Below are 57487 nucleotides of genomic sequence, written 5' to 3'. Positions count from 1 at the left end.
CTCGGGCGACGGTTCCTCCTCCGGCGCGGGACCCTCCGGAGCGGGACCCGGGACCGTCCTCGGGCGGGCCGCGGTCGAGCCGGCGCCGTCGACGGCGCTCGGGCTCAGGTCGCAGAGGACGCACAGGACGTCCGCGGCCGCCGGTGCCGGTTCCTCGGGGCTGTTCGTCCGCGACCAGACGGCGGCGAGGGTCGTCTCCCATCGGAGGTAGGGGGACCTGAGCGGATCCATGAGGTCGATGTGCCCGATCGGCCCGGCCTTCTCGAACGACCCGACGTTGTTGAGGAGCGTCCCGGCGCCGTTCCTCCGCACCATCGGCTCGTATTCGGCGCGGGCCGGGATGTGCAGTTCCTCGGCGATCCTGATCTCGGTGGGGTGCTGCGTCACGAGCCGGTCGAGGGCTCGCGTTCGACGCCCGAGAGCATCGCGGACGTGCTCGGGTCCGCTCTCCGCGCCCTGCTCCTCCGTCGTCGCCCGCATCAGTGCGAAGTTCAGGAACGGATTCGGGCCCCGCGCGAAGTGGGCCTCCCCGTAGGAGTCGTCGCGCCCCGACTCCGCTGCAGCCTCCTCCCCGGGATCTGCGGGGTCGGGACTCAGGAGCCAGTCCTTCACCGCCGCGAGACCGCGCGGTCCTCCCTGCGTCACGAGCTCGTCGACCAGGCTGAAGACCCGCTGATCCTTCTCCGGAGTGCCGGGCGTCCCCAGGTCGCCACTGCGCACCGGGGTGGGGATCGAGAGCTTGAACTCCTTCCCGACCTGTGCGCCGGCGAGCGCCTGGACCGAGTGGTACAGCTCGTGGGCGAAGGTCGCCGTCGGTGAGAAGGCGCGGATCTGCCCGGTCTCCTCATCGAAGTACGACGAGATGCGGTCCGGGTCGAAGGTGAGGAACGAGTCGGACCCGGTTCCAGTGATGGCGTGCTCCCTGCTCAGACGGGAGGACGACCAGCTGTCCCCCGGGACGACGAGGACCCGGATGTCGGAGACGTCGCCGTTGACCTGCAGGAACCTGTTGCCCTTCACCTCGCTCGCCCCGAGGAGGTCCGGCACCACCTCGACGAGGCTCTTCGACGGCTCCGCCGTCAGGAGCTCGGACAGCATGGAGCTCACGAGCCGCTGGGTCCGCAGGCCCTTCGGCGAGATCGCCATCCCCCCGACACCGCTCGGCTGAGTGGCGACCGCGATCCCCGGAGCGACCTCCCACGCCTTGTAGACGAGACCTGTCCTCGGACTCTTCACGAGGCTGAAGGAGGCGGGCGGCAGCTCGCTGCCAGCCGGTGAGCCGCCGCCGGGCGCGGCCGACGCCCCGCTCCCCGAGATCAGGACGCTGACGACCGCGATCGCCGCGACGGCTGCGCTCATTCGCCCCGTTCGTCCACGGTCCCGCCGCGTCGATCGGGGGAGGGGGATCGATGCTGCCAGACGCAGGATCGGAGCTGAGAGAACTGACATGCCCTCATCATAAAAATCCGCCGAGCCGCCGCGCAGAGCGGTGGCGCGCGATCACGGGCCGAGCGCGAGACCGGTGAGCAGGTGCCGTCAGAAGCCGCGGAGCCGCTCGATCTCGCGCCGATCGCGCTTGGTCGGGCGGCCGGCGCCCCGGTCGCGCTCGATGATCGCGGGGGCCGCCTCGCGCGGCGGCGGCGGGGGAGTGCGGTCCTCGAAGCACTCGGCCGCGACCGGCGCGCCGACCCGCTTCACGATCAGGCCGCGGACGACGAGCTCGCGGTCGAAGCCGCCGATGCGGGCGCGGACCTCGTCGCCGACCTTCACGGTCTGCGCGGCCTTGGCCCGCTCGCCGTTCACCCGGACGTGACCGGCCCGGGCGGCCGTCGTGGCGGCGGAACGCGTCTTGTACACGCGGACCGCCCACAGCCAGGCATCCACGCGGACGGAGCCGGTCACCGGGATCTGCATCCGTCCAGTCTACGAAGCCATGATGGGGGTGGTCCCATCGACGAGGGATCCGCGGCCTCACCGGCCGCCGACCGAGGAGGTTCACCATGAGCACGTACCACAGCTACGGCGAGGACACCGGCGAGGGCGTCCCCACCCGCGGAGCGCCCGAGCACAGCGGCTCGCCGTCCGAGCTGCGCGAGAGCCCCTTCCCGCACGCCGGACTCGAGTTCCTCCTGGTCCCGTCGGGTCACGAGGAGTGGCAGGTCCGCCACCCGGACGGCCGCGCGGTCGGCGTCCTCGCGATCATCTCGCACAGCGGCGAGGAGGGCGAAGCGGTCTTCGTCACCCGCCGTGTCGGCTCCGACGAGGCCGTCGCCGAGGGCACCGACTGGCGCGGCATCGTCACCGCCGTGATCAACGACGAGGCGGCCGACGAGCGCGTGCAGGGCAGCCCCGACCCGGCGCTGGACTACACGCGCGGCGGCCTGCTGCACCGCGGTGCGGCCGACGTCGAGGACCAGGTCTGAGCGGTCGCGCCTGAGCGGGCCGGTCCGAGCGGCCGCCCCTAGCGCGCGAGGAGCGCCGCGTTGATCCGGGCCGTGAGCTCGTGGTCGACGCGGCGCTCCTGCGCGTCCACCGCGCGGATCGGCGCGGCGTTCCGGGCGCTGGAGACCAGCCAGGCGGCCTCGGCCGCCGCGAGGTCCTCGGCCCGCAGCGGGCGCTCCGCCGTGCCCAGCCCGAGCCCGCCTGCGAGCGCGAAGAGGTCCGCCTGCGTCGTCCCCGGCAGCAGCCCCAGGCTCGGCGGTGGAGTGACCAGCTCGCCGCCCGCGAGCAGCACCAGGTTCGAGGTCGGCCCCTCCAGCAGGAAGCCGTCGCTGGAGACGAACAGCGCGTCGTCCGCCCCGCGCCGCAGCGCCTCGCGCGAGGCCGCCCGGTTGACCGCGTAGGAGAGCGTCTTCGCGCCGGCGAGCAGCCACGGCGACGTGTGCTGCACGTCGGAGCGCAGTCCGCGGTCGAGCAGCACCACCCGCACGCCGTCCCGGCGGGCCGGCCCGAAGTCCGGGCTCGTCTGCACGAAGACGACGCCGGTCGGCCGTCCGTCGCCCTCGACCCCGCGGCTCAGGATCGTCTTCACCATCGCCTCGGGCACCCGCGGGTGGGCGGCGACCGCCTCGTCGATCGCCGTCCGCCAGGCGGCGCGATCCGGGCGGGGCAGGTCCAGCATCCGCGCCGAGTTGTCGAACCGGTCGAGGTGCGCGTCGAGCGCCTGCAGCCGCCCGTCGACCAGGTTGATGGTCTCGAAGACCCCGTCGCCGCGGGTGAAGCCGAGGTCGGTGACGTCCAGCCCGCCCCGACCGGTCGCATCGAGCACGGATGCGGAGCCTGCGTCGTGCGCCGGAGTGTCGAGCGAGGGGCGGCCGAGGACGACGAGGGTGTCAGCGGGCATGGGCGGTGCGGTCCTTCCGGGGGCGGAGCGGGAGACGGGCGAGCACGACGACCAGCAGCGCACCGAGGAGCGCGCCGGTGCCGTTCGAGACGAGGTCGCGCACGTCCGCGACGCGCGAGGGCAGTGCGAGCAGCTGGATCGTCTCGACGATCACCGAGACGCCGAGGCCGATCGGCGCGGCGAGCAGCCGGCGCCGCCGCGGCAGCTGCAGCGCGAGCAGCGCGCCGAGCGGCACGAACATCAGCACGTTGGCGACGAACTCGGCGACGTCGAAGGTGAACCAGGCGGTCAGCGGCGTGGAGGCGAGGAACGCGATGATCCCGCGGACGAGCGCCGAGGGCTGACCGGCCGGGTACGGCGCCGGCGTCAGGGTGATCAGGGCGATCACGCCGAGCCAGGCGAGCGTCGCGGGCAGGAGGATCCTCGAGCGGCGCATCCGTCGATTCTGCCAGGTGCACGATCCGAGCCGGTGAGCGACTCGGTGCTGGGCGGCGGGCGGTCCGGGACGGTCGGCGCGATGTGGAAGGCTGGAGCGCATGACGAGCGACGGCCCGGCCGACGGCGGAGCGCTTCCGCGCCACCCCTTCGACGCCGCGCTCGGCGACGGCTGGGTCGAGATCGGCGACGGGCGGCGCTTCTGGGGCCGCTTCGGCGCCGCCGGGCTGCTGCTGCGCGACCCGGACGGCCGCGTCCTGCTCCAGCACCGCGCCACCTGGAGCCACTTCGGCGACACCTGGGGACTCCCGGGCGGCGCCCGCCACCCCGAGGAGACCGCCTTCGAGGGCGCCCTGCGCGAATCGGTCGAGGAGGCCGGAGTGCCCGACGGGATCGTCGTGCCCGTCCTCTCCCGCGTCGTCACCATCGGCCCCTGGAGCTACACCACCGTCGTCGCCCGGGCCCTCGAGCACTTCACCCCGCGGATCGCCGACGCCGAGAGCCAGGAGCTGCGCTGGGTCCCGCCGGCTGAGGTCGACGCGCTCCCGCTGCACCCGGGGTTCGAGGCCTCCTGGCGCGAGCTGCGCGCCCTCGACACCGAGCCGTGCGTCCTCGTCGTCGACGCGGCCAACGTCGTCGGCTCGCGTCCGGACGGCTGGTGGCGCGACCGCGCCGGCGCGGCGGAGCGCCTCGTCGCGGCGCTCGGGCGCCTCGCGGCACTCGGTGTCCCCGGCTCGCTGTTCGCCGTCGAGGCCGACACGGTCTGGCCGCGGATCGCGGTCGTCCTCGAGGGCGACGCCCGGGCGGCACGCACCGCCGACGCGGTCGACGCGGCTCCGCGCGGACGGCTGAGCGTCGAGAGCGCCGCCGGCTCCGGAGACGACGCGATCGTCGAGCGCGTCGCGGCGATCGGGCCGACCGCCCGCGTGGTGACCGCCGACCGCGGCCTCGTCGCCCGGATCGAGGAGCTCGGCGCCACGGCTCTGGGCCCGCGCACCCTCCTCGACCTGCTCGACGCCGTCCCGCCCGCAGCCCCTCCTGCAGCCCGGGAATAGCGCGCGGATCGGGTCGGTTGCATCCCTCATGGCCACGACAGCGATGACTCTCGACACCCACGACCAGACCGTCTCCGACGGCATCGTCCTCATCGACTTCTGGGCGGAGTGGTGCGGCCCGTGCCGCCAGTTCGCCCCCGTCTTCGAGGCGACCAGCGAGAAGAACCCCGATGTGACCTTCGCGAAGGTGGACACCGAGGACCAGCAGCAGCTCGCCGGCAGCTACGGCATCTCGTCGATCCCCACCCTCGTCGTCTACCGCGACGGCATCCCGCTGATGGCGCAGCCCGGTGCCCTGCCCGCCCCGGCCCTCGACTCCCTGCTCGAGCAGGTCCGCGGCCTCGACATGGTCGCCGTTCGCAAGCAGTACGAGGAGGCGAAGGCCGCGCAGGAGTCCGGCGCCCCGCAGACGTTCGACCACGGCGCGCAGATCTGATCCGCACCGCTCCACCCGCACGACGACGGAACCCCCGGCAGCCGCTCAGGCCGCCGGGGGTTCCGTCGTTCGCGCGGGAGTCCCGCGGCGAGCTGGATCAGCCCGTGTTCTGGAGGCCGGCGGCCACGCCGTTCACGGCCAGCAGCAGGAGCCGCTGGTTCTGCTCGGTGCCCGAGCCGCCCGGATCCGTGCGCAGCGCCCGGAGCGCGCGCAGCTGCAGCAGCGACAGCGCGTTGACGTAGGGCGTGCGCAGCCGCACGGCCCGCCCGAGCACGCGGTGCCCGGTGAGCAGGCTCTCCTCGCCGGTGATCGAAAGCACCCAGCGGCGGGTGAGCTCCATCTCGTCGAGCACCAGACCGGCGAGGTCGTCGCGGGAGTCGAGCGCCAGGTAGCGGCGGGCGATGCCCTCGTCGGTCTTCGCCAGCGACATCTCCACGTTGTCGATCATCGTGGTGAACAGCGGCCAGGTCTCGTAGGCGGTGCGCAGCTCGTCCAGGTCGCCGACCGCCTCGAGGGCGCTGCCGAGTCCGAACCAGCCGGTCAGGTTGACGCGGGCCTGGGTCCAGGCGAAGACCCACGGGATCGCCCGCAGGTCCTCGAGCGACTCGACCGAGAGGCCGCGGCGGGCCGGCCGCGAGCCGAGCGCGAGCAGGCCGACCTCCTCCTGCGGGGTGACCCGGGCGAACCAGGGCGCGAAGCCGTCGGCCTTGACCAGCTCGAAGAAGCGGCGGCGCGACTCGCGGTCCATCGTCGCGGCGACGTCGCGGAAGCGGTCCGCGGCGCCCGCGTTGCGCTCGCCGATCGAGGGCGAGGAGGCGAGCAGCGTGGCACCGGCGACCTGCTCGATGTGCCGGGTGGCGATGTCCGGGTTGCCGTAGCGGGCGAAGATGACCTCGCCCTGCTCCGTCAGCTTGAAGCGGCCGTCGACCGAGCCGGGCGGCTGCGCGAGCACCGCGCGGTTCGCCGGTCCGCCGCCGCGGCCGAGGGCGCCGCCGCGGCCGTGGAAGAGCGTGAGCACGATGCCCTCGTCCTCGGCCCACTTCGCGATGCGCGCCTGCGCGTCGTAGAGCGCGAGCGTCGCCGAGACGGGGCCGACGTCCTTCGAGGAGTCGGAGTAGCCGAGCATGACCTCGAGCCGGTTCCCGGTCGCGGCGAGGCGCGCGCGCACCTGGGGCAGCTGGATCATCTCGGCCAGGATGTCGGTCGAGGCGTCGAGGTCGGCGAACGTCTCGAACAGCGGGACGGCGTCGATGATCGGCGGGTTCCCGTCGGTCGCCGCCTCGGCGAGGTCGAAGACCGTCTTGAGGTCCTCGGCCGACTGGGTGAACGACACGACGTAGCGGCGGGCCGCGTCGGTGCCGAAGCGCTCCTGGATCGTCGCGATGGCCCGGTAGACCGAGAGGACCTCGATGCTGCGCTCGTCGAGCTCACCGCCGGCGCGGACCGCCGCGAGGGTCTCGCGGTGCACCTTCGAGTGCTGCCGCACCTCGATCTCGGCGAGGTGGAAGCCGAAGGTCTCCACCTGCCAGAGCAGGTCCTGCAGGTCGCCGTAGGCCGAGCGGACGTCGCCCGCCTCGATCAGCGAGTCCTGCAGGGTCCGCAGGTCGGCGAGCAGCTCGGCGGCGGAGCCGTAGGCGAGCGCGCCGCCGGAACGGGTCGCCGCGAGCCGGTCCGCCGTGAAGAGCAGGACGCGGCGGTGGGTCTCGCTCGGCGAGCGCTCGGCGATGACCGCGGCGAGCTCGGGCGCCTTCTCGACCCCTGCGGCCCAGAGCGCCTCGACGGCCGCCGACGGGGGAGTGGTGCCGGCGTCCAGCGTGAGGGAGCGGCCGACCCGGCGGGCGACGCGCTCGAGCCCGATCAGGACGTGCTCGGCGGCGATGTCGACGGCCTCGAGGGTCGTCTCGGCGGTGACGAACGGGTTGCCGTCGCGGTCGCCGCCGATCCAGGTGCCCAGGCGCACGAACGCGGGGGCGATCGGCTTGCGGGTGCCGGAGGCGTCGCCGAGCAGCGCGTCGTCGAGCCGGCGGTAGACCCGCGGCAGGACGGAGAACAGCGACTCGTCGAACACGCTCATCGCGGTCCGGACCTCGTCGAGCGGGCTGGGCTTCGACTCGCGCAGCGGCGCCGTGCGCCAGAGCGTGTCGACCTCGGCGAGCAGGCGCCGGCGGTTCTCGACCAGCACGACGCCGCCCGTGCGCGGGTCGTCCCGCTGCTCGAGCAGGGCGCTGATCCGGCGGATGGTGGAGGAGACCGCGCGGCGGCGCGCCTCCGTCGGGTGCGCGGTGAGGACGGGGCGGAACTCCAGGCGCGAGAGGCGCTCGAACGCCTCTTCCTCGCCCAGCTCGTCGGTGAGGGTCGCCATCGACGCGATGATCGAGTCCTCGGGCCGCTGGGCGCCGGCGTCGGCGTCGCGGCGGCGCAGGACCCGCACGCGGTGGAACTCCTCCGCCACGTTCACGAGGTGGAAGTAGCAGGTGAACGCCCGCGCCACCTCCTCGGCGCGCTCGGCGGTCAGCGACGCGACGAACTCCTCCGCCGCGGCGAGCTCGTCCGGGTGCCCGCTGTCGTAGGCGCCGATCGTCAGGGCGCGGAGCCGCTCGACGTCGGTGTAGAGGCTGTCGTCGCCCGATTCCCGCAGGACCTGGCCGAGGAGCTCGCCCAGCAGATGGACGTCGCCGCGGATGCGGTCGTCCATCGGCGGCGCGACGGTCCCGTCGGCGGAGGTGGCGGAGGAGGCGGGTGCTGCGGTCGCGGCTGGCGCGTCGGAGATCGGAGGCACGGCACGACCTTAGCGGCGGCGCGTGTCCGGCGGATGACGCCACTGTCACGCGGCGGAATGGAATGATCGAGGGGTGACCGTGACCCCTGCACCTCCCGCCCCCGCCGTCCAGACCGAGCAGGCCGCCCCTCACGTCGTCGTCCTCTTCGGGGCCGTGGGCGACCTGTCCCGCCGCAAGCTCATCCCGGGCATGGCGCACCTGGCGCTGTCCTCGCTCGCACCCGACCTGCAGATCGTCGGCACCTCGCTCGAGGAGCACGACGACGAGTCCTTCCGCGCCTTCGCCAAGCTCGCCTACGACGAGTTCGGCAGCCGCTCGCTGACCCCCGCCCAGTGGGACGAGTTCGCCTCCAAGCTCCGCTACGTCCCGCAGTCCGCCGGCCCCGCCGCGCTGGCGAAGGCGGTCACCGACGCCGAGAAGGTGCTCGGCCCGGACGTCAGCCGCCTGCACTACCTCAGCGTCCCGCCGCGCGCCGCCCTCTCGGTCGTCCGCATGCTCGCGGAGGCCGGCCTCGTCGAGCGCTCGCGGATCATCATGGAGAAGCCCTTCGGCGTCGACCTCGAGAGCGCCGTCGTCCTCAACGCCGAGCTGCACGAGACGTTCGACGAGGAGCAGATCTTCCGGATCGACCACTTCCTCGGCAAGGAGCCGGCGCAGAACATCCTCGCCTTCCGCTTCGCCAACGGCCTCTTCGAGCCGATCTGGAACCGCAACTTCATCGATCACGTCCAGATCGACATCCCCGAGAAGCTCACCCTCGACCGCCGCGCCGAGTTCTACGAGTCGACCGGCGCCTACAAGGACATGGTCGTCACCCACCTCTTCCAGGTCCTCGCCTTCATGGCGATGGAGCCGCCGACCGCCCTCGAGCCGAAGGCGATCAGCGAGGAGAAGAACAAGGTCTTCCGCTCGATGCGGCTGCTGAACCCCGAGAACGTCGTCCGCGGCCAGTACATCGGCTACCGCGAGGAGCCGGGCGTCGCGCCCGACTCCGAGACCGACACCTTCGTCGCCCTCAAGTGCGAGATCGACAACTGGCGCTGGGCCGGGGTGCCGTTCTACCTGCGCACCGGCAAGCGGATGGCGGAGGGGCAGCGGATCATCTCCATCGCCTTCCGCGAGCCGCCGAAGAGCATGTTCCCGCAGGGCTCCGGCGTCGGCGCGCACGGCCCCGACCACCTGACCTTCGACCTGGCCGACGCCTCCAAGGTGTCGCTGTCCTTCTACGGCAAGCGCCCCGGCCCGGGCATGCGGCTCGACAAGCTGAGCATGCAGTTCGCGCTCCAGGAGACCGACCGCGCCGGCGACGCCCTCGAGGCCTACGAGCGGCTGATCCTCGACGCGATGCGCGGCGACCACACGCTCTTCACCACCGCCGAGGGCATCGAGCGCCTCTGGGAGGTGTCGGCGCCGCTCCTGCAGGACCCGCCGCCCGTGCGCCTCTACGCGCCGGGATCGTGGGGTCCGAACGCGATCCACCAGCTGATCGCCCCGCACGCCTGGCGGCTCCCCTTCGAGCGCGTCTGGCGCGACAAGCGCTGACGAGGGCTCCCGGCATGGCGCGCGCGGCGGAGGACCGCATCTGGACGGTCCCGAACATCCTCAGCATGGTGCGGCTCGCACTGGTGCCGGTGTTCCTCGTGCTCATCATCGAGGGCGAGGACGCGCTCGCCCTGCTGACGCTCGTCCTCTCCAGCCTCACCGACTACCTCGACGGCTGGATCGCGCGCCGCTTCGACCAGATCACGCGCCTGGGCGCCGTCCTCGATCCGGCCGCCGACCGCCTCTACATCTTCGCGACGGTGATCGGGCTGGCCGTCCGCGAGCTGGTGCCCTGGTGGCTGGTGGCCGTGCTGGTGGCGCGCGATCTGATGCTGGTGGTGCTCGCCGTGATCCTCGCGAACCACGGCTACGGACCGCTGCCGGTGCACCACCTGGGCAAGTTCGCCACGTTCTGCCTCTTCTACGCGCTGCCGCTGATCATGCTCGGGCAGGCCTTCCCGGCGCTGGCCCCGGCGTCCCTCCCCGTCGCGTGGGCCTTCGCGCTCTGGGGCGCGTTCCTCTACTGGTGGGCGGGGATCGTCTACGCGGTCCAGACCCGAGGCCTCGTCCTGGGGGTCGACGGAGCGTCAGGGGCGACCGGCGGGCCCTCCGATTCCGATACGCTGAGGGGATAGCGAGGAGGTACGTCTTGGTCGAGTCCGTGCGCGGAGCGTCATCCGCAGATCCGTCCGTTCCCGTCGAGCCGTCGACGGAGACGACCCTCACGTTCACCGACGACATCGGTGCCCAGCTGGCGGCGCTCGACAACCGGGCGTCCCGCGAGGAGGCCGAGGCCGTCGGCGCTCTGCCCTCCGGCTCCGCCCTGCTCGTCGTCCGTCGGGGCCCCAACACCGGGGCCCGCTTCCTGCTCGACATCGACTCGACGACTGTCGGCCGGCACCCGGACGCGGGCATCTTCCTCGACGACGTCACCGTCTCGCGCCGGCACGCCGAGTTCGTGCGCCGCGGCACCTCGTTCGAGGTCCGCGATCTGGGCTCGCTGAACGGCACCTACTTCGACGGTGTCCGGATCGAGTCCGCGATCCTCACCGACGGCTCCGAGGTGCAGGTCGGCAAGTTCCGCCTCACCTTCTACGCGTCCCGCGCCGACCTCGTCGCCGCTCCGGACGCGTAGCCGTGGGTCGTTCGGCCGCTCGCGCACTCCCGTCCGGCCCGGCCGCTCTCCTGAGCATCGGCCAGGTCCTCTCGCACCTCACCAGCGAGTTCCCCGACGTCACGCCGTCGAAGCTGCGGTTCCTCGAGGAGCAGGGGCTCGTCTCGCCCGCTCGCACCGACTCGGGCTACCGCAAGTTCTCCACCGGTGACGTCGAGCGCCTGCGGATGATCCTCGCGCTTCAGCGCGACCACTACCTGCCGCTCAAGGTGATCCGCGGCTACCTCGACGACGTCGACGCCGGCCGCGAGCCGTCCCTCCCCGCCGGTGCCGGTGGCGCCGCCCCCTCCCTGCTGGCCCCCGCCACCCGGCTCACCCGCGACGGCCTCGCGAGCGAATCGGGAGCGAGCCCGGCGCTGGTGCGCGAGGCGATCGCCGCCGGGCTGGTCCGCGGTGGGGACGTCTTCGGCGAGGAGGCGGTCACGACGCTCAAGGCGCTCGTCGATCTCGGCCGCTCGGGCATCGAGCCGCGCCACCTCCGCCCGCTCCGCATCGCCGTGGAGCGCGAGATGTCGCTGATCGAGAGCGTCGTCGCCTCGAGCACCCGCCGCGGCGACGCGTCCGGATCGGCCGGCGCCGCTGAGAACGCGATCGGCCTCGCCGCGCACCTCGGCACCATCCGCGAGGCCATGGTGCGCAGCGCGCTCTCGCGGCTCGCTCGCTCGTGATCTCCGGGCCGGGCCGACGACACGCCCTCCCGGAAGAGCGGATGTCGTTTACTCGGCATCCCCGGGTCGGTAGCTTAGGGAGCGCGTTCGGAGCGACCGGCGTTCGTATCCGGAAGGCACAGGGATGAGAGAAGTCAGCCGCGACGTCAGCGGCCAGCGCGACCTCGTCCTCTTCACCGACGGACTGCCAGACCTCGACGCCGACGCGGGCTACCGCGGAGCCGTCGCTGCACGGGCCGCCGGGATCACCTACCGCCAGCTCGACTACTGGGCGCGCACCGAGCTCGTCGAGCCGACCGTCCGCGGCGCCTCCGGCTCCGGCACCCAGCGCCTCTACGGCTTCCGCGACATCCTCGTGCTGAAGCTCGTCAAGCGCCTCCTCGACACCGGCATCTCCCTCCAGCAGATCCGAACCGCCGTGAACCAGCTCCGCGAGTCCGGCGTCGACGACCTCGCTCAGACCACGCTGATGAGCGACGGCGCGAGCGTCTATCTCTGCACCTCGAACGACGAGGTCATCGACCTCCTCAGCCGCGGCCAGGGCGTCTTCGGCATCGCCGTCGGCAAGGTCCTCCGCGAGGTCGAGACCAGCCTCGTCGAGCTCGACCACCAGTCCGTCGACCCCTCCGACGAGCTCGCCCGCCGCCGCGCCTCCCGCAAGGTCGGCTGACCCGCCCCTCCTGCGGTCGATCGCTCCCTGCCGCGCGGCGCCCGCACAACATGCTGGTCGAGTAGCCCCGGAGGGGCGTATCGAGACCCACCGTCCCCAGCACGCCGGGCCTGCAGACCCGCCGTCCGACGCCGGCGTTCCGGCGTGACCCGCTCCCGCACACAGCGACGGCGCCGCAGCCGAGGCTGCGACGCCGTGCGCGGACCTCGCCGGGCTAGCTCGTCGCCGCCGGCACCGCCTGCTCGCCGATGCGCCCCGTGCGGATGACGCGGTCGAGCAGCAGGTCGAAGTTGTGCGCCATCTCCTGCGCGCTCTCGCCCGGCCAGACGTGCACCGGCTTCGCGGCGCCCTGCGCCTGCTGGAGCGAGGTGCGCTCGGGCAGCTGCGGGCTGAGGACCAGCGGGCCGAACATGTCGCGCAGCTCCTTGATCCGGAACTGGTGCTCGAGCGACTGCACGCGCGCGCGGTTGACGATGATGCCGAGCGGCTGCAGGCGCGGGCTGAGACCGCGGCGGATCTCCTCGATCGCGCGCAGCGCGCGGTCGGCGGCGGCCACCGAGAACAGGCCCGGCTCGGTGACCACGGCGACCCGGTCGCTCGCGGCCCACGCCGTGCGGGTGAGCGCGTTCAACGAGGGCGCGCAGTCGATCAGGACGAGGTCGTAGTCGGCCTCGACGCTCGCGAGCGCCTCCTCGAGCTTCCAGATGTCGCGGATGCTGGGGTGCGGTCCGTCGAAGTTGATCGCGGACGGGCTGCCGATCAGGACGTCGATCGTGCCCTGGCGCTCCTTCGTCCAGCCGGAGGGCGCGATCGCCGAGCGGACGATCTTCTCCTTGGGCGACGTGAGGACGTCGGCGATGTTGAGGTGACCGGCGACGTTGATGTCCATGCCGGTGGAGACGTCGGACTGCGGGTCGAGGTCGACGACCAGCGTTCGCAGGCCCTTCGAGAACGCCGCGGATGCAAGGCCGAGCGTCACGGTGGTCTTGCCGACGCCGCCCTTGAGGGAGCTCACGCTGAGTACATGCATGGCTGAGTACTTTACTTTCCTCCGGGTGGGAGAACCTAACCGTTCCCTGCACACGGTTCCACTCGGCACCTAGCAGGCGCGAGGACGGGAGCCGAGCCCCCGTGCGCCGCCGGGCCCGTCGGTACACTGGCGGCAAGCGGAAGGAGGCTCGTTCGCATGGATGAGCGCAACGACGACCAGCCCGATCTCGACACCGGCCCGACTCCGCGGACGGCGCTCGACGCGGCGCGGGACTCCGAGCAGTACGCCCCGCGCGCGAGCGACACCGCTCCGACCCGCATCCCCGACGGCATCCGGCTGGAGTCCCCGGCTCCGGCGCGCCGTCGGTCGAGCGCTCCGGCACCCGTGGAGGACCCGACGATCGACGTCGGACGCCTCGGCATCCCGGACGCACCGGGCGCCGTCCGGCCCGTCTCGGCCGGCATCGCCTCGCGCGACGAGGTGTCGGTGCTCCCCGAGGACGCGGGTGAGCGGCCGCGCGGTCGCGGTGAGCAGCGTCCTGCCGAGCCCGCCCCGGAGATCGAGCGCGAGTCCGACACGGCTGCCGCGGATCCGGCTCCCGGCGTCACCCGGCGCGACCGCCTCCGCGCCGAGTCCGGCACCGGCGGGTCGTCCTCCGCGCCCGAGTCCGCGTCGATGCTGACTCCCGACCGGCTCCTCGAGGTCAACCGCAAGACCCGGCCCGCGCCGACCGGCGGCTGGAACCGCTTCGTCTACGGCCTCACCTTCCACACCGTCAACCTCGGCGACTCCGCGAAGGTCCAGGCCTGGAAGGCGATGGACGAGCGGATCGGCCGCCAGTTCGAGGGCGGCACCCGCTTCGTCCCGGTGATGACCCGCAAGGGCGGCGTCGGCAAGACGACCGTCACGACCCTGCTCGGGATGGCTCTCGCCGACTCGCGCGAGGACCGCATCATCGCGGTCGACGCCAACCCCGACCGCGGAACCCTGGCCGAGCGCGTCCCCAAGCAGACCCGCTCGACCGTCCGCGACGTCGTCAACCGCGCCGCCGGCGTGACCGGGTTCACCGAGTTCTCGACGATGGTCTCGCGCGACGAGACCCGGCTCGACGTGCTCGCCTCGGACACGGACCCGCAGCTCTCCGAGGCCTTCGACGAGGACGACTACAACGTCGTCGCGGACCTCGTCGAGCGCTTCTACTCGATCATGCTCACCGACTGCGGCACCGGCATCGTGCACTCCGTGATGCGCGCGACGCTGCAGCGCGCGGACAGCGTCGTGATCGTCTCCGGCGGCAGCGTCGACGAGGCGCGCCTGGCCTCCGAGACCCTGACCTGGCTCGACGCCAACGGCTACGGCGATCTCGTCCGGAACGCCGTCGTCGCACTGAACACCGCGACGCAGGGCACCAGCCTGGTGAAGCTCGAGGAGATCGAGTCGCACTTCCGCTCGCGCGTGCGCGACATCGTCCGCATCCCGTACGACCCGGTGCTCGCCGCCGGCTCGGTCGTCAAGTGGGAGCAGCTGCGCCCGGCGACCCAGGAGGCGGCGCGCCTGCTCGCCGCGCTCGTCGTCGAGGGCATCCCGGTCCGTCGTGCCTGACGCGGTTCTGCAGGACGCCGTGGCGGTCGACTCCACGGAGACCCTGACGTTCGATCTGATCGTGCTCGGCGCCGGCTCCGGGAACTCGATCGTCGGCCCCGAGTGGGCCGGCTCCCGCGTCGCGATCCTCGACGACGGCGAGTGGTTCGGCGGCACCTGCCTCAACGCCGGCTGCATCCCGACCAAGATGTTCGTGCACGTCGCCGACATCGTGACCGACGTCGACCAGGGCGACCGGGTCGGCGTGCACGGCCGCGTGGCCCGGCCGGAATGGGCCGAGGTGCGCGACCGCGTGTTCGGCCGCACCGACGCCATCAGCGCCGGCGGCCTCGACTACCGGGCGAACCGGTCCGAGAACGTCACCGTGCTGCGCGAGAGCTTCGGCTTCGAGTCGCTCGGCGACGGCGACCGGCCGCACGTGCTGGTCAGCGCGAGCGGCGTCCGGATCAGCGCACCGCAGGTGGTCGTCGCCGCGGGCTCGCGTCCGCGTCCGCTCCTCGCGGCCTACGAGCCCGACCCGCGGATCCACGACTCCGACTCGATCATGCGGATCGACGAGCTTCCCGCACGGATGCTCGTGCTCGGCGGCGGTGCGGTGGCGGTCGAGTTCGCCCACATCTTCTCGGCCTTCGGCACCGCGGTGACGGTCGCCGTCCGCGGTGACCGTCTGCTCCGCTCGCTCGACGAGGGCATCGCCCGCGGCTTCACCGCGCTGGCGCGCGAGCGCTGGGACGTCCGCACCGGCGTCTCCGCCGAGAGCGTCGAGGCGACTCCGGGCGGCCTCGTCACGACCTTCGACGACGGCTCGCGCGTCGAGACCGACACGATCCTCGTCGCCACCGGGCGCGACCCGAACAGCGACACCATCGCCGCGGCCTCCGTCGGCATCGACCTGCACCCGGACGGCCGCGTCGTCGTCGACGACGAGCAGCGGGTCCTCTCAGGCGGGCGCGTCGTCCCCGGGCTCTTCGCCCTCGGCGACGTCTCCTCGGAGTGGCAGCTCAAGCACGTCGCCAACCACGAGGCGCGGCTCGTCGCGCACAACCTCCTGCACCCGGGCGAGATGATCTCGAACACCCTCGCTCCCGTGCCCGGCGCGATCTTCGCGCACCCGCAGATCGCGCACTTCGGCCTCACGGAGAAGGAGGCGGGGGAGCGCGGCATCGACGTCGTCGCCGTCACCCAGGAGTTCGGCTCCACCGCCTACGGCTGGGCGATGGAGGACGACTCGAGCATCTGCACCCTCGTCGTCGGACTCGACGGCGAGCTGCTCGGCGCGCACCTGATGGGCCCGCAGGCGAGTATCCTCATTCAGCCGCTCGTCCAGGCCGCCAGCGCGGGGGTCGGGATCCGCGGCCTCGCCCGCAGCCAGTACTGGCCGCACCCCGCGGCGAGCGAAGTCGTCGAGAACGCCCTCCTCTCCGCCGAGGAGGCACTGAGGGAGCGCACCGCATGACCGAACGCCAGATCCGGATCTTCGGCGATCCCGTCCTGAAGACGGTGTCCGCCCCGATCGAGACCGTCGACGACGGGATCCGCGGACTGGTCGAGGACCTCGTCGACAGCGTGCGCACCCCCGGCCGCGCCGGCGTCGCCGCCCCGCAGATCGGCGTCAACCTCCGCGCCTTCAGCTACAACGTCGACGGCGTCGTCGGCTACATCCTCAACCCCGAGATCGTCGAGCTCAGCGGCGAGCCGGAGCCCGTCGACGAGGGCTGCCTCTCCGTGCCGAACCTCTGGTACCCCGCGATCCGCTACCCGCACGCCAAGGTCCGCGGCACCGACCTCGACGGCAACGAGGTCGTCCTCGAGGGCGACGGCCTGATGGCGCAGGCCCTCCAGCACGAGTGCGACCACCTCGACGGCCGCCTCTACCTCGACCGCCTCTCCAAGGACGACCGACGAGCCGCCATGAAGGAAGTCCGCGAGAGCTCCTGGTTCTGAGTTCGTTTCCGAGCCGGTCCCTGCCCGGCTCGGCGCGGTCGGCCTCCAGGGGTGGTCGCGTTCCGCAGAGCGTCGTGCGTCCGCCGACGGCGAAGCGCTGCAACGCGCTTCGCCGGATACGGCTCGGCCTTCGGCCATCGCCCTCCGGCCGTCGCACGCTGACCGGCTGGCGCTTCATGCTGATCGAGTAGGCCGCGGAGCGGGCGTATCGAGATCCACCGTCGTGCAGACGGAGGTCTCGGTACGCCCTGCGGGCTACTCGACCGGCGGAGGACCTGCGGTCTCCGCGGTCCATGCTGATCGAGTCGTCCGCGCAGCGGCTTTGCGTGCTGATCGAGTACTCCGCGCAGCGGCGCTGCACGCTGATCGAGTAGCCCGCACAGCGGGCGTATCGAGATCCACCAGCGTCAGGAGTGGAGTCTGCAGACCCGCCCTGCTGAGGGGGATGGGTCTCGATACGCCCCTGCGGGGCTACTCGACCAGCATGAGGCTGCCCATGCTGATCGAGTGGGCCGTGGGCGGAGGCGTCAGCGGAGGCTGATGCCCTCGGTGGCGGGGGCGGCGCTGTAGACGCTGCTGATGGTTGCGGCGAAGTCGTCCAGGATGACGTTCCGCTTGATGCTCATCTTCGGGGTGAGGTGTCCGCTCGCCTCGGTGAACTCGGTGGGCAGGATCACGAACTTGCGGATCGACTCGGCGCGCGAGACGCGGGCGTTCGCGGCGTCGACGGCGCGCTGCACCTCCGCGAGGACGGCCGGGTTCACGGCCGCCTGATCGAGCGAGAGCTTCGCGTCCTGGCCGTTGTTCGCGAGCCAGGTCGGCAGCATCTCGGGGTCGAGGGTCACCAGCGCCGCGATGAACGGGCGCTGGTCGCCGACGACGACGACCTGCCCGACGAGCGGGTTGGCGCGGATCGGGTCCTCGAGCGCGGCCGGCGCGACGTTCTTGCCGCCCGCGGTCACGATGATCTCCTTCTTGCGCCCGGTGACGCGGAGGTAGCCCTCCTCGTCGAGCGAGCCGAGGTCGCCGGTCTTGAACCACTCGCCGTCGAAGGCCTCGGCCGTCGCCTTCTCGTCGTTCCAGTAGCCGCCGAAGACGTCGATCCCGCGCACCTGGATCTCGCCGTCCGCGGCGATCCGGATGGAGCAGCCGGGCATCGCCGGGCCGACCGAGCCGATCTTGAACCGCTCGGTCCGGTTCACCGTCGCGGGCGCCGTCGTCTCGGTGAGCCCGTAGCCCTCGAGGATCTTGATGCCGAGGCTGTGGAAGAAGTGGCCCAGCCGGTCGCCGAGCGGTGCCGATCCGGACACCGCGAAGCGGACGTTGCCGCCCATCGCCGTGCGCAGCTTCGAGTAGACGAGCCGGTCGAAGAGCAGGAACTGCAGCTTGAGCGCGAGCGGCACCGAGCCGGCCTCGACGGCGATCGAGTGGGCGACGGCGACATCGGCCGCGCGCCGGAAGATCCTGCCCTTGCCGCCGGCCTCGGCCTTCTGCTCGGCCGAGTTGTAGACCTTCTCGAACACCCGCGGCACGGCCAGCAGGAACGTCGGCTTGAAGGAGCCGAGGGAGGGGAGCAGCTGCTTCGTGTCGGCCTGGTGGCCGACCTTGACCCCGCCGTGGACGCAGAGGATCGCGATGAAGCGGGCGAACACGTGCGCGGTCGTGATGAAGAGGAGCGTCGAGGCGCCCGGCTGGTGGATCAGCTCCGTGAGCGCGACGGCGGAGTTGCGGCTCAGCTCGACGAAGTTGGAGTGCCGGATGATGCAGCCCTTGGGGCGGCCGGTCGAGCCGGAGGTGTAGATGATCGTCGCGATGTCGGCGCCGGTGGCGATCGAGCGGCGGCGCTCGATCTCGGCGTCCGGCACGTCCACCCCGCGCGCGGCCAGCTTGTCGAGGTCGCCCAGGCCGATCTGCCAGGCGAGCCGGACGTCCGGGAGATCCGGGCGGACCTCGTCGAAGCGGGCGAAGTGGTCCGCCGTCTCGACGATGACGGCCCGCGCTCCGGAGTCGAACAGGTTCCACTGCACCTGCGCGGGGGAGGAGGTCTCGTACACCGGCACGAGGACGCCGCCCGCGAACCAGACGGCGAAGTCGATCAGCGTCCACTCGTAGCGGGTCTTGCAGATCAGGCCGACCTTGTCGCCGGGCTCGATGCCCGCCGCGACGAGTCCCTTCGCGAGCGCGGTCACCTGATCGAGGAACTCGCGCGCGGTGACGTCGCGCCAGCCGCCGGCCTCGGGGAGGGCGAAGAGCGCCCGGTCGGGCGTCTCCCGCACACGGTCGAGCAGCAGCGCCGTCGTGTTGGCCTGCGGATCCGGCGCGACCACGAGGGGGGAATCGAACTGCTCCACGGCAACTCCTTCGGTACCTGAATGATTGTCGGGTCCAGCCTACCGGCGCATCCCGACTGTGTATCCACTCAGGATAACGATCCGCACGTCGGTTCTCGGCGGGTCACTACACTCGATGTGGCCGCCGCTCCAGGGCGGACCCGCGGCGCAGCGGCGTCGGAGGCTAGCGGAAGGCGGTTCGCGTGCACGCGATCGGTATCGACATCGGCGGCACGAAGATCGCGGGAGCGCTGGTCGATGAGTTCGGCGGCATCGTCCGCGAGGACCGCCAGCCGACGCCCGCCGGTCATCCCGAGCTCATCGTCGACGTCGTCGTCGAGATGGTGGCGCGCCTGCGCGAGGGCCTGCCCGCCGGCGACGTCTCCGCTGTCGGCGTCGCCGCGGCCGGCTTCATCGACGCCTCGCAGTCGATCGTCTACTACGCCCCCAACATCAACTGGCGCAACGAGCCCTTCCGCGAGAAGCTCTCGGCGCGGATCGACCTGCCGATCATCATCGAGAACGACGCCAACGCGGCCGGCTGGGCCGAGTTCCGCTACGGCGCCGGCCGACTGGTGAGCGACATGCTGATGCTCACGATCGGCACCGGCGTCGGCGGCGCGATCGTCATCAACGACCGGCTCCTGCGCGGTGGCTTCGGCGCGGCGGCGGAGATCGGCCACATGCGGGTCGTCCCCGGCGGCCTGCCCTGCGGCTGCGGTGCTCGCGGCTGCATCGAGCAGTACGGCTCCGGCCGCGCACTGCAGCGCTTCGCCGCCGAGCTCGCCGACGCCGGCGGGATCGGCCAGGGCATCGCCGACGCGCGTGCGAGGAACGGCGGCGAGCTCGACGGCGGCGTCATCGCCGAGCTGATCAGCGCCGGCGACCTGGGCGCCCTCGCGGCCCTCCGCCAGCTCGGCCACTGGCTCGGCGAGGCGGCGGCGAGCCTGAGCGCGGTCCTCGACCCGCAGATGTTCGTGATCGGCGGAGGAGTGGCGCAGGCCGGCGACCTCCTGCTCGACCCGATCCGCCAGGCCTACCTCGACAACCTGCCCGCCCGGGGGTACCACCCCGAGCCCGAGTTCCGCATCGCGGAGCTCGTCAACGACGCGGGGGTCGTCGGCGCCGCCGACCTCGCCCGCCTGCACGCGAGCTCGCTGTGACCCCGGTCGCGGACCGCTGAGGAGCGCCCCTTGTTCTACTGGTTCATGAAGCACATCGTCGCGGGGCCCCTGCTCAAGACGATCTTCCGGCCCTGGGTGGTCGGCGCCGACCGCGTCCCGGCCACCGGCGGAGTCATCCTGGCGAGCAACCACCTCTCCTTCATCGACTCGGTGTTCCTCCCGCTGGTGATCGAGCGCAACATGGTCTTCCTCGCCAAGAGCGACTACTTCACCGGCAAGGGCCTGAAGGGCTGGGCGACGAAGCTCTTCTTCACCGCCACCGGCATGCTGCCGATCGACCGCTCGGGCGGCAAGGCGTCCGAGGCCTCGCTGAACACGGGGCTCCGCGTCCTGGCCGGCGGTGAGGCGCTCGGCATCTATCCCGAGGGCACCCGCAGCCCCGACGGACGGATGTACCGCGGCCGCACCGGCGTCGCGCGGATGGTCCTCGAGGCGCGGGTGCCCGTCGTCCCGGTGGCGATGATCGACACCGCCCGCATCATGCCGATCGGCAAGCGGCTGCCCAAGCTCGGGCGCATCGGCATCGTCTTCGGCGAGCCGCTCGACTTCAGCCGCTTCGAGGGCATGGAGGGCGACCGCTTCATCCTCCGCTCGATCACCGACGAGATCATGTACGAGCTGCTCGCTCTGAGCGGCCAGGAGTATCTGGACGTCTACGCGACCTCGGTCAAGGAGAAGCGCGCGGCCCTGCTGCGCTGAACCCGCCGCGCCGAGCCGGCCGCACAGCGCCGGGTCCGGTGGGCCGACTGCGCGCACCTCCGGAGAACGCTCCGCCGAGCCGATAAGCTCGTCAACCGTCGCCGTCCGACCGGGCGGCGATCACTGCGCGCGCCGCGCGCCCGTCAGAACCAGGAACCCTCGTGGTCATCGATCCGAACGAACCGTACGTCCTCGCCGCCCCCTCCGTGGTCGCCGGCCTGGACTACTGGCGTGAGCTCGAGGTCAAGCAGCAGCCGAACTGGCCGGACGCCGCCGCGGTCGCCGCCGCGTCCGCCGAGGTCGCGGCGCTGCCGCCGCTCGTCTTCGCCGGCGAGGTCGACCAGCTGCGCGAGCGCTTGGGCGCTGCGGCCCGCGGCGAGGCCTTCCTGCTGCAGGGCGGCGACTGCGCCGAGACCTTCGCCGGCGCGACCGCGGACCAGATCCGCAACCGCGTGAAGACCGTGCTGCAGATGGCCGTCGTCCTGACCTACGGCGCGAGCATGCCCGTCATCAAGATGGGCCGCATGGCGGGCCAGTTCGCCAAGCCCCGCTCGAGCGACCTCGAGACGCGGGGCGACGTGACGCTGCCCGCCTACCGCGGCGACATCGTCAACGGCTACGACTTCACTCCGGAGTCGCGGACCGCCGACCCGCGCCGCATCGTGCAGGGCTACCACACGGCCGCCTCGACGCTGAACCTCATCCGCGCCTTCACGCAGGGCGGCTTCGCCGACCTGCGCCTCGTGCACTACTGGAACAAGGGCTTCACCGAGAACCCGCAGAACCAGCGCTACGAGCAGCTCGCCCGCGAGATCGACCGCGCGGTGAAGTTCATGGTGGCCTGCGGCGCGGACTTCGAGGGCATGAAGCGCACGGAGTTCTACACCGGCCACGAGGGCCTGCTGATGGACTACGAGCGCCCGATGACGCGGATCGACTCGCGCACCGGCACGCCGTACAACACCTCCAGCCACTTCATCTGGATCGGCGAGCGCACCCGCGAGCTCGACGGCGCGCACGTCGACTTCCTCTCGCGCGTCCGCAACCCGATCGGCGTGAAGCTCGGCCCGTCGACGACGCCCGAGACGATGCTCGAGCTGATCGACAAGCTCGACCCGGACCGCGAGCCCGGCCGCCTCACCTTCATCACGCGGATGGGTGCCGGCAGGATCCGCGACGCTCTGCCGCCGCTGCTCGAGGCGGTCAAGGCGAGCGACGCGCTGCCGCTCTGGGTCACCGACCCGATGCACGGCAACGGACTGACGACGCCCACCGGCTACAAGACCCGTCGCTTCGACGACGTGGTCGACGAGGTCAAGGGCTTCTTCGAGGCGCACCGCGCCGCGGGCACGCACCCGGGCGGCATCCACGTCGAGCTCACCGGCGACGACGTCACCGAGTGCCTCGGCGGCTCGGAGCACATCGACGAGGCGACCCTCGCGACGCGCTACGAGTCGGTCTGCGACCCGCGCCTCAACCACATGCAGTCCCTCGAGCTGGCCTTCCTCGTGGCCGAGGAGCTGCGCGAGCGCTGAGCCGGCCGCTGCCCGCCAGCGGGCCCTCCCTGCCGATCGAGGAGCCCGCTGGGCGGGCCCGTCCTGCTGATCGAGGAGGCCGCGGAGCGGGCGCTCCCATGCTGATCGAGTAGCCCGCGGAGCGGGCGTATCGAGATCCACCGTCGTCAGATGGGTGGGTCTCGATACGCCCCCGCGGGGCTACTCGACCAGCATGTATTCGCGGCCCGCCGACTCGGCGTGCCGACGCGGCGTGCCGCGCTCGGCCGCAGTGCTCAGTGGTCAGATCGTGATCGTGATCGAGAGCTGGACCGTGGTGCCGCGCTGCACGAGGGCGCCCTCCTTGTCGGACTGGTTGGTCACCTTCGTCACCTCGTCCGGCACCTGGTCGATCAGCGGGGTCGTCAGGCCGTAGCTCCACTTCAGGTCGACGGCGCTGAGCGCGGCCTTGGCCTGGTCGCGGGTCATGCCGACGACGTTCGGGACGGCGACCGGCTGCGGGCCCTTGGAGACGACGACGGAGACGGTGTCGCCGGTGGTCGCGGGCGCCTCCGGGTTGATCTGGGTGAGAACGACGCCGGCGGTGACCGTGTCGCTCCAGTCCTCGCGCTCGCGGTCGAGGGCGAGCCCGGCGTCCTTCGCCGCGGCGGTCGCCTCGTCGACGGTGAGACCGACGACGTTGGGGATCGCCCCGAGGCTGACCACCATGGCGATCGTGCTCGTCTCCGACATCGTCGCGGGCAGCTCGCCGCCGTCGGGCAGCGACGCCGAGACGACGACGCCCGCGGGGACGTCGGCGTCGAAGATCCGCGTCACCTCGCCCACGGTGAACGGCGCGGCCTGGATCGCGGCCGTCGCCTCCTCCTCGGAGACACCGGCCAGTGCAGGCACCTCGATCTGCCGCGGGCCGCTGGAGACGACCAGCGTCACGACCTCGCCCTTGTGCAGCCCCTGGCCGCCGGGCGGATCGGTGCTGAGCACGGTCCCGGCCGGGACGGTCAGGTCGTTCGCCTGCTGCGGCGACACCTCGAAGCCCTGGCTCACCAGCGCGGCCGTCGCGTCGTCCTGCGAGCGGCTCACCACGTCCGGCACGTTCACGATCGCGCCCGGGCCCTCGCCGTACCACCACGCGGTCCCGCCGCCGATGAGGGCGAGCAGCAGCACGATCACCGTCAGCAGCACGCCGCGGCGGCGCCGCGTGCGGCGCTTCGTCGCGAGCCGCGCGACCGCGTCGTCGTCGTCGCGCTGCTCGAGCTCCGCCGGCGAGCCCTCGATCACCGAGGTGTGCCCGGTCACCGCCTCGTCGAACAGCAGCGCGGTGGCGGGCTCCGCCACCGGAAGGGGGGTGACGGCCTGGGTGTCCGCGCCGCGGCGGTCGGTCGGCGTGATGCCCATCAGGCGCTCGGCCTCGAGCAGCTGCGCCAGCATCACGCCGGCGTCGCGCGGACGCATGTCCGGGTCGCGCTCCGTCGCCCAGAGCACGAGCTCGTCGAGCGAGGTCGGCACCGAGGGCACCTTCGCGCTGGGGTAGGGGACCGAGTCGTTCGCGTGCTGGTAGGCGATCTGCATCGGCTGCTCGCCCGTGAAGGGCTGCTCGCCGGTGAGCATCTCGTAGATCATGATGCCGATGGCGTAGATGTCGCTGCGGGTGTCCGCGGTGCCGCGGGTGACCAGCTCGGGGGAGAGGTACGCGATGGTGCCGAGCAGCGCCTGGCCGGAGGCGGTGTTCGCGCTCGCGGCGCGGGCGAGGCCGAAGTCGCCGATCTTGATCCGGCCGTCGTCGGCCAGCAGCACGTTCTCGGGCTTGAGGTCGCGGTGCAGGATCCCGGCCCGGTGCGCGGCCGCGAGGCCGGACAGCACCGAGTGCATGATGTCGACGACCTGCTGGGCCGTCAGCCGCCCGCGCTCCTTGAGCAGGTCGCGCAGCGTGATGCCGGGGAGGTACTCCATCACCAGGTAGGCCATGTCGGAGTCCTGGCCCTGGTCGAAGACGCTGACCACGTTCGGGTGGGCGAGGCGAGCGGCGGAGCGCGCCTCCTGGACGAAGCGGTTCTTGAACGTCGCGTCGTCGGAGAGGTGTCCGTGCATCACCTTGATGGCGACCCGGCGCTCGAGGCGCTGGTCGTGCGCCAGGTAGACGGTGGCCATGCCGCCCCGCGCGATGCGGGAGCGCACCTCGTACCGGCCGTCGACGAGACGGCCGAGGAGAGGGTCGAGCTGGCTGGTGGTCACGCGACGAGTCTAGGCAAGACCCTCCTGACAACCGGCGTGCAACGCGGAGGCGGCTCGTGGCACTCTTGACGGGTGACCGACTCGTCCGCTGCCTCCGCCTCCCCGTCCGCTCCCGAGATCGAATGGCTGACCGTGCCCGATCTGGTCGAGCTCACCGGTCTCGGCGTCAGCCGGGTGCGCCGCCTCCTGGAGGAGCGCCACCTGCTCGGCACTCGCCGTGACGGCAAGCTCGTCGTCCCCTCCGTCTTCCTCCGCGACGGCGAGCCGCTCAGCGAGATCCGCGGCACGGCGATCCTGCTGTCGGACCAGGGCTTCTCGGACGACGAGGCGATCGACTGGCTGCTCGCGGACGAGGACAGCCTCGGCACCAGCCCCGTGCAGGCGCTGCTCGCCGGCCGCAAGGCCGAGGTCCGCCGCGTGGCCCAGGCGCTCGCCTGAGCCGAGCCGGCACCGGAGCGCGCCGGTCCGGCTGATCCGCTCTACGCCGTCCGGGCGGTGACCCGGTCGGCGAGCTCGCGGAGCTCCGCGAGGCCCTCCTCGCGCAGGGGCGCGTCCGGCAGCGCGGCCAGCGCGGCCTCGACGTCGCGGGCGATCCGCTCCTCGAGCCGGTCGAGCGCCCCGGAGCCCGCCACGATCTCCTGAGCGCGGGCGATGTCGTCGGCGCTCGCGTCCGCACGGCCCACCACGGCGTCGAGCTCGTCGCGCTCGCCCGCCGAGGCAGCTGCGCGGGCGAGGCCGAGCAGCACGGTCCGCTTGCCCTCGCGGAGGTCGTCGCCGGCGGGCTTCCCGGTCACGGCCGGATCGCCGAAGACGCCCAGCACGTCGTCGCGCAGCTGGAAGGCGATGCCGAGCGGCAGGCCGAAGCGGCGCAGGGCGTCGATCTGGGCGTCGTCGCCGCCGCCGAGCGAGCCGCCGATGGTCAGCGGCGCCTCGATGCTGTACTTCGCGCTCTTGAAGACGACCACGCGCTCCGAGCGCTCGAGGTGCTCGTGCTCGGGGTGCTGCACCCAGGCGCTCTCCTCGAGGATGTCGAGGTACTGGCCCAGGGTCACCTCCGTGCGCATCAGGTTGAACTCCGCCCGGGCCCGCGCCGCGGCGGTGCGGTCCTCGAGCGCCCACTCGGCGTCCGCGAAGATCTCGTCGGACCAGACCAGCAGCAGATCGCCGAGGAGGATCGCCGAGGAGCGGCCGAACTCGTCCGCGTCCCCCGACCAGCCGCCGCCCGCGTGCAGCGACGCGAAGCGGCGGTGCGCCGAGGGGGCGCCCCGGCGGGTGTCGGAGTTGTCGATCACGTCGTCGTGGACCAGGGCCGCGGCGTGGAACAGCTCCAGGCTCGCGCCGACCCGCGCGACCGGATCCGAGGCGCTCCGGTGAGCGTCACTCGGGACAGCGGAGACCGCCGTCCAGCCCGCCTCGCAGAAGCGCGCCCGGAAGCGCTTGCCCCCGCTGAGAAAGTCCCGCGAAAGGTCGCCGAGGGCGGAGACGTCCTCTCCGATGGAGCGCAGAATTGGCGTGCGCCCGGTGAGGAATTCATCGATTCGGAACTGGACGCGATCGACCAGACGAGTGCTGTGGTTCACCCGACCAGCCTATGCACCGATGGCGCCTGGCGCCTCGGCGGGCCGCGGTCTACACTGAAGCGCCACCAGCCCGGTCGAGCAGACCGCCCGCCCACCCTCGGTGCCGTCCCCGCCGGGTCGACGCCACACCCTGAAGGGGTCCCGATGCCGCTTTCGGAACACGAGCAACGGCTCCTCGACGAGATGGAGCGCAATCTCTATCAGAACGACGCCGACTTCGTCGCGGCGGTCAGCAAGGGCCGGGGCGGCACCAACTACCGCGCGCTCGTGCTCGGCATCCTCCTCGCCATCGTCGGCCTGGGAGTCCTCGTCGCCGGCGTGATCGTCCGTCAGCCCCTCGTGGGCGTCGCCGGCTTCGCGCTGATGCTGGCCGGCGTGGTCGTCGCGATGCGCCCCGCGCCCGGCGGTTCCACCACCTCCGGAATCCCCGAGGCGGGCAGGCCCTCGAAGCCGCGCTCCGCGAGCGGACGCCAGGGGTCCAACTTCATGGACCGTCTGAACGACCGGTGGGACAACCGCGGCGACGGCCGCTCCTAGCGCTCCACGGCGCGGGTCCTCCACCTCGCACCACCCACAGGGTCGATCCTCACGGATCGGCCCTTTTTTCGTGCCCGGACGCTCCCCGGGAGTGCGATTCCCCTCCACTGCGCTCCACCGTGCCGGATCCGCAGAACGACGCGGATCGACGGGGCCGCCGCGGCGCGCCGCGAGGGTTTGGAGGGTTGTGGGTGGGGGGAAGTGGAGTACTGTGGGGCCCACACCAACCTTGGCCGGAGAGAAGTGGGGGCAGTCCGTTGTTCCTCGGCACTCATTCCCCCAAGCTCGACGAGAAGGGCCGCGTCATCCTTCCCGCCAAGTTCCGCGACGAGCTCTCCTCCGGAGTCGTCGTCACGCGCGGCCAGGAGCGGTGCCTCTACGTCTTCAGCCAGCGCGAGTTCGAGGCGATGCACGAGAAGATCCGCCAGGCGCCGGTCACCAGCAAGCAGGCCCGCGACTTCCTCCGCGTGTTCCTCTCCGGCGCCAGCGCCGAGACGCCGGACAAGCAGAACCGCATCACCCTCCCGGCGCCGCTGCGCGCCTACGCCGGTCTCGACCGCGACCTCACCGTCATCGGTGCGGGCAATCGCGCCGAGATCTGGGCCCAGGACGCCTGGGACAGCTACCTCACCGAGCAGGAGTCCGTGTTCTCCGACACCGAGGAGGAGGTGATCCCCGGACTGTTCTAGCTCCTGCCGCGCGACTCCCAGCCACTCGGCGCCCGGACGCACCTTCCCCGGTGTCCGGTCGTGAGCTGGATGGGGATCGGACGGCAGGAACAGGACGGCGGGACCGCCATGACAGACAGCACCGAGAGCACCCCTGCGCACCGCGCCGACGTGAGCGCGGACGACGCGACCAGCGCCGACGCAGCCCGCGCCGGCGTGCGCCCGACCGAGGAGCGGCACCTGCCCGTGCTCCTCGAGCGCTGCGTCGAGCTGCTCGCTCCGGCGCTCGAGCGCGACGGCGCCGTGCTCGTCGACGCGACGCTCGGCATGGGCGGCCACTCGCTCGCGCTGCTGGAGCGCTTCCCGCGCCTCCACCTGGTCGGCCTCGACCGCGACCGGGAGGCCCTCGAGCTGGCGGGCGCCCGGCTCGCCGCGCACTCCGCACGGATCGACCTCGTGCACGCCGTCTACGACGAGCTGCCCGACGTCCTCGACGAGCTCGGCATCGACACGATCGACGGCGCACTGTTCGACCTCGGCGTCTCCTCGCTGCAGCTCGACGAGACCGAGCGCGGCTTCTCCTACTCCAAGGACGCTCCGCTGGACATGCGGATGGACGCGTCGGCGCCGCTCACCGCGGCGAGCATCCTCGCGGACTACGACGAGGTCGCGCTCCGGCGGATCTTCCACGAGTACGGCGAGGAGCGGCTCGCGGCGCGCTACGCCAAGAAGATCGTCGAGGCCCGCGCGTCGGCGCCGATCGTGCGCTCCGGCCGGCTCGTCGAGATCATCCAGGCGGCGACCCCGGTCGCGATCCAGCGCAACGGGCACCCGGCCAAGCGCGTCTTCCAGGCGCTGCGCATCGAGGTCAACCAGGAGCTCTCCGTGCTCGAGCGGGCGATCCCCGCCGCACTCGGCCGCATCGCCGTCGGCGGTCGCCTCGTCGTCGAGGCGTACCAGTCGCTCGAGGACCGCATCGTCAAGCGCGCCCTGCAGGCCGCCTCCTCCTCCACGGCGCCGGTCGGCCTGCCGATGGAGCTGCCCGAGCACCGACCCGAGTTCCGGCTCGTCATCCGCGGCGCAGAGCTCGCCTCGGACGACGAGAAAGCCGCCAACCCCCGAGCAACACCCGTGCGACTGCGCGCGGCCGAGAGGATCAGGAGCACCGCATGAGCGCGACCGCCGTCATCGACCCCGTCATCGACCGCAGCACCGCACGACCGGCGCAGCCCGCCGAGCCGGCCCAGCGACCCCGCATCGAGGCGGTCCCCGCTCCGGCGCGCCAGGCCCGGCCGAAGCTCGTCTACGGGATCGTCGCCGTCGCGGGGCTGTTCGCGATCATCGTGATCCAGCTCCTGGTCAGCGTCGGCCTCTCCGAGGGCGCCTACCAGATCGCGACGCTGCAGGGCGAGCAGAAGACGCTCACCCGCGGCAACGCGGAGAAGCAGGACGCGGTCGACACCCTCAGCTCGCCGCAGAACCTCGCGACCGCCGCGCAGGGCCTGGGCATGGTCGCGAACACCGCGCCCGTCTACCTCCGCCTCTCCGACGGTGCCGTGCTGGGCGATCCCGCCACCGCCGCCGCGAGCGAGGTCGGCACCGCCGCGACCGCCTCCGCCGTGCCGAACGCGCTGATCGCACCGCCGGCCGCCGCGGCCGCACCCGGCTCCACCACGGCGGTCGCACCGCTGCAGGGCGAGCTGCCCGCCCCGATCACGCACTGACTCCGCCCGAGCACGCACTGAGCCGCTCCGACCACGCACCGAAGGGCCCCTAGCGCCGTGAGACACCACCGTTCGAGCAGGCGACGCACCGCCGTCACCTTCCTCGTCATCGCCGCCGTCGTCGGACTGTTCATCGGCAAGCTGGTCGACATCCAGGTCGTCCGCGCCAACGAGCTGACCGACGAGGCGGCGCAGAACCAGTCGAACAGCGTCATCACCTACGGCACCCGCGGCTCGATCGTCGACCGCTCCGGCACGGTGCTCGCCGACGCCACGACCCGGTACCGGCTGACGACCTCGCCGAAGAACGTCGCGGAGTTCCTGCGCGAGATGCCCGACGGCCAGGAGGTGATGGTCAGCGTCGAGCAGGCCGCCTCCGAGATCGGCGCCATCACCGGGCAGACGGTCCCGCAGATCGTCACGGCCGTGAGCGACGCGGTCGCGAAGGACCCGAAGGCGAACTACCTGATCCTCTCCGAGGGCCTCGACCTCGAGGCGTACCAGAAGCTCGTCGCCCTCGACATCCCGTGGACCTACTTCGAGACGCAGCAGGGCCGGACCTACCCGAACGGCGCGGTCGCCGGCAACCTGGTCGGCTACGTGGGCGGCGACGGCGCCGCCCAGGAGGGCATGGAGTACGCCGAGAACGCGTGCCTCGCCGGGGCCAACGGCTCCGAGAGCTACGAGCGCAGCGCCGACTACGTCCGCATCCCCGGCAGCACCGTGGCGGAGACCCCCGCGGTCGACGGCGGGACGCTCGAGCTGACCATCGACGCCGACCTGCAGTACTACTCGCAGCAGGTGCTCGCGCAGCGGGTCGCCGAGGTCGGCGGCAGCTACGGCATCGTCGTGGTGCAGGAGGTCAAGACCGGCAAGCTCCTGACCGTCGCCGAGACCCCGACCGTCGACCCGAACAACGTCTCGGCGAGCGCTCCGGCCGACCGCGGCTCGCGCGCCTTCCAGAGCCCGTTCGAGCCCGGCTCGACCTTCAAGCCGATGACGGCGGCGATGCTGATCGACCAGGGCCTCGCGAGCCCGACGAGCCAGGTCGTCGTCCCCGACACCTTCGAGAAGGACGGCGCCTCGTTCAGCGACGACTTCGCGCACACGCCCACGAACTACACGCTGACCGGGATCCTCAAGGACTCCTCGAACGTCGGCATCGCGATGATGGGCTCCAAGCTCTCCGCCTCGCAGCGCTACGACTACCTGAAGAAGTTCGGCCTCGGCACTTCGACGGCCGTCGACTTCCCCGGCGAGACCGGCGGCCTCCTGGCCGACGCGAAGGACTGGGACAACCAGACCAACTACACGACGATGTTCGGGCAGGGCGTCTCGGCGACCGCGGTCCAGGTCGCGAGCATCTACCAGACCCTCGGCAACGGCGGGGTGCGCCTGCCCGCGCAGCTGGTCGAGGGCTGCACCATGCCCGACGGCTCGGTGATCGACGTGCCCGACACCACCGGGACCCCGGTGGTCTCCGCCGGTGCCGCGAAGGACGTCGTGGACATGCTGCAGACCCACTACAACGAGGGCTGGCTGGCGAACGACATCCACGTCGACGGCTACAACATCGCCACCAAGACCGGCACGGCGCAGCAGCCGGACGGCAACGGCGGCTACTCGAAGAGCTACACCGTCTCGCTGGCCGGCCTCGCGCCCGCGGAGGACCCGGAGTACGTCGTGACGGTCACCATCGCCGATCCGGTTAAGATGAACACGTCCCAGGCGACGGCCCCCGTGTTCCAGCAGGTCATGACCCAGGTGCTCAAGACCAACCGGGTGGAGCCGTCCACGGTCCCGCCGGTGGAGTACCCCACCACGTGGTGACCGCCCTCTCCAGGACACGACCCAGCAGACCAGAACCAGCACGAGCACCAGCACGAGAGAAAGAGCGGGCATTGCACGACACTCGCCCGCAGTCCTCCCTCCGGCCCGAGCACCCGGCGCCCCGCGCGCTCGCGCAGCTCGTCGCCGAGTTCTCGCTCGGGCCCGTCCGCGGGGTCGAGGGCGTCGAGGTCAGCGGGGTCACCCTCGACTCGCGCTGCGTCGAGCCGGGCGACCTCTACGTCGGCGTCGCCGGCCGGGCCGCGCACGGCGCCGCCTTCGCCGCCGGTGCCGCCGCCGCCGGTGCGGTCGCGGTGCTGACCGATCCCGAGGGCGCCGAGCTGGCCGCCGGCAGCGGCCTCCCCGTGCTGGTCACGCCCGACCCCCGCGCCGCCCTCGGCGACGTCGCGGCCTGGATCCACCGCACCCGCGAGGACGCGCCGACGCTGTTCGGCGTGACCGGGACCAACGGCAAGACGAGCGTGGTCTACCTGCTCGACGCGCTGCTGCGCCGCCTCGGCGTCGTCTCCGGTCTCAGCTCGACCGCCGAGCGCCGCATCGGCGACGTGGCGGTCGTCAGCTCGCTGACCACTCCGGAGGCGAGCGAGCTGCACGCCCTGCTCGCCCGGATGCGCGAGTCCGCGGTGCGCGCGGTGTCCATCGAGGTCTCCGCGCAGGCGCTCACCCGCCACCGGATCGACGGCCTCGTCTTCGACGTGGTCGGCTTCACCAACCTGACGCACGACCACCTCGACGACTACACCGACATGGCGCACTACTTCGAGGCGAAGGCCGACCTGTTCGGTCCGGACCGCGCGCGCCGCGGCGTGGTGACCGTCGACAGCAGCTGGGGCCGCGAACTCGTCGAGCGCAGCCGCATCCCCGTGACGACGCTCGCCAGCTCGCCCGTCGTCGGGGTCGCTCCGAGCACGCCGGCCGACTGGTCGATGACCGTCGTCGAGAGCACCGCCGACGGCACGACCTTCCGCCTCGAGGGGCCCGAGAACCGCTCGGTCGTCGTGAGCATCCCGCTGATCGGCTGGTACATGGCAGCCAACGCGGCGCTCGCGATCGTCATGCTCGTCGAGTCGGGCTTCGACCTCGAGGCCATCGCGCACGCTCTGGGCGAGGGCGCACTCGACGTCTACATCCCCGGTCGCGCCGAGCGCGTCTCCGGGGACCGCGGTCCGCGCGTCTACGTCGACTACGGCCACACCCCGGACGCGTTCTCGAACGCGCTCGAGGCGCTGCGGGCGCTGACGCCCGGCCGGCTGATCATGGTCTTCGGCGCCGACGGCGATCGCGACACCACGAAGCGGGCCGACATGGGGCGCATCGCCGCGGAGCTGTCCGACGTCGTGATCGTGACCGACTTCCATCCGCGCTGGGAGGACCCGGCGGCGATCCGCGCCGTCCTCGTCGGCGCGGCGACCGAGGCCGTGCCCGGCCGGGAGATCCACGAGATCCCCGACCCGCGGGCCGCCGTGCGGGCGGCCGTCGCCCTCGCGGACGAGGGCGATGCGATCCTCTACGCCGGACCCGGCCACGAGGACTATCAGGAGATTGCAGGAGTGCACATGCCGTATTCGGCCAGAGACGACGTCCGGCAGGCCCTGCGCGAGGCGGGCTGGCTCTAGATGATCGCCCTGACCCTCACCGAGATCGCCGCGGCCGTCTCCGGCCGGCTGCACCTCGCCGGCTCCTCCGCGAACGCGAGCACCGTCGTCGACGGTGCGACCGAGACCGATTCGCGCGAGATCGCGCCCGGCGGGATCTTCGTCGCCAAGCGCGGCGAGCACACCGACGGCCACCTCTTCGCTCCGGTCGCCGTCGAGCGCGGCGCCGCCCTGCTGATCGTCGAGCGGCCGCTCGACCTCGACGTGCCGCAGGTGCTCGTCGACGACTCCGTCGAGGCGCTCGGCGCCCTGGCGACCGAGGTCGTCCGCCGCGTGCGCGCGCTCGGGAACCTCACTGTCCTCGCGGTCACCGGCTCCAACGGCAAGACGACCACCAAGAACCTCCTCCGCACGATCCTCGAGCGCGAGGGCGAGACCGTCGCCCCGCAGGGCTCGTTCAACAACGAGGTCGGTGCGCCGATCACGATGCTGAAGGTGTCGCCCTCGACGCGCTTCCTGGTGGCCGAGATGGGCGCGAGCGCGGTCGGCGAGATCCGCCGTCTCGTCCGGATGGCGAAGCCCGACGTCGGGATCGTCCTCGCGGTGGGCCTCGCTCACGCCGGCGAGTTCGGCGGCATCGAGCGCACGCTCGAGGCGAAGACCGAGATGGTCGCCGACCTGACGGCCGACGACGTCGCGGTGCTGAACGCCGACGACGGCCGCGTCGCCTCGATGCAGGCGAGGACCGCCGCCCGGGTGCTGTGGTTCGGCCACGGCGAGCAGGCCGACGTCCGCGCCGTCGACATCGAGCCGACGGCCGAGGGCACCCGCTTCACCGTCGAGATCAGCGCAGGGGAGGGCCGCGAGGCCGCCCGCGCCGAGCTCTTCCTCCGCGTCCTCGGCGAGCACCACGTGATGAACGCGCTGGCGGCCACCGCGGCCGCGCTCTCCGTCGGCGTCCCGCTCGACGCGATCGTCGCCGCGCTCGGGACCGTCACGCTCGCCGAGCGCTGGCGCATGCAGGTGCTCGGCGGCGCCGACGTCACGGTCGTCAACGACGCGTACAACGCCAGCCCCGACTCCACCGCCGCCGCCCTGCGGACCCTCGCCCAGATCGCGAAGCCGGAGGGGCGCACCGTCGCGGTCCTCGGCGAGATGAGCGAGCTGGGGGAGTGGGCCGACGAGGAGCACGACCGCGTGGGCCTGCTCGCCGTCCGGCTCAACATCGCGCAGATCGTGGTGGTCGGCGCGAAGGCGCGACGGATCCACGTCGCCGCCGAGCGCGAGGGCTCCTGGAGCGGCGAGTCCGTCTTCGTCGAGACCGCCGACGAGGCCTACGACCTGCTCGACGGCTATCTTCGGAGCGGCGACACCGTCCTGGTGAAGTCGTCCAACTCCGCCGGGCTGCGATTCCTGGGCGACCGACTGGGAGAGCGCCACCGATGAGAGCACTCCTTCTGGCCGGAGCCTTCTCCGGCGCCTTCACGCTGCTGCTGACGCCCCTGTTCATCCGGCTGTTCCACCGCCTGCAGTGGGGCCAGTTCATCCGCGAGGACGGACCGAAGTCGCACCACGTCAAGCACGGCACGGCGACGATGGGCGGCATCGTCATCATCATCGCCACCGTGGCGGGCTACTTCCTCGGCTCGCTCTTCGGCAACCGGGCGCTCGCGCCGTCGGCGCTGCTGGTGCTGTTCATGATGGTCGGGCTCGGCTTCGTCGGCTTCATCGACGACTTCCTGAAGACCCGCAACCAGCGCAGCCTCGGGCTCGGCGGCTGGGCCAAGATCGCCGGGCAGATCATCGTCGCCGCGGCCTTCGCGGTCATCGCGATCATGGTGCGCGACTCCAACGGACTGACGCCCGCCTCGACGTCGATCTCGTTCATCCGCGACCTGCCGTTCGACTTCGCGACGCTCGGCTGGATCGGCATCGGGCTGTTCGTGCTCTGGATCTGCGTGATCGTGACCAGCACGTCCAACGGCGTCAACGTCGCGGACGGCCTCGACGGCCTCGCGACCGGCTCGTCGATCCTCGCGATCGGCTCCTACGTCATCATCGGCTTCTGGCAGTCCAACCAGTGGTGCTTCGACGCGCAGCTCAACCCCGAGGTGGCCGACAAGTGCTACCAGGTGAGCGATCCGTTCGACCTCGCGATCATCGCCGCGGCGATCTCCGGCGCGCTCGTGGGCTTCCTCTGGTGGAACACCTCGCCCGCGCAGATCTTCATGGGCGACACCGGCTCGCTCGGCCTCGGTGGCGCGCTCGCCGCCCTCGCCATCCTCACCCGCACCGAGCTGCTCGTCATCCTGATCGGCGGCCTGTTCGTCATCGTCACCGGCTCGGTGATCGTGCAGCGGATCTACTTCAAGCTCACCCGGGGCAAGCGCATCTTCCTGATGAGCCCGCTCCACCACCACTTCGAGCTCAAGGGCTGGGCCGAGATCACGGTGGTGGTCCGCTTCTGGATCATCGCCGGCATCTTCGTCGCGGCCGGCGTCGGGCTCTTCTACCTCGAATGGCTCTCCCTGGCATGACCGCTCCCGCCTCGTCCGCCCGCCCCGAGTCCCTGACAAGCTGGCACGCCGACTGGCGCGGTCTCCGTGTCGCCGTGCTCGGCCTCGGCGTCACCGGCTTCTCCGTCGCCGACACGCTGACCGAGCTGGGCGCCGAGGTGCTCGTCCTGGCCGACCGCGCCGACGAGGAGCGCGAGCGCCTGCTCGAGGTGATCGGGGCGCGCCTGCACCGGGCCGAGCGGCTCGACCGCGTCCCGAAGGAGCTGGCGTCGTTCGACCCCGAGCTCGTCGTCGTCTCGCCCGGCTTCGCGCCGACGCATCCGATCGTCGCGTGGGCGGGGGAGTCGGGCATCGCGCTCTGGGGCGACGTCGAGCTCGCCTGGCGCGTGCGCGACAAGGTCGTCCGCGCCGACGGCACCCCGGCCGACTGGGTGCTGGTGACCGGCACGAACGGCAAGACCACGACCGTGCAGCTCACCGCGACGATGCTCGTCGCCGGCGGGCTGCGGGCCGCCCCCTGCGGCAACATCGGGATCCCGGTGCTCGACGCGGTCCGCGACCCGCAGGGCTTCGACGTCCTGGTGGTCGAGCTCTCGAGCTACCAGCTGCACTACCTGGGCCGGATCGAGCCGCTCGCGAGCACCTGCCTGAACATCGCCGACGACCACCTCGACTGGCACGGCACCTTCGAGGCCTACCGCGCCGCGAAGGCGAAGGTCTACGCGAACACCCGGGTCGCCTGCGTCTACAACCGCGCCGACGCCGCCACCGAGCAGATGGTGGTCGACGCCGAGGTGATCGAGGGCGCGCGCGCGATCGGCTTCGGTCTGGGGGTCCCCGGGCCGAGCGACTTCGGCGTCGTCGACGGGATCCTCTGCGACCGCGCCTTCCTCGAGGACCGCGCCACGAGCGCGATCGAGATCGCGACCGTCGACGAGCTCGCCGCTCGCGGGCTCGCCGCCCCCCACATCGTGCAGAACGTGCTGGCGGCCGCCGCGCTCTCGCGGGCCTGCGGCATCGAGCCCGCCGCCGTCCGCCGCGCCCTCGCGACCTTCGAGCTCGACGCGCACCGCATCCAGGTGGTCGCGGAGAGCTCCGGCGTGGTCTGGGTGAACGACTCCAAGGCGACGAACCCGCACGCCGCCGACGCCTCGCTCCGGGCCTACCCGTCCGTCGTCTGGCTCGTCGGCGGGCTGCTGAAGGGTGTCGACATCGACGCTCTCGTGGGCGCCCACGTCGGCCGCCTGCGCGGCGCCGTGGTCATCGGCGCGGACCGCGCAGAGGTCCTCGAGGCATTCCGGCGACACGCGCCCGCCCTCCCCGTGACCGAGGTGGTCCCGGATGACACTGGGGCGGTGATGCAGGCGGCCGTCGAGGCCGCCGCGGTGATCGCCCGCACGGGTGACGTCGTCCTGCTCGCACCTGCCGCGGCGTCGATGGACCAGTTCCGCGACTACGCGGAGCGGGGCCGCTTCTTCGCGGCCGCCGTGGCGACGTATCTGGGAGGGGGAGCCGATGACCGCTCCGACGACGAACCGCAGCCCGGGCCGCTCGCGCACTGACCGCTCGCGCGCCGAGGCGACCGAGGGCGAGCAGCACAAGGAGCGCGGCGGACTGCGCACCGCGCGGATCGTGCTCGCCCGCGTCCTCGCCTCGGGATCGCCGAACTTCTTCCTGCTCTTCGGCACGACGCTCTTCCTCGTGCTCTTCGGGCTGACGATGGTGCTCTCCTCCTCGTCGGTCACGTCCTACGTCCGGAGCGACGACTCCTTCGGCGGCTTCTTCCGCCAGGGCGGCTTCGCCCTGCTCGGCGTGCCGCTGATGCTCGTGGTGTCGCGCGTGCCGATCCGCTTCTGGAAGAAGGCGACACCCCTCCTGCTCGGGGCCGGCTGCGTCCTGCAGCTGCTCGTGCTCTTCTCCCCGCTCGGCTGGGAGGTCGGCGGCAACCGCAACTGGCTGCGGATCGGCGGCTTCACGATGCAGCCGTCCGAGATCATCAAGCTCGCGCTCGCGCTCTGGCTCGGCCTGCTGCTCGCCCGCCGGTACCGCGGCCCGAAGGACTGGAAGGACGCGCTGATGCCCGTCCTGATCGTCGCGGGCGGCTCGATCGGCCTCGTCCTCGGCGGCGGCGACCTCGGCACCGTCCTGATCCTCGCCGGCATCGTCCTGGCTGCGCTCTTCTACGCGAACGTGCAGATGAAGGTGCTGATCCCGATCGTGCTCGTCGGCGCGGTCGGCGCCGTGCTCTTCGCCGTCTCGAGCGAGAACCGGCTGACCCGGATCATGTCCTTCCTCGGCGACTGCTCGGGCTCCGAGCAGTACGAGACCTCCTGCTGGCAGCCCGTGCACGGCACCTGGGCGATGGCCTCCGGCGGCATCTTCGGCGTCGGCCTCGGCAACTCCAAGGCCAAGTGGTCCTGGCTGCCCGCGGCCGACAACGACTACATCTTCGCGATCATCGGCGAGGAGCTCGGCCTGATCGGGGCGATCGTCGTCCTCGCGCTCTTCGTCGTCCTGGCGATCGCGTTCTTCCGCATCATCCACGCGTCCACCGACCCGTTCGTCCGCATCACGACCGGCGCCGTCATGGTCTGGCTGATCGGCCAGGCGTTCGTCAACATCGGGGTGGTGCTCGGGGTGCTCCCGGTGCTCGGAGTGCCGCTGCCGCTGATCTCCTCCGGAGGCACCGCCCTGCTCAGCTCGCTCCTCGCCATCGGCGTCGTGCTCTCCTTCGCGCGCCACCAGACCTCGCCGAGCGACGGCGCCGCCGCGCGCGCCGCCAAGAAGGCCGCCGCCCGATGACCCGCTTCCTGCTCGCCGGCGGCGGGACCGCCGGCCACGTCAATCCGCTGCTCGCGACCGCGGACGAGATCCGCGCGCGCCACCCGGAGGACGAGATCCTCGTCCTCGGCACGGCCGAGGGACTCGAGGCCCGACTGGTGCCTCTGCGCGGCTACGAGCTGTCGGTGATCCCGCGCCTGCCGTTCCCGCGCCGTCCGAACGGCGCCGCCCTGCGCTTCCCGTCGGCCTTCCGCGCGACGATCGACGGCATCGTCCGCACCCTCCGCGAGCGCCGGATCGACGCGGTCGTCGGCTTCGGCGGCTACGCGGCCGCGCCCGCCTACCTCGCCGCCCGGCGCGCCGGGATCCCGTTCGTGGTGCACGAGGCCAACGCCCGGCCGGGGCTCGCCAACCGGCTCGGTGCCCGCTTCACGCCGTACGTCGGCGTCGCCTTCGAGGGCACGCCGCTGCGGAACGCGCAGGTGGTCGGCATGCCGCTGCGCCGCGAGATCGCACAGCTGGACCGCGCAGCCGTGCGCGACGAGGCGATGGCCGCCTTCGGTCTCGATCCCGCACGCCGCACCCTGCTCGTCACCGGTGGCTCGCTCGGTGCCCGGCGGATCAACGCGACCGTGCACGCGAGTGCCGATGCGCTCGTCGCGACCGGCTTCCAGGTGCTGCACATCACCGGCGACCGCGCCGAGATCACCGACCCCGGCGTCCCCGGCTACCACCTCCTCGCCTACTGCGACCGGATGGACCTCGCTCTCGCCGCCGCGGACGTCGCGGTCTCCCGCGCCGGAGCGGCCACCGTGAGCGAGCTCAGCGCGCTCGGCCTCCCTGCGGTGTACGTGCCCTACCCGGTCGGCAACGGCGAGCAGCGCTTCAACGCGCGCGGTGTCGTCGATGCGGGCGGCGCGCTCCTCGTCGAGGACGCGGCGTTCACCCCGGCGTGGGTCGCGAGCGACCTGGTGGCGCTCCTGCACGACGCTCCGCGCCTCGCCGAGATGGGCCGCCGTGCCGCGTCCGTCGGCGTGCGCGACGGCTCCGGCCGGCTGGTCGACCTCATCGGGTCCGGTCTCCGTCCGCACTGATCCCTCCGCGGTTAAACTGATCCCTTCGCGCGGCCTGCGGCACCCCGCACGCCGAGCCGACCACCCGAAAGCGAGAGCCCCGTGATCAAGCCCGACCTCGGCATCACCGTCCCCGACGAGCTCGGCTCGGTTCACTTCATCGGCATCGGCGGCTCGGGGATGAGCGGGATCGCGCGGCTGTTCCACCGCGCCGGTCACCGCGTCACCGGCTCCGACGTGCGCGAGTCGCACCCGATCGAGCAGCTCCGCGAGCTCGGCATCCCGGTCGCCATCGGGCACGACGCGGCGCACCTCGGCGATGCCGAGGCCGTCGTCGTCACGTCGGCGCTCTGGCCGGACAACCCCGAGTACCTGCTGGCGAAGGAGCGCGGCCTGCCCGTCCTGCACCGCTCGCAGGCGCTCGCCTGGCTCGTCCGCGGCAAGCGCCTCGTCGCCGTCGCCGGCGCACACGGGAAGACCACCTCGACCGGCATGATCGTCACCGGTCTGCTCGGCCTCGACGCCGACCCCAGCTTCGTCAACGGCGGGATCATCGAGGGCCTCGGCACCTCCTCCGCGGCCGGCTCCGGCGAGGTCTTCGTCGTCGAGGCGGACGAGTCCGACGGCAGCTTCCTGCTCTACGACACCGCGGTGTCCCTCGTCACCAACGTCGACCCGGACCACCTCGACCACTACGGCTCGCTCGAGGCGTTCGAGGAGGCGTTCGTCACCTTCACCTCGAGCGCGCGCGAGCTGGTCGTCATCTCCTCCGACGACCCCGGCGCCGTCAGCGTCACCCGCCGCATCGACGGACCGAAGGTCCTGACCTTCGGTGAAGCGGAGGGCTCCGACGTCCGCGTGGTCGATCTCGAGCTGGTCGGCCCGGTCGGCTTCACGGTCGAGTACGAGGGCCGCCGCTACACGACGCGCCTGCGCATCCCGGGCCGCCACAATGCGATCAACGCGGCGGGCGCCTTCGCCGTGCTCGTCGGCCTCGGCTTCGAACCGGCTCCGGCCCTCGCCGCGATCTCCGGGTTCGGCGGCACCGAGCGCCGCTTCGAGCTGCACGGCGCCGTGCGCGGCGTGAGCGTCTACGACGACTACGCGCACCACCCCACCGAGGTCGCCGCCGCCCTGTCGGCCGCGAGGACCGTCGTCGGCACCGGCCGGATCATCGCCGTGCACCAGCCGCACCTCTACAGCCGCACCCGGCTCTTCGCCCGCGAGTTCGCCGAGGCGCTGGAGACCTACGCCGACGAGACGATCGTGCTCGACGTCTACGGCGCGCGCGAGGACCCCGAGCCCGGCGTCACCGGCGCGCTGGTCAGCGAGAAGTTCGCCGACCCCTCGCACGTCTCGTTCCTCGCCGACTGGCAGGAGGCGTCCCGCCGCACCGCGGAGATCGCGCGCGAGGGCGACTTCGTGATCACCCTCGGCTGCGGTGACGTCTACCGGATCATCCCGCAGCTGCTCGAGTCGCTCGGCGCGAGCGAGGTCGCGCCGGTCGCGCGATGAAGCGGCCGGACGGCGTGCGGCCGCCGAGCGGAGTGCGTTCCGCGCCCGCTCGTCCGGCGAGCCCTCCGCCGGCGCAGTCGCGTCCGTCCGGCGACGACGAGCACCCCACCGAGCCGATCCGGCTGACGACGCCGGCGTCACTGCGGGTGCCGTCCGCTCCCCGGAGCGCGGCGGGGAAGCTGCAGGCCGAGCGGATGAAGGCGGAGAAGGCGGCGGAGGCCGGGAGACCGGCGAAGGCCGCACCGGCGAAGGTCGCACCCGCGAAGCTCGCACCTGAGAAGGTGACGTCCGAGAAGGCGGTACCCGTGCGTGCCGAGCCCGCCCCGGCCGAGTCGGAGAGGACTCCGCCCGGGACGGCGGCCGAGCCGCGGAGGACGCCGCTGTCCCGGCTCCGGGGACTCCCGCTGCCCGGGTCGGAGGGTCGCGCGCTCGCGAAGGCGGCTCGGGAGCGCCGGCGCTTCGAGCGCGGCGAGGTCCGCCGCTTCACCAAGCGCGCACGCCGCCGCCGCACCATCGCCCTGGTCACGGCCGGCTCGCTCGTCGTCCTCGCCCTGGTGGTCGCGGTCGCGGCCTACTCGCCGCTGATGGCCGTCAAGACGATCGAGATCACCGGGACCCAGCGCGTCAGCGCCGAGGACATCCAGAGCTCGCTCGCCGACCAGGTCGGGGTGCCGCTCACGCTGGTGGACCGCGCCGCCGTTGGGCGGGTGCTCGGCAGCTACCCCCTGGTGCGCAGCTACTCCGTGCAGACGCGACCGCCGAGCACGCTCATCGTCAGCGTCGTCGAGCGGACCCCGGTCGGCGTGATCGCCGACGGCGCGGAGTTCGACCTCGTCGACCCGGCGGGCGTGGTGATCGAGACGGCGCCGGCCGCGCAGGAGGGCTACCCGCTGCTCAGCACGCCGACCGGCTCCGCCTCGGGAGCGGCGTTCCGCGCGACCGCCCGGGTGCTGCTCACCCTGCCGGAGTCGCTCGAGAGCCAGGTCGCCTCGGCGGCCGCGACCACGGGGGACGACGTCTCCCTGACCCTCGCGGACGGCGCCGTCGTCTTCTGGGGCGGGTCGGACGACTCCGCGCTCAAGGCCGTCGTCCTGGAGAAGCTGATGGCGGCGACGGACCCCGCGTCGGTCGCCTCCTACGACGTCTCCTCGCCCGAGGCCGCCGTCGTCGCCCGGCGATGAGTGGCGCGCCGGACGGATCCGCGCGGCTCTTTTCCGATTGCGGGCGTGTCTGTCGCAGCGCGGCGCGCACTCCGCCTACCGTCGAGCCCACACCCCAAATGCATACTCAGCATAACTTTAAGCCTCAACTACAGGTTTAAGGTTCAGCCCGGAGGCCGGACACGTGACTTCAAACCAGAACTACCTCGCCGTGATCAAGGTCGTCGGCATCGGCGGTGGCGGCGTCAACGCCGTCAACCGCATGATCGAGCTCGGCCTCCGCGGCGTCGAGTTCATCGCGATCAACACCGACGCGCAGGCGCTGCTCCTCAGCGACGCGGACGTCAAGCTCGACGTCGGCCGCGAGCTGACCCGCGGACTCGGCGCCGGCGCCGACCCCGAGGTCGGCCGCCGCGCCGCCGAGGACCACGCGGAGGAGATCGAGGAGGTGCTCGCGGGCGCCGACATGGTCTTCGTCACCGCGGGCGAGGGCGGCGGCACCGGCACCGGCGGCGCGCCCGTCGTGGCACGCATCGCGAAGTCGATCGGCGCGCTCACCATCGGTGTCGTCACGAAGCCCTTCGGCTTCGAGGGCCGCCGCCGCCAGACCCAGGCCGAGGCGGGTGTCGCGACCCTGAAGAACGAGGTCGACACCCTCATCGTCGTCCCGAACGACCGCCTCCTCGAGATCAGCGACCGCGGCATCTCGATGCTCGAGGCGTTCGCCACGGCCGACCAGGTGCTGCTCGCCGGTGTCCAGGGCATCACCGACCTGATCACCACCCCGGGCCTGATCAACCTCGACTTCGCCGACGTCAAGTCGGTCATGCAGGGCGCCGGCTCCGCGCTGATGGGCATCGGCTCGTCGCGCGGGGCGGACAGGGCGATCAAGGCGGCCGAGCTGGCCGTCGCGTCCCCGCTGCTCGAGGCGAGCATCGACGGCGCGCACGGCGTGCTGCTCTCCATCCAGGGCGGATCGAACCTCGGCATCTTCGAGATCAACGACGCGGCGCGCCTGGTCCAGGAGGCCGTGCACCCCGAGGCGAACATCATCTTCGGTGCCGTGATCGACGACACCCTCGGCGACGAGGTGCGCGTCACCGTGATCGCGGCGGGCTTCGACGGCGGTGAGCCCGGTGCGACCGGTCCCGCGGCCGTCGCCGCGCCGCGCCCGCAGCAGAGCCTGCCCGCGGAGGCGTCGTCCGAGCCCGCCCCGGCCCCGGTCGCCGCGCCGTCGGCCGGGTCGATCTGGTCGAGCACCCCCGTCGCCGCGCCGGCTCCCGTCGCCGATCCGTCGTTCGACGACGACGAGAGCGACCTCGACATCCCCGACTTCCTCAAGTAGTCGCCGCCGTGGTGGATCGCGAGCTGGCCGAGCGCTGGGCCTCGGTGACCGAGCAGGTCGCCGACGCCGCCCGCTCGGCCGGTCGCGACCCGTCGGAGCTGACCACGATCGTGGTCACCAAGTACCACCCCGTCTCCCTCCTGCGTGACCTCCTCGAGCTCGGCGTCGCCGACTTCGGCGAGAACCGCCACCAGGAGGCGCAGGAGAAGGCGGCCGAGCTCGCCGACACGCCCGCGCGCTGGCACTACATCGGCCAGCTGCAGAGCAAGAAGGCGCGCCAGGTGCGCCGCTACGCGAGCTCGATCCACTCCGTCGACCGGCTCGCCCTCGTGCCGCTGCTCGACGTCGGCCCGCCGGAGCCCGGGCAGGTGCCGCTCGACGTGTTCCTGCAGGTCAATCTGACCGACGACCCCGACCGCGGGGGAGCGGCCCTCGGCGAGGTCGAGCCGCTCGCGGAGGCCCTCGCGGCCGCCGCGGGGCTCGCCCTGCGCGGCGTGATGGCCGTCGCTCCGCTCGGCGAGGAGCCCCGCCCGGCCTTCGCGCGGCTGCGGGCGATCTCGGAGCGCGTCCGCTCGATCGACCCCGGAGCGACCGGCATCTCCGCCGGCATGTCGAACGACTTCGCCGACGCGATCGCCGAGGGTGCGACACACCTGCGAATCGGGTCGGCAATCACCGGCAATCGGCCCGCCCGCCCGTAGCCTCGTCGTGACCCAGCTGTGGGTGCGACGACAACACGGAGGACACTGATGGCCAACCCGCTGAAGAAGACGATGGTGTACCTCGGACTCGCCGACGAAGAGGTCGAGTACGAGCGTGCCGAGACCGTCGAGGCGGCCCCCGCGACAGCGCACCGCGCCCCGGTCTCCCCGGTCCAGCCGGTCCCGCCGGTCGAGCCGACCCCGCAGCAGCCCCGCGCGACGGTCACCCCGCTCCGCAAGCCCACCCCCCAGACCCCGAAGGCGACGGCACACGCTGAGATGAACGAGATCCTCACCGTCCACCCCAAGCAGTACCGCGACGCTCAGGTGATCGCGGAGAACTTCCGCGACGGCATCCCCGTCATCATCAACCTCTCGCAGATGAGCGACGCCGACGCGCGCCGCCTGATCGACTTCGCCAGCGGCCTCTCGCAGGGCCTCTACGGCCGCATCGAGCGCGTCACGAGCAAGGTGTTCCTCCTCTCCCCGTCGCACATCACGGTCGCGGGCGATTCGGCCTCCGCCGAGAGCGACGCCGACGCGTCGTTCTTCGCGAAGTCCTGATCCCGGGAGCCCTGTCGTTCGGTGAGCTCCGTCATCTCGCTCTTCGCGAGCGTCCTCTACTTCGCGCTCCTGCTGTACTTCTTCGCCATGTGGGCGCGGTTCGTCCTGGATCTCGTCCGGGTGATCCGCCGCGAATGGCGCCCCCGCGGCGTGGGACTCGTGGCGGCCGAGACCGTCTACACGGTCACGGATCCGCCGATCTCCTTCTTCCGCCGCGTGATCAAGCCGGTCTCGATCGGCCCGATCGCCCTCGACTTCGGCTGGAGCCTCACCATGCTCTGCGTCATCGTGGGCATGTACATCGCCACCTGGCTCCAGCGCGTCTGATGCCCGGCGGTGCACGGGTCGCCCGCGTCCCCTGTATCGTTGGCGTCGATCGGACGTGCTCCGCTGTGCCCGCACTGCGCCGCGCGCTCCCAGTTGCTAGCTTTAGTCGTTGCTAGCTCCAGCCGAACGTTCTTGAACGTGTACCTACTTGAAATCGAAGGTGGAAAGCCATGGCGCTCACTCCCGAAGATGTTGTCAACAAGCGGTTCCAGCCGACGAAGTTCCGCGAGGGATACGACCAGGACGAGGTCGACGACTTCCTCGACGAGGTCGTCGTGGAGCTCCGCCGCCTGAACCAGGAGAACGAGGAGCTGCGCCAGCGCCTCTCCTCCGGTGACTCGCGGCCGATGGACGCCCCCGTCGCGTCCATGCCGGCCCCCGCTCCCGTGGTCGACGAGACCCCGGCTCCCGAGCCGGAGCCCGAGCCCGAGCCGGAGCCCACCCCGGCTCCCGCCCAGGCCGCTCCCGCCGCCTCGCAGTCGGCTCCGGTCGACGAGGCCGAGAGCTCCAGTGGACTCCTGCAGCTCGCGCGCCGTCTCCACGAGGAGCACGTCCGCGAGGGTGCCGACAAGCGCGACGCTCTCGTCGCCGAGGGCCGTGCCACCGCCGCGCGCATCGTCGCCGAGGCCGAGGCCAAGCAGCGTGCCCAGGTCGCGAAGCTCGAGGAGGAGCGCGCGACGGTCGAGCACCGCATCGACGAGCTCCGCACCTTCGAGCGCGAGTACCGCCAGAAGCTGAAGAGCTACATCGAGGGCCAGCTCCGCGACCTCGACACCCAGCCGGTGTCGGCCGAGTCGTCCTCGTTCCCCGGCTTTGGGGCGTAGCACCACCGCAGCGAACGTCAGGCCGAGGGTGCTCGTCACCCTCGGCCTCGTTGCGCTCGCGGTGTTCGCGATCGACCAGACCGCGAAGCACCTCGTCAGCACCGGGCTCACGCTCGGTGAGGACGTGCACGTCCTCGGCGACGTGCTGATCCTGCACTACGTGAAGAACCCCGGAGCCGCGTTCTCGCTCGCGAGCGGCTCCACCTGGATCTTCTCGATCATCGCCGCGTGCGTGGTCGTCGCCGTGATCTGGTTCTCCCGGCGCATCCGCTCGACGGCGTGGGCGCTGTTCTTCGGCCTGCTGCTCGGCGGCACGCTCGGCAACCTGTTCGACCGGCTCTTCCGCGAGCCGTCGTTCGGTCTCGGCCACGTGGTCGACTTCCTCTACACGCCGTGGCTGCTGCCGGCGATCTACAACGTCGCCGACATCGCGATCTGCACGGCGATGGGGCTCTTCGTGATCCTCAGCCTGCGCGGCGTGAACCTCGACGGCACGCGCTCCTCGCGGAAGGCCGAGCAGGCCGCCGCGGAGGACGGTGCGGACACCGACAGCACCGCGGCGATCGACTCCGAGCCGCGCGGCGGCGCCTGATGGTGCAGTCCCGCTCGCTGCCCGTCCCCGACGGACTCGCCGGCCTCCGCGCCGACGCGGCCGTCGGCAAGCTCCTCGGCTTCTCGCGCACCTTCGCCGCCGAGGTCATCGACGCCGGCGGCGTCACCGCCGACGGCCGGGTGCTCGACAAGAGCGACCGCGTCGCCGCGGGCGCCTGGCTCAGCGTCGAGTGGAGTCCCCGCGAGGAGCCGCGCATCGTCCCGATCGCGGTCCCCGATCTGGGGATCGTCCACGACGACGACGACATCGTGGTGATCGACAAGCCCGTCGGGGTCGCGGCGCACCCGGCCGTCGGCTGGGAGGGCCCGACCGTGCTCGGCGCCCTCGCCGCGGCCGGCTTCACGATCTCGACCTCCGGCGCCGCCGAGCGCGCGGGCATCGTGCACCGCCTCGACGCCGGCACGAGCGGCCTGATGGTCGTCGCGAAGTCCGAGCGCGCGTACACCCACCTCAAGCGCGCCTTCCACGACCGGTTGGTCGAGAAGATCTACCACGCCGTCGTGCAGGGGCACCCCGATCCGCTGACCGGCACGATCGACGCGCCGCTCGGACGTCACCCCTCCTCGGACTGGAAGTTCGCGATCCGCGCCGACGGCAAGCCCTCGGTCACGCACTACGAGACGATCGAGGCGTTCCCCTTCGCCTCGCTCCTCGAGATCCGGCTCGAGACCGGCCGGACGCACCAGATCCGCGTGCACATGGCGGCCCAGCGCCACCCCTGCGTGGGCGACGCGATGTACGGGGCCGATCCCACGCTCTCCAAGCGCCTCGGCCTCACCCGGCAGTGGCTGGACGCCGTGCGGCTGGCCTTCACCCACCCGGGCACGGGGGAGTGGGTGCAGTTCGAGGCGACCTACCCGGACGACCTCGCGCACGCGCTGGACGTCCTCCGCGGGGAGTGACGCGGGTAGACTTTCGGTCTCCCTGCCCGCAGTCCGTCGGAGGCGCATCCTTTGCCGAGTAACGATTCCTTCGTCCACCTGCACGTGCACAGCGAGTACTCGATGCTCGACGGTGCCGCCCGGGTCAAGCCGCTGATCGACGCGGCGGTGGAGGAGGGCATGCCGGCGATCGCCGTCACCGACCACGGCAACGTGTTCGGCGCCTTCGACTTCTGGCGCACCGCGACGGCGGCGGGGATCAAGCCGATCATCGGCACCGAGGCGTACATCACCCCCGGGACGCACCGCTCGGACAAGACCCGGATCCGCTGGGGCGACGGCGGCGGCGACGACGTCTCCGGCTCGGGCGCCTACACGCACATGACGCTGCTGAGCTCGACGACGACCGGCATGCACAACCTCTTCCGGCTCTCCTCGCGCGCCTCGATCGAGGGCTACTACTTCAAGCCCCGGATGGACCGCGAGATCCTCGCCGAGCACTCCGAGGGCCTCATCGCGACCACCGGCTGCCCGAGCGGCGAGGTGCAGACGCGTCTGCGCCTCGGGCAGTACAAGGAGGCGCGGCAGGCGGCCGCCGACTACCGCGACATCTTCGGCAAGGAGAACTACTTCGCCGAGATCATGGACCACGGCCTCGAGATCGAGCGCCGCGTCATCGGCGACGTGATCCGGCTGGCGAAGGACCTCGATCTGCCGCTGGTGGCGACGAACGACCTGCACTACACCCACGCGCACGACGCCACCTCGCACGCGGCGCTGCTCTGCGTGCAGTCGGGCACCACGCTCGACGACCCCAAGCGCTTCAAGTTCGACGCGGACGAGTTCTACCTCAAGTCCCCGCGCGAGATGCGCCAGGTCTTCCGCGACCACCCGGAGGCCTGCGACAACACCCTGCTGATCGCCGAGCGCTGCGACGTGCAGTTCGACACCTCCGCGAACTACATGCCGCGCTTCCCCGTCCCCGAGGGGGAGACCGAGGACACCTGGTTCGTCAAGGAGGTCGAGGCCGGGCTGAACGAGCGCTACCCGGACGGCATCTCGCAGGAGGTGCGGGACCGCGCCGACTACGAGACCCGCGTCATCCTGCAGATGGGCTTCCCGGGCTACTTCCTCGTCGTCGCCGACTTCATCAACTGGTCCAAGCGCAACGGCATCCGCGTCGGCCCGGGCCGCGGCTCCGGAGCCGGCTCGATGGCCGCCTACGCGATGAAGATCACCGACCTCGATCCGCTGAAGCACGGCCTGATCTTCGAGCGCTTCCTCAACCCCGACCGCGTCTCGATGCCCGACTTCGACGTCGACTTCGACGACCGTCGCCGCGGCGAGGTCATCCGCTACGTCACCGACAAGTACGGCGACGAGCGCGTCGCCCAGATCGTCACCTACGGCACGATCAAGGCGAAGCAGGCGCTCAAGGACGCCTCGCGCGTGCTCGGCTTCCCGTTCGGAATGGGTGAGAAGCTCACCAAGGCGATGCCGCCCGCGATCATGGGCAAGGACATCCCGCTCACCGGGATCAACGACCCCGAGCACCCGCGGTACAAGGAGGCGCTCGACGTCCGCAACGTCATCGCCGAGGACCCGCAGGCGAAGCTCGTCTTCGAGACGGCCCTTGGCCTGGAGAACCTCAAGCGGCAGTGGGGCGTGCACGCGGCCGGCGTGATCATGTCGAGCGACCCGCTCAAGGACATCATCCCGATCATGAAGCGGGAGCAGGACGGCCAGATCGTCACGCAGTTCGACTACCCCGCCTGCGAGTCGCTCGGCCTGATCAAGATGGACTTCCTGGGGCTGCGGAACCTCACGATCATCGACGACGCGCTCGACAACATCCGTGCCAACCGCGGTCAGGACCTCGTCCTCGAGGACCTCGCGCTCGACGACCCGGCCGCCTACGAGCTGCTGGCCCGCGGCGACACGCTCGGCGTCTTCCAGCTCGACGGTGGGCCGATGCGCGGGCTCCTGCGCCTGATGAAGCCCGACAACTTCGAGGACATCTCCGCGGTCCTCGCGCTCTACCGGCCGGGCCCTATGGGTGCCGACTCGCACACCAACTACGCGCTGCGGAAGAACGGCGTCCAGGAGATCACCCCGATCCACCCGGAGCTCGAGGAGCCGCTCGCCGAGGTGCTCGGCGGCACCTACGGGCTGATCGTCTACCAGGAGCAGGTGATGTCGATCGCGCAGAAGCTCGCGGGCTTCACGCTGGCGCAGGCCGACCTGCTCCGCCGCGCGATGGGCAAGAAGAAGAAGTCCGAGCTGGACAAGCAGTTCGAGGGCTTCTCCGGCGGCATGGCCGACAACGGCTACTCGATGGCCGCGGTGAAGACCCTCTGGGACATCCTGCTGCCCTTCTCCGACTACGCGTTCAACAAGGCGCACTCGGCCGCGTACGGCGTCATCTCCTACTGGACCGCCTACCTCAAGGCGCACTTCCCCGCGGAGTACATGGCCGCGCTGCTCACCAGCGTCGGCGACTCCAAGGACAAGATGGCCGCCTACCTCAACGAGTGCCGGCGGATGGGCATCAAGGTGCTGCCGCCGGACGTCAACGAGTCGATCGGCTTCTTCACCGCCGTGGGGCCCGACATCCGCTTCGGCCTCGGTGCCGTCCGCAACGTCGGGACCAACGTCGTCGAGGGCATCCGGGTCGCCCGGGAGGAGAAGGGGCGCTTCGAGTCGTTCCACGACTTCCTCCGCAAGGTGCCGCTCCCGGTCGCGAACAAGCGCACCATCGAGTCGCTGATCAAGGCGGGCGCGTTCGACTCGCTCGGCTCGACCCGGCGCGCGCTCGTCGAGGTGCACGAGGACGCGGTCGAGGCCGCCGTCGGGGAGAAGCGCAACGAGGCCAACGGCCAGGTCGGGTTCGACTTCGACAGCCTCTGGGACGAGCCGCAGGCCGCGATCCAGGTGCCGACCCGGCCGGAGTGGGCCAAGCGGGACAAGCTCGCCTTCGAGCGCGACATGCTCGGCCTCTACGTCTCCGACCACCCGCTCGCCGGGCTCGAGACGGAGCTGGCCAAGCACTACAGCACGACGATCGCCGACCTCCTGGTCTCGGAGTCGATCGGCGACGGCGAGACGGTGGTCGTCGCCGGACTCGTCACGAGCGTGCAGCACCGGATGGCGAAGGCCTCCGGCAACCAGTACGGGATGATCCAGGTCGAGGACTTCGGCGGCGAGATCACCTGCATGTTCATGGGCAAGGCGTACCAGGAGTTCGCTCCGGCGCTGACGAACGACTCCATCGTCGTCGTCCGCGGCCGCGTCAGCATGCGCGACGACGGCATGAACCTGCACGCGTTCAGCCTCTTCGCCCCCGAGATGAGCCAGGACGGCGACTCCGGGCCGCTGACCGTCTCGATGCCGGAGTCGCGCGCGACGACCGACACCGTCTCGCAGCTCAGCGACGTGCTCATCCGCCACTCCGGCCGCACCGAGGTCCGCCTGAAGCTGATCAAGGGCGACACGGCCCGCGTCTTCGAGGTCCCGTTCCCGGTCCGGATCACCCCGGACCTCTTCGGCGAGCTGAAGAGCCTGCTGGGTCCGAACTGCCTGTACTGAGCCGCGCCGACGCGGCGCGCGCTGCACATGCTGGTCGAGCAGCTGCGCAGCGGCGTATCGAGACCCGGTGACCGGCGTGCGGGTGGCGTCTCGAGATCGCGCTCGGACGGCGCGGGAGGCGCCCGCGGGGGAGCGGCGCGAGCGCGGCCGGTAGGCTGGGGCGGCCATGATTCAGACTCTCGATCTGCGGGGGCGACGTCCGTCCGCCGCCGAGCTCCTCGCCCTCGTTCCGCGCAATCCGGGCACCTCCGCCGCCGTCGGGCCCGTCGTCGCCGAGCTGATCGCCGACGTCCGCGCGCGCGGCGCCGAGGCGCTGCTCGAGCAGGCGGAGCGCCTCGACGGCGTCCGCCCGCCGCACCTGCGCGTGCCCGCTGAGGAGATCGCCGCGGCGGTCCGCGACCTCGACCCCGCGATCCGTGCGGCCCTCGAGGAGGCGATCGTCCGCGTCCGCAAGGCCAGCGCCGCGCAGATCCCGCCGGCCCGCACCACGGTGCTCGACGACGGCGCCACCGTCACCCAGCGCTGGCAGCCCGTCGGCCGCGCCGGCCTCTACGTCCCCGGCGGCAAGGCCGTCTACCCCTCCAGTGTGATCATGAACGCCGTGCCCGCCCAGGTCGCCGGCGTCGGCTCCGTCGCGCTCGCCTCGCCGCCGCAGAAGGCGTTCGGCGGCTCCGTGCACCCGACGATCCTCGCCGCCGCCGGGCTCCTCGGCGTCGACGAGGTCTACGCCATGGGCGGCGCGGGAGCGGTCGCCGCCCTCGCCTACGGCGTCGACTCCCTCGGCGTCGACCCGGTCAGCATCATCACGGGCCCCGGCAACGTCTGGGTCACCACCGCCAAGCGCCAGGTGCTCGGCCAGGTCGGCATCGACTCCGAGGCCGGACCCACCGAGATCCTCGTCATCGCCGACTCCAGCGCCGACCCGCGCCTGATCGCCGCCGACCTGGTCAGCCAGGCCGAGCACGACGAGGCCGCCTCCGCCCTCCTCGTCACCGACGATCCGGCCCTCGCCGAGGCCGTCGGCCGCGAGATCGTCGAGCAGGCCGCGCGCACCCAGCACTCCGAGCGCGTCCGCATCGCCCTCTCCGGCCCGCAGTCGGCCCTCGTGATCGTCGACGACCTCGAGATCGCCTGCGCGTTCAGCGACGCCTACGGCCCCGAGCACCTCGAGCTGCACACCGTCGACCCCGAGGCCACCGCCGAGCGGATCCACGACGCCGGTGCCGTCTTCCTCGGCCCGACCACCCCGGTGAGCCTCGGCGACTACCTGGCCGGTTCCAACCACGTGCTGCCGACCCTCGGGCAGGCGCGCTTCTCCTCCGGTCTCGGCGCGCACACCTTCCTCCGCCCGCAGCAGCTCGTCTCCTACGACCGCGCCGCCCTGCAGCGGGTCGCCCCGCACATCCGCGCGCTGAGCGACGCCGAGGCGCTCCCCGCGCACGGCGACGCCGTCGACGCCCGCTTCGCCTGACCTCGAGAGGCACCCGAGATGTTCTGCCCCTTCTGCCGGCACCCCGACTCCCGCGTGATCGACTCGCGCACCAGCGACGACGGCCTCTCCATCCGCCGCCGCCGCCAGTGCCCGTCCTGCGGCCGCCGCTTCTCCACCACCGAGACGGCGAGCCTCGTCGTGATCAAGCGCAGCGGAGTCGTGGAGCCGTTCAGCCGCGAGAAGATCGTCAGCGGCGTCCGGAAGGCCTGCCAGGGCCGCCCGGTGACCGACACCGACCTCGCCGTGCTCGCCCAGCGGGTCGAGGAGAACCTCCGCTCCACCGGCGCCTCGCAGATCGACGCGAACGACATCGGGCTCGCCATCCTCGTCCCCCTCCGCGAGCTGGACGAGGTCGCCTACCTGCGCTTCGCGAGCGTCTACCAGGCGTTCGACTCCCTCGACGACTTCGAGTCGGCGATCGCCCTGCTGCGCGCCGAGCGCCCCGCCGCCCTGCACACCGCCGACGAGCTGTGAGGGCCGCCGTGTACCCGCTGCTGTTCTCCACCGTGCTCACGCGCCTCGATCCCGAGCGGGCGCACCACCTCGCCTTCCCGGTGATCCAGGCGCTCGGCCCCGTCGCCCCGCTCGTCCGCCGGCTCACCGTGCCGCGCGCCGACCTCTCGGTCGAGGCGCTCGGCCTGCGCTTCCGGACGCCGTTCGGCGTGGCCGCCGGCTTCGACAAGGACGCGACCGCCGTGCTCGGTCTCGGCGCGCTCGGCTTCGGCCACGTCGAGGTGGGCACGCTGACCGCCCGCGCCCAGCCCGGCAACGACCGCCCGCGGCTCTTCCGGCTGATCGCCGACCGCGCGCTGATCAACCGGATGGGCTTCAACAACCACGGCGCCCGCGCGGCGGCCGGTCGCCTCGCCCGCCTGCGCAGTGCCCGGGGCCGCCCCGTGATCGGCGTCAACATCGGCAAGAGCCGGGTGGTCGACGTCGACGACGCGGTCGAGGACTACCTGGTCAGCGCCCGGATGCTCGCGCCGCTCGCCGACTACCTGGTCGTCAACGTCAGCTCGCCGAACACCCCGGGTCTGCGCGGCCTGCAGGAGATCGACAAGCTCGAGCCGCTGCTCGCCGCGGTCGCCGAGGCGGCGGACACGACTCCGCTGCTCGTCAAGATCGCGCCGGACCTCTCGGACGAGGAGGTCGTCCGCGTCGCCGAGCTCGCGGTGCGCCTCGGCCTCGCCGGCGTCATCGCCACGAACACCACCCTGTCCCGCGAGGGACTGCGCACCGACCGCGCCGTCGTCGAGCGCGCTGGAGCGGGCGGGCTCTCCGGCGCCCCGCTCGCCGCGCGCGCACTCGAGGTGCTGCAGGTCATCCGCGGTGTCGTCCCTGCGGAGTTCTGCGTGATCTCCGTCGGGGGAGTGGACACCGCGGAGGACGTGCAGGAGCGGCTCGACGCCGGCGCGACGCTGGTGCAGGGCTACTCGGCGTTCGTCTTCCGCGGCCCGCTCTGGGGCCGTCAGATCAACCGCGGACTCGCCAGGCTGCGCGCCGCGTAGTCCGACACCGCCGGGACCGGTCCGGCCTCTGCCGGCCCGGTTCGTGCCGCCGGGTCAGGCCGGGAACGCTCCGCGCTTGACCTGAGGCTTGGGCAGGCGCATCACGCGCAGCTGCAGGGCGCGCATCGCGGCGTACCACGGGATGCCCTTCTCGACCTTGTCGGCGCCGCCGAAGCGCTCGGCGAGCTTCTTCTTGAGGCGGCGACCCAGCAGGATGCAGTCGAGGACGGCGAGCAGGAAGAACGCCCACAGGATGATCAGGGTGAGCGAGGCGAGCTCGGGCTGCGGGAAGAAGCTGATCAGCAGCACGACGACCATCACCGGGATGAGGAACTCGCCGAAGCTGAAGCGCGCGTCGACGTAGTCGCGGACGTACTTGCGCTGCGGGCCCTTGTCGCGCACCGGCAGGTAGCGCTGGTCGCCGGCGGCCATGCCGACGCGGGCCTGCTCGCGCAGCTCCGCGGTCTTCGAGCGGGCGTCCCGCGCGGCCTGCTTGCGGTCGGTCACGACCAGCGGACGCTTGCGGGCGAGCTCCTGCTCGCGGCGCGTCGGGGTCGGCCGGCCCTTCCCGATGGCCGTCACGTCGGCGTCGTCGGGGGTGTCGGGTGCGATCGGGTGCTTGGCCACAGGGGAACGTCCTTGGAATCGAGGGTCTCTTAAGATTACCTCCATGGCTCACGACGCTCCGACTCCGTCCTCCACCCTGTCCGCCGCCGAGGAGGAGGTGCTCGCCGCCGTGCGCGACGACCTGCCCCGCTCGCTCGGCGAGCTGGGCCGGCTCGTCCGGATCCCCTCCGTCTCCTGGGACGGCTTCGACGCCACCCGCGTCGCCGCCAGCGCCGAGGCGATCGCCGAGCTCGCCCGGGAGACGGGTGTCTTCGACGAGGTCTCGATCCGCAGCTCCACCATCGGCGACTCCGACCTCCTCGGTCAGCCCGCCGTCCTCGCGACGCGGGCCGCCCGCAACGGCGCACCCACCGTCCTGCTCTACGCCCACCACGACGTCCAGCCGCAGGGGGCGGAGGAGGCGTGGGAGACGCCGCCGTTCGAGCCGACCGTGCGCGGCGACCGTCTCTACGGCCGCGGTGCCGCGGACGACAAGGCGGGCGCGGTCTCGCACCTCGCCGCGGTCCGGGCCCTGCGCCGGGTGGCGGGCGACGACCACGACCTCGGCCTCGTGCTCTTCATCGAGGGCGAGGAGGAGTTCGGCTCCCGCTCGTTCCCGACCTTCCTCCGCGAGCACCACGACGCGCTGCGGGCCGACGTGATCGTGGTCGCCGACAGCGACAACTGGGACATCGACACCCCCTCGCTCACCGTGGGCCTGCGCGGCAACGTCACGCTGACCCTCACCGTCCGCACCCTCGACCACGCCTCTCACTCCGGCATGCTCGGCGGCGCGGTGCCCGACGCGATGCTCGCGACGATCCGCCTCCTCGACACGCTCTGGAACGAGGACGGCTCGGTCGCGGTCGCCGGGCTCACCGAGCACGACGGTGCGGTTCCGGAGACCACCGAGGAGGACCTGCGCCGCGACTCCGGCCTCCTCGACGGGGTCTCGCCGATCGGCTCCGGTCCCCTCCTCTCCCGGATCTGGTCGAAGCCGTCGATCACGGTCACCGGCATCGACGCACCCAGCGTGGTGGACGCCTCCAACACCCTCAGCCCGTCGGTGCGGGTCAAGATCAGCGCCCGCATCGCTCCCGGCCAGGAGGCGCAGGAGGGCTTCACCGCCCTCGAGCGGCACCTGCGGGCGCACGCCCCGTTCGGCGCCCACCTCGAGATCGCCGACGTCGACACGGGGGAGCCCTTCCTGGTCGACACCTCGGGCTGGGCCGTCGGCCTGGTCGAGCAGGCGATGGCCGACGCCTGGGGCCGCGCGCCGCTGGAGACCAGCGTCGGCGGCAGCATCCCCTTCATCGCCGACCTCGTGCGCGAGTTCCCGGACGCGCAGATCCTGGTCACCGGTGTCGAGGACCCGGACTCGCGCGCGCACAGCCCGAACGAGTCCCTCCACCTCGGCGTCTTCCAGCGCGCGGCGCAGACGGAGGCGCTGTTCCTGCTGCGCGCCGCCGAGCACCGGGCCTGAGCGATTCGGAATAGCCCGGCCCGCGCCCGGGTTGCCACCGTAGAATCGTCGGCAGCACGCCGTCCGATCCCGCCAGCTCTGTTCCCGCTCGGCTCCGTTCCGACCGATCCCACCGAGGAGTGACATGTCCGACACGACACTGACCGCCAGCACCACCACCGCGGCGCACGGCGTCTCGATGACCCCCGTCGCCGCCGCGAAGGTGAAGAGCCTCCTCGAGCAGGAGGGCCGCGACGACCTGCGCCTGCGCGTCGCCGTCCAGCCCGGCGGCTGCTCCGGCCTGATCTACCAGCTCTACTTCGACGAGCGCACGCTCGACGGCGACGCGGCGGTCGAGTTCGAGGGCGTCGGCCTCGTCGTCGACAAGATGAGCGTCCCCTACCTCGACGGCGCCTCGATCGACTTCGAGGACACCATCCAGAAGCAGGGCTTCACCATCGACAACCCCAACGCCGGCGGCAGCTGCGCCTGCGGCGACAGCTTCCACTGATCACCCGCGGCGACACGCCGCACGGCCCGCTCGAACGGCGCCCGACTCCCTGCTCCGGCGGGCGGCCGGGCGCCGTTCGCCGTTGCAGCACCACTTCGGCGAGAGGTCAAGAGCGGGTGCCGGTGCACTCCCTGCCGACGACGGCGGGTAGGCTAGGGCCGGTCTAATACAGTTTCGTGTGAACTGGTCCCCAGTCTTCCGAAAGGTCACCGGTGCGCTTCAATCGCCGTCTCCGCCGATGGGTCGCAGTACCCGTCGCAGGAGCTCTCGCCCTCGTCCTCGCGGGCTGCACGCAGGAGCAGCTGCAGGGCTGGCTCCCCACTGAACCCGGCACGACGAACCACGTCGACCGGGTCATCGGACTCTGGGTCACCTCCTGGATCGTCCTGCTCGCCGTGGGTGTCATCACCTGGGGCCTGACGATCTGGGCGGTCGTCGTCTACCGCCGCCGGAAGGGCCAGACCGGCCTCCCGGTGCAGCTGCGCTACAACATGCCGATCGAGATCTTCTACACGATCGTGCCGCTGATCCTCGTGATCGGCTTCTTCGCCTTCACCGCGCGCGACCAGGCCGCCATCGAGCAGGCCTACGACGACCCGGACGAGACCATCCAGGTCTACGGCAAGCAGTGGGCGTGGGACTTCAACTACGTCGACGAGGACGTCTACTCCGCGGGCATCCAGGGCCAGTACGAGGACAGCGCCGACGGCGCCGGCTCGCTGGTCGAGTCCGAGGTGCCGACGCTCTACCTGCCGGTGAACCAGAAGATCAAGATCCAGCTCGACGCCCGCGACGTCATCCACTCCTTCTGGGTCGTCGACTTCCTCTACAAGAAGGACATGATCCCCGGCAAGACGAACTACATGTACGTCACGCCGCTCAAGGAGGGGACCTACGCCGGCAAGTGCGCCGAGCTCTGCGGCGAGTACCACTCCGCGATGCTCTTCAACGTGAAGGTCGTCTCGCAGGGCGAGTACGACGACTACATCCAGTCGCTGCGCGACGCGGGCCAGACCGGCCAGCTCGGCGCCGAGTACGACCGCAACAGCAACCTGCCCGGTACCGGCGCGCCGGCCCGCACCGAGAACGAGGAGTAGAGGGAGCATGAGCACCGCCACAGCACCCGCCCCGTCCCGCTCATTCGGCACACCGCCGGTCGAGCGCAAGGCGAACGTCCTCGTTCGCTGGATGACGTCCACCGATCACAAGGTCATCGGGTACATGTACCTGATCACCTCGTTCATCTACTTCTGCATCGCGGGCGTGATGGCCCTGGTCATCCGCGCCCAGCTCTTCGAGCCCGGCCTCGCCGTGGTCGAGACCCGCGAGCAGTACAACCAGCTCTTCACCATGCACGGCACGATCATGCTGCTGATGTTCGCGACGCCGCTCTTCGCGGGCTTCGCCAACGTCCTCATGCCGCTGCAGATCGGCGCCCCGGACGTCGCGTTCCCGCGACTCAACGCGTTCGC

Annotated in this window: 53 protein-coding genes (2 of these 53 cut by a window edge); 43 read left to right on the top strand and 10 right to left on the bottom strand. The window is 71.9% G+C overall.

What is annotated here, in order from left to right; translation table 11 throughout:
• Window positions 1–1359 carry the 5' portion of a hypothetical protein gene (locus EDF45_RS09495; protein WP_123735908.1) on the bottom strand. Its footprint begins 2031 nt before the window's first position, so only the first 1359 of its 3390 coding nucleotides appear in the window; the start codon lies at window positions 1357–1359; its stop codon lies off the left edge, out of view.
• A 177-nt stretch (window positions 1360–1536) separates the two neighbouring features.
• Window positions 1537–1914, bottom strand: a complete 378-nt coding sequence (locus EDF45_RS09490; RefSeq protein ID WP_123446113.1) for an RNA-binding S4 domain-containing protein — start codon at window positions 1912–1914, stop codon at window positions 1537–1539.
• Window positions 1915–2000: 86 nt separating this feature from the next.
• Here EDF45_RS09490 and EDF45_RS09485 point away from each other — a divergent pair, with 86 nt between their 5' ends.
• Window positions 2001–2423 (top strand): hypothetical protein, encoded by a 423-nt coding sequence (locus EDF45_RS09485; RefSeq protein WP_123735907.1) that lies wholly within the window; start codon window positions 2001–2003, stop codon window positions 2421–2423.
• A gap of 38 nt (window positions 2424–2461) precedes the next feature.
• On the opposite strand, the gene EDF45_RS09480 is transcribed toward EDF45_RS09485, so the two are convergent.
• Both EDF45_RS09480 and EDF45_RS09475 read right to left on the bottom strand, forming a co-directional pair.
• Window positions 2462–3343 (bottom strand): aminotransferase class IV, encoded by an 882-nt coding sequence (locus tag EDF45_RS09480; RefSeq protein WP_123735906.1) that lies wholly within the window; start codon window positions 3341–3343, stop codon window positions 2462–2464.
• Window positions 3333–3779 (bottom strand): VanZ family protein, encoded by a 447-nt coding sequence (locus EDF45_RS09475; RefSeq protein ID WP_185020138.1) that lies wholly within the window; start codon window positions 3777–3779, stop codon window positions 3333–3335. The genes EDF45_RS09480 and EDF45_RS09475 overlap by 11 nt, the downstream gene beginning before the upstream one ends.
• A gap of 100 nt (window positions 3780–3879) precedes the next feature.
• On the opposite strand from EDF45_RS09475, the gene EDF45_RS09470 reads away from it, so the two are divergent.
• On the top strand, window positions 3880–4833 hold the full coding sequence (locus tag EDF45_RS09470) for an NUDIX hydrolase (RefSeq protein WP_123735904.1): 954 nt from the start codon (window positions 3880–3882) through the stop codon (window positions 4831–4833).
• Between the two features lie 28 nt (window positions 4834–4861).
• Window positions 4862–5269, top strand: a complete 408-nt coding sequence (gene trxA / locus EDF45_RS09465; RefSeq protein ID WP_123735903.1) for a thioredoxin — start codon at window positions 4862–4864, stop codon at window positions 5267–5269.
• A gap of 97 nt (window positions 5270–5366) precedes the next feature.
• Here trxA and EDF45_RS09460 read toward each other — a convergent pair whose 3' ends face one another.
• The gene (locus EDF45_RS09460) at window positions 5367–7964 is read right to left on the bottom strand and encodes a phosphoenolpyruvate carboxylase (RefSeq protein ID WP_123736012.1); all 2598 of its coding nucleotides are present in this window, start codon (window positions 7962–7964) and stop codon (window positions 5367–5369) included.
• 163 nt (window positions 7965–8127) lie between these two features.
• Between EDF45_RS09460 and zwf the strand changes: the two genes are divergently transcribed.
• From zwf to EDF45_RS09435, 5 genes are all read left to right on the top strand, one after another.
• The gene (gene zwf / locus EDF45_RS09455; RefSeq protein ID WP_123704898.1) at window positions 8128–9591 is read left to right on the top strand and encodes a glucose-6-phosphate dehydrogenase; all 1464 of its coding nucleotides are present in this window, start codon (window positions 8128–8130) and stop codon (window positions 9589–9591) included.
• 14 nt (window positions 9592–9605) lie between these two features.
• Window positions 9606–10226 carry a CDP-alcohol phosphatidyltransferase family protein gene (locus EDF45_RS09450; protein ID WP_123735902.1) on the top strand — a complete coding sequence of 207 codons (621 nt, stop codon included), beginning with the start codon at window positions 9606–9608 and terminating at the stop codon, window positions 10224–10226.
• 14 nt (window positions 10227–10240) lie between these two features.
• Complete coding sequence (locus EDF45_RS09445; protein ID WP_279392406.1) at window positions 10241–10726, top strand: FHA domain-containing protein; 486 nt, start codon at window positions 10241–10243, stop codon at window positions 10724–10726.
• A 2-nt stretch (window positions 10727–10728) separates the two neighbouring features.
• Complete coding sequence (locus tag EDF45_RS09440) at window positions 10729–11433, top strand: MerR family transcriptional regulator (RefSeq protein WP_123735901.1); 705 nt, start codon at window positions 10729–10731, stop codon at window positions 11431–11433.
• Between the two features lie 124 nt (window positions 11434–11557).
• Window positions 11558–12103 (top strand): MerR family transcriptional regulator, encoded by a 546-nt coding sequence (locus EDF45_RS09435; RefSeq protein ID WP_123446121.1) that lies wholly within the window; start codon window positions 11558–11560, stop codon window positions 12101–12103.
• A gap of 214 nt (window positions 12104–12317) precedes the next feature.
• Here the strand turns inward: EDF45_RS09435 and EDF45_RS09430 are convergent, their stop codons facing one another.
• Window positions 12318–13133 carry a ParA family protein gene (locus tag EDF45_RS09430; RefSeq protein ID WP_123446122.1) on the bottom strand — a complete coding sequence of 272 codons (816 nt, stop codon included), beginning with the start codon at window positions 13131–13133 and terminating at the stop codon, window positions 12318–12320.
• 156 nt (window positions 13134–13289) lie between these two features.
• On the opposite strand from EDF45_RS09430, the gene EDF45_RS09425 reads away from it, so the two are divergent.
• The 3 genes from EDF45_RS09425 to def are packed head-to-tail and all read left to right on the top strand — an operon-like array spanning window position 13290 to window position 16640.
• Window positions 13290–14696, top strand: a complete 1407-nt coding sequence (locus EDF45_RS09425) for a MinD/ParA family protein (RefSeq protein ID WP_260312097.1) — start codon at window positions 13290–13292, stop codon at window positions 14694–14696.
• Complete coding sequence (locus EDF45_RS09420; RefSeq protein WP_260312096.1) at window positions 14689–16152, top strand: mycothione reductase; 1464 nt, start codon at window positions 14689–14691, stop codon at window positions 16150–16152. The genes EDF45_RS09425 and EDF45_RS09420 overlap by 8 nt, the downstream gene beginning before the upstream one ends.
• Window positions 16149–16640, top strand: a complete 492-nt coding sequence (def, locus tag EDF45_RS09415; RefSeq protein WP_123446123.1) for a peptide deformylase — start codon at window positions 16149–16151, stop codon at window positions 16638–16640. The genes EDF45_RS09420 and def overlap by 4 nt, the downstream gene beginning before the upstream one ends.
• A 527-nt stretch (window positions 16641–17167) precedes the next feature.
• Here the strand turns inward: def and EDF45_RS09410 are convergent.
• A complete protein-coding gene (locus EDF45_RS09410) occupies window positions 17168–18991 on the bottom strand; it encodes a long-chain fatty acid--CoA ligase (protein WP_123735899.1) in 1824 nt (607 codons plus the stop codon).
• Window positions 18992–19173: 182 nt separating this feature from the next.
• Here EDF45_RS09410 and EDF45_RS09405 point away from each other — a divergent pair, with 182 nt between their 5' ends.
• The 3 genes from EDF45_RS09405 to EDF45_RS09395 all read left to right on the top strand — a co-directional run bounded on the left by EDF45_RS09405 (window position 19174) and on the right by EDF45_RS09395 (window position 22388).
• Window positions 19174–20133 carry an ROK family glucokinase gene (locus EDF45_RS09405; RefSeq protein ID WP_123446125.1) on the top strand — a complete coding sequence of 320 codons (960 nt, stop codon included), beginning with the start codon at window positions 19174–19176 and terminating at the stop codon, window positions 20131–20133.
• A gap of 30 nt (window positions 20134–20163) precedes the next feature.
• A complete protein-coding gene (locus EDF45_RS09400) occupies window positions 20164–20853 on the top strand; it encodes a 1-acyl-sn-glycerol-3-phosphate acyltransferase (RefSeq protein WP_123735898.1) in 690 nt (229 codons plus the stop codon).
• A 206-nt stretch (window positions 20854–21059) separates the two neighbouring features.
• Window positions 21060–22388 (top strand): class II 3-deoxy-7-phosphoheptulonate synthase, encoded by a 1329-nt coding sequence (locus tag EDF45_RS09395; RefSeq protein WP_123446548.1) that lies wholly within the window; start codon window positions 21060–21062, stop codon window positions 22386–22388.
• Between the two features lie 261 nt (window positions 22389–22649).
• Here EDF45_RS09395 and pknB read toward each other — a convergent pair whose 3' ends face one another.
• A complete protein-coding gene (pknB, locus tag EDF45_RS09390; protein ID WP_123735897.1) occupies window positions 22650–24599 on the bottom strand; it encodes a Stk1 family PASTA domain-containing Ser/Thr kinase in 1950 nt (649 codons plus the stop codon).
• A 72-nt stretch (window positions 24600–24671) separates the two neighbouring features.
• Here pknB and EDF45_RS09385 point away from each other — a divergent pair, with 72 nt between their 5' ends.
• Window positions 24672–25037: an Rv2175c family DNA-binding protein gene (locus EDF45_RS09385; protein WP_243599887.1), complete on the top strand. Its 366-nt coding sequence runs from the start codon at window positions 24672–24674 to the stop codon at window positions 25035–25037.
• 41 nt (window positions 25038–25078) lie between these two features.
• On the opposite strand, the gene EDF45_RS09380 is transcribed toward EDF45_RS09385, so the two are convergent.
• The gene (locus EDF45_RS09380; RefSeq protein ID WP_123735896.1) at window positions 25079–26179 is read right to left on the bottom strand and encodes a polyprenyl synthetase family protein; all 1101 of its coding nucleotides are present in this window, start codon (window positions 26177–26179) and stop codon (window positions 25079–25081) included.
• 144 nt (window positions 26180–26323) lie between these two features.
• Here EDF45_RS09380 and EDF45_RS09375 point away from each other — a divergent pair, with 144 nt between their 5' ends.
• From EDF45_RS09375 to EDF45_RS09260, 24 genes are all read left to right on the top strand, one after another.
• Entirely contained in the window at window positions 26324–26716 is a 393-nt protein-coding gene (locus EDF45_RS09375; protein ID WP_123704544.1) for a DUF3040 domain-containing protein, read from the top strand.
• A gap of 257 nt (window positions 26717–26973) precedes the next feature.
• A complete protein-coding gene (gene mraZ, locus EDF45_RS09370; RefSeq protein WP_123446130.1) occupies window positions 26974–27405 on the top strand; it encodes a division/cell wall cluster transcriptional repressor MraZ in 432 nt (143 codons plus the stop codon).
• A gap of 108 nt (window positions 27406–27513) precedes the next feature.
• The gene (gene rsmH, locus EDF45_RS09365; protein WP_123735895.1) at window positions 27514–28557 is read left to right on the top strand and encodes a 16S rRNA (cytosine(1402)-N(4))-methyltransferase RsmH; all 1044 of its coding nucleotides are present in this window, start codon (window positions 27514–27516) and stop codon (window positions 28555–28557) included.
• The gene (locus EDF45_RS09360) at window positions 28554–29108 is read left to right on the top strand and encodes a hypothetical protein (RefSeq protein ID WP_123735894.1); all 555 of its coding nucleotides are present in this window, start codon (window positions 28554–28556) and stop codon (window positions 29106–29108) included. Before rsmH ends, EDF45_RS09360 begins: the two co-directional genes overlap by 4 nt.
• Window positions 29109–29165: 57 nt before the next feature.
• A complete protein-coding gene (locus EDF45_RS09355; RefSeq protein WP_243582542.1) occupies window positions 29166–30938 on the top strand; it encodes a penicillin-binding protein 2 in 1773 nt (590 codons plus the stop codon).
• Between the two features lie 71 nt (window positions 30939–31009).
• Window positions 31010–32572, top strand: a complete 1563-nt coding sequence (locus EDF45_RS09350; RefSeq protein ID WP_123735893.1) for a Mur ligase family protein — start codon at window positions 31010–31012, stop codon at window positions 32570–32572.
• On the top strand, window positions 32573–33997 hold the full coding sequence (gene murF, locus EDF45_RS09345; RefSeq protein ID WP_123735892.1) for a UDP-N-acetylmuramoyl-tripeptide--D-alanyl-D-alanine ligase: 1425 nt from the start codon (window positions 32573–32575) through the stop codon (window positions 33995–33997). It begins immediately after the preceding gene.
• Window positions 33994–35088: a phospho-N-acetylmuramoyl-pentapeptide-transferase gene (gene mraY / locus EDF45_RS09340; protein ID WP_123732994.1), complete on the top strand. Its 1095-nt coding sequence runs from the start codon at window positions 33994–33996 to the stop codon at window positions 35086–35088. The genes murF and mraY overlap by 4 nt, the downstream gene beginning before the upstream one ends.
• Window positions 35085–36629 (top strand): UDP-N-acetylmuramoyl-L-alanine--D-glutamate ligase, encoded by a 1545-nt coding sequence (gene murD / locus EDF45_RS09335; protein WP_123735891.1) that lies wholly within the window; start codon window positions 35085–35087, stop codon window positions 36627–36629. Before mraY ends, murD begins: the two co-directional genes overlap by 4 nt.
• Entirely contained in the window at window positions 36583–37869 is a 1287-nt protein-coding gene (gene ftsW / locus EDF45_RS09330) for a putative lipid II flippase FtsW (RefSeq protein ID WP_123732996.1), read from the top strand. The genes murD and ftsW overlap by 47 nt, the downstream gene beginning before the upstream one ends.
• Window positions 37866–38942 carry an undecaprenyldiphospho-muramoylpentapeptide beta-N-acetylglucosaminyltransferase gene (gene murG, locus EDF45_RS09325; RefSeq protein ID WP_123735890.1) on the top strand — a complete coding sequence of 359 codons (1077 nt, stop codon included), beginning with the start codon at window positions 37866–37868 and terminating at the stop codon, window positions 38940–38942. Before ftsW ends, murG begins: the two co-directional genes overlap by 4 nt.
• 81 nt (window positions 38943–39023) lie before the next feature.
• Entirely contained in the window at window positions 39024–40436 is a 1413-nt protein-coding gene (gene murC / locus EDF45_RS09320) for a UDP-N-acetylmuramate--L-alanine ligase (RefSeq protein WP_123735889.1), read from the top strand.
• Window positions 40433–41617 (top strand): FtsQ-type POTRA domain-containing protein, encoded by a 1185-nt coding sequence (locus EDF45_RS09315; RefSeq protein ID WP_123741015.1) that lies wholly within the window; start codon window positions 40433–40435, stop codon window positions 41615–41617. The genes murC and EDF45_RS09315 overlap by 4 nt, the downstream gene beginning before the upstream one ends.
• Window positions 41618–41780: 163 nt before the next feature.
• On the top strand, window positions 41781–42941 hold the full coding sequence (gene ftsZ / locus EDF45_RS09310; RefSeq protein ID WP_123704523.1) for a cell division protein FtsZ: 1161 nt from the start codon (window positions 41781–41783) through the stop codon (window positions 42939–42941).
• An 8-nt stretch (window positions 42942–42949) separates the two neighbouring features.
• Window positions 42950–43642 carry a YggS family pyridoxal phosphate-dependent enzyme gene (locus EDF45_RS09305; protein ID WP_260312094.1) on the top strand — a complete coding sequence of 231 codons (693 nt, stop codon included), beginning with the start codon at window positions 42950–42952 and terminating at the stop codon, window positions 43640–43642.
• Between the two features lie 48 nt (window positions 43643–43690).
• Window positions 43691–44206: a cell division protein SepF gene (locus tag EDF45_RS09300; RefSeq protein ID WP_123446142.1), complete on the top strand. Its 516-nt coding sequence runs from the start codon at window positions 43691–43693 to the stop codon at window positions 44204–44206.
• Between the two features lie 21 nt (window positions 44207–44227).
• A complete protein-coding gene (locus EDF45_RS09295) occupies window positions 44228–44533 on the top strand; it encodes a YggT family protein (RefSeq protein WP_260300677.1) in 306 nt (101 codons plus the stop codon).
• 170 nt (window positions 44534–44703) lie between these two features.
• Window positions 44704–45357, top strand: coding sequence for a DivIVA domain-containing protein (locus tag EDF45_RS09290; RefSeq protein ID WP_123735887.1), 654 nt, complete (start codon window positions 44704–44706; stop codon window positions 45355–45357).
• Between the two features lie 28 nt (window positions 45358–45385).
• Window positions 45386–45949, top strand: coding sequence for a signal peptidase II (lspA, locus tag EDF45_RS09285; protein ID WP_123735886.1), 564 nt, complete (start codon window positions 45386–45388; stop codon window positions 45947–45949).
• A gap of 2 nt (window positions 45950–45951) precedes the next feature.
• Window positions 45952–46872, top strand: a complete 921-nt coding sequence (locus tag EDF45_RS09280; RefSeq protein WP_123736007.1) for an RluA family pseudouridine synthase — start codon at window positions 45952–45954, stop codon at window positions 46870–46872.
• Between the two features lie 102 nt (window positions 46873–46974).
• Window positions 46975–50436, top strand: a complete 3462-nt coding sequence (gene dnaE / locus EDF45_RS09275) for a DNA polymerase III subunit alpha (protein WP_243587312.1) — start codon at window positions 46975–46977, stop codon at window positions 50434–50436.
• Window positions 50437–50602: 166 nt separating this feature from the next.
• Window positions 50603–51907 (top strand): histidinol dehydrogenase, encoded by a 1305-nt coding sequence (gene hisD, locus EDF45_RS09270; RefSeq protein WP_123735884.1) that lies wholly within the window; start codon window positions 50603–50605, stop codon window positions 51905–51907.
• An 18-nt stretch (window positions 51908–51925) separates the two neighbouring features.
• On the top strand, window positions 51926–52402 hold the full coding sequence (nrdR, locus tag EDF45_RS09265; protein ID WP_123446147.1) for a transcriptional regulator NrdR: 477 nt from the start codon (window positions 51926–51928) through the stop codon (window positions 52400–52402).
• A gap of 8 nt (window positions 52403–52410) precedes the next feature.
• On the top strand, window positions 52411–53436 hold the full coding sequence (locus EDF45_RS09260; protein WP_123735883.1) for a quinone-dependent dihydroorotate dehydrogenase: 1026 nt from the start codon (window positions 52411–52413) through the stop codon (window positions 53434–53436).
• Window positions 53437–53490: 54 nt separating this feature from the next.
• On the opposite strand, the gene EDF45_RS09255 is transcribed toward EDF45_RS09260, so the two are convergent.
• Entirely contained in the window at window positions 53491–54063 is a 573-nt protein-coding gene (locus EDF45_RS09255; RefSeq protein WP_243582539.1) for a DUF3043 domain-containing protein, read from the bottom strand.
• A 43-nt stretch (window positions 54064–54106) separates the two neighbouring features.
• Between EDF45_RS09255 and EDF45_RS09250 the strand changes: the two genes are divergently transcribed.
• The 4 genes from EDF45_RS09250 to ctaD form a co-directional block, all read left to right on the top strand.
• Complete coding sequence (locus EDF45_RS09250) at window positions 54107–55525, top strand: dipeptidase (protein WP_123735881.1); 1419 nt, start codon at window positions 54107–54109, stop codon at window positions 55523–55525.
• A 124-nt stretch (window positions 55526–55649) separates the two neighbouring features.
• A complete protein-coding gene (erpA, locus tag EDF45_RS09245) occupies window positions 55650–56015 on the top strand; it encodes an iron-sulfur cluster insertion protein ErpA (RefSeq protein ID WP_123446151.1) in 366 nt (121 codons plus the stop codon).
• A gap of 212 nt (window positions 56016–56227) precedes the next feature.
• Entirely contained in the window at window positions 56228–57112 is an 885-nt protein-coding gene (gene coxB / locus EDF45_RS09240) for a cytochrome c oxidase subunit II (RefSeq protein WP_123446152.1), read from the top strand.
• A 7-nt stretch (window positions 57113–57119) separates the two neighbouring features.
• Window positions 57120–57487: the 5' portion of a cytochrome c oxidase subunit I gene (gene ctaD, locus EDF45_RS09235; RefSeq protein ID WP_123446153.1), read on the top strand. Its footprint extends 1357 nt past the window's final position; the window shows 368 of its 1725 coding nt (coding positions 1–368); it begins with the start codon at window positions 57120–57122; its stop codon lies beyond the right edge, outside the window.

The sequence above is a fragment of the Rathayibacter sp. PhB186 genome, from assembly GCF_003751825.1.
GTDB lineage: Bacteria > Actinomycetota > Actinomycetes > Actinomycetales > Microbacteriaceae > Rathayibacter > Rathayibacter festucae.
The sequence above is the reverse complement of the archived record's forward strand: the minus strand, read 5'-3'. Positions and strand labels throughout refer to the sequence as shown.

Coding starts and splice junctions, on each gene's coding strand:
- EDF45_RS09490 (WP_123446113.1), bottom strand. CDS start 1,914: ATGCAGATCCCGGTGACCGGCTCCGTCCGCGTGGATGCCTGGCTGTGG.
- EDF45_RS09485 (WP_123735907.1), top strand. CDS start 2,001: ATGAGCACGTACCACAGCTACGGCGAGGACACCGGCGAGGGCGTCCCC.
- EDF45_RS09480 (WP_123735906.1), bottom strand. CDS start 3,343: ATGCCCGCTGACACCCTCGTCGTCCTCGGCCGCCCCTCGCTCGACACT.
- EDF45_RS09475 (WP_185020138.1), bottom strand. CDS start 3,779: ATGCGCCGCTCGAGGATCCTCCTGCCCGCGACGCTCGCCTGGCTCGGC.
- EDF45_RS09470 (WP_123735904.1), top strand. CDS start 3,880: ATGACGAGCGACGGCCCGGCCGACGGCGGAGCGCTTCCGCGCCACCCC.
- trxA (WP_123735903.1), top strand. CDS start 4,862: ATGGCCACGACAGCGATGACTCTCGACACCCACGACCAGACCGTCTCC.
- EDF45_RS09460 (WP_123736012.1), bottom strand. CDS start 7,964: ATGGACGACCGCATCCGCGGCGACGTCCATCTGCTGGGCGAGCTCCTC.
- EDF45_RS09450 (WP_123735902.1), top strand. CDS start 9,606: ATGGCGCGCGCGGCGGAGGACCGCATCTGGACGGTCCCGAACATCCTC.
- EDF45_RS09435 (WP_123446121.1), top strand. CDS start 11,558: ATGAGAGAAGTCAGCCGCGACGTCAGCGGCCAGCGCGACCTCGTCCTC.
- EDF45_RS09430 (WP_123446122.1), bottom strand. CDS start 13,133: ATGCATGTACTCAGCGTGAGCTCCCTCAAGGGCGGCGTCGGCAAGACC.
- EDF45_RS09425 (WP_260312097.1), top strand. CDS start 13,290: ATGGATGAGCGCAACGACGACCAGCCCGATCTCGACACCGGCCCGACT.
- def (WP_123446123.1), top strand. CDS start 16,149: ATGACCGAACGCCAGATCCGGATCTTCGGCGATCCCGTCCTGAAGACG.
- EDF45_RS09375 (WP_123704544.1), top strand. CDS start 26,324: ATGCCGCTTTCGGAACACGAGCAACGGCTCCTCGACGAGATGGAGCGC.
- rsmH (WP_123735895.1), top strand. CDS start 27,514: ATGACAGACAGCACCGAGAGCACCCCTGCGCACCGCGCCGACGTGAGC.
- EDF45_RS09360 (WP_123735894.1), top strand. CDS start 28,554: ATGAGCGCGACCGCCGTCATCGACCCCGTCATCGACCGCAGCACCGCA.
- murF (WP_123735892.1), top strand. CDS start 32,573: ATGATCGCCCTGACCCTCACCGAGATCGCCGCGGCCGTCTCCGGCCGG.
- mraY (WP_123732994.1), top strand. CDS start 33,994: ATGAGAGCACTCCTTCTGGCCGGAGCCTTCTCCGGCGCCTTCACGCTG.
- murD (WP_123735891.1), top strand. CDS start 35,085: ATGACCGCTCCCGCCTCGTCCGCCCGCCCCGAGTCCCTGACAAGCTGG.
- ftsW (WP_123732996.1), top strand. CDS start 36,583: ATGACCGCTCCGACGACGAACCGCAGCCCGGGCCGCTCGCGCACTGAC.
- murG (WP_123735890.1), top strand. CDS start 37,866: ATGACCCGCTTCCTGCTCGCCGGCGGCGGGACCGCCGGCCACGTCAAT.
- EDF45_RS09315 (WP_123741015.1), top strand. CDS start 40,433: ATGAAGCGGCCGGACGGCGTGCGGCCGCCGAGCGGAGTGCGTTCCGCG.
- EDF45_RS09300 (WP_123446142.1), top strand. CDS start 43,691: ATGGCCAACCCGCTGAAGAAGACGATGGTGTACCTCGGACTCGCCGAC.
- EDF45_RS09290 (WP_123735887.1), top strand. CDS start 44,704: ATGGCGCTCACTCCCGAAGATGTTGTCAACAAGCGGTTCCAGCCGACG.
- dnaE (WP_243587312.1), top strand. CDS start 46,975: ATGCTCGACGGTGCCGCCCGGGTCAAGCCGCTGATCGACGCGGCGGTG.
- hisD (WP_123735884.1), top strand. CDS start 50,603: ATGATTCAGACTCTCGATCTGCGGGGGCGACGTCCGTCCGCCGCCGAG.
- nrdR (WP_123446147.1), top strand. CDS start 51,926: ATGTTCTGCCCCTTCTGCCGGCACCCCGACTCCCGCGTGATCGACTCG.
- EDF45_RS09250 (WP_123735881.1), top strand. CDS start 54,107: ATGGCTCACGACGCTCCGACTCCGTCCTCCACCCTGTCCGCCGCCGAG.
- erpA (WP_123446151.1), top strand. CDS start 55,650: ATGTCCGACACGACACTGACCGCCAGCACCACCACCGCGGCGCACGGC.